41 protein-coding genes and 1 pseudogene (2 of these 42 running past the window's edge) are annotated in these 57,671 nt (G+C 65.5%); 22 read left to right on the forward strand and 20 right to left on the reverse strand.

Annotated features, from left to right (window positions below; translation table 11 throughout):
- The 3 genes in view from BN3789_RS07725 to BN3789_RS07735 are tightly spaced (at most 3 nt apart) and all read left to right on the forward strand, a layout consistent with a single transcriptional unit that may run on beyond the window.
- On the forward strand, positions 1-402 hold the 3' portion of the coding sequence (locus BN3789_RS07725) for an ABC transporter substrate-binding protein (RefSeq protein WP_066832408.1). It extends 774 nt beyond the left edge of the window; 402 of the gene's 1,176 nt are visible here — the last part of the coding sequence; its start codon lies beyond the left edge, outside the window; the stop codon is at positions 400-402.
- A 3-nt stretch (positions 403-405) separates the two neighbouring features.
- Positions 406-1,458 carry a FecCD family ABC transporter permease gene (locus BN3789_RS07730; protein WP_079989182.1) on the forward strand — a complete coding sequence of 351 codons (1,053 nt, stop codon included), beginning with the start codon at positions 406-408 and terminating at the stop codon, positions 1,456-1,458.
- On the forward strand, positions 1,455-2,618 hold the full coding sequence (locus BN3789_RS07735; RefSeq protein WP_066832415.1) for an ABC transporter ATP-binding protein: 1,164 nt from the start codon (positions 1,455-1,457) through the stop codon (positions 2,616-2,618). The genes BN3789_RS07730 and BN3789_RS07735 overlap by 4 nt, the downstream gene beginning before the upstream one ends.
- 138 nt (positions 2,619-2,756) lie before the next feature.
- On the opposite strand, the gene BN3789_RS07740 is transcribed toward BN3789_RS07735, so the two are convergent.
- The 9 genes from BN3789_RS07740 to BN3789_RS07780 all read right to left on the reverse strand — a co-directional run bounded on the left by BN3789_RS07740 (position 2,757) and on the right by BN3789_RS07780 (position 13,235).
- Positions 2,757-3,551, reverse strand: a complete 795-nt coding sequence (locus tag BN3789_RS07740; protein WP_066832421.1) for a gamma-glutamyl-gamma-aminobutyrate hydrolase family protein — start codon at positions 3,549-3,551, stop codon at positions 2,757-2,759.
- A gap of 71 nt (positions 3,552-3,622) precedes the next feature.
- Entirely contained in the window at positions 3,623-4,381 is a 759-nt protein-coding gene (locus BN3789_RS07745; protein ID WP_066832424.1) for an amino acid ABC transporter ATP-binding protein, read from the reverse strand.
- Positions 4,382-4,418: 37 nt separating this feature from the next.
- The gene (locus BN3789_RS07750; RefSeq protein WP_066832426.1) at positions 4,419-5,249 is read right to left on the reverse strand and encodes an amino acid ABC transporter permease; all 831 of its coding nucleotides are present in this window, start codon (positions 5,247-5,249) and stop codon (positions 4,419-4,421) included.
- Entirely contained in the window at positions 5,246-5,905 is a 660-nt protein-coding gene (locus tag BN3789_RS07755) for an ABC transporter permease subunit (RefSeq protein WP_066832429.1), read from the reverse strand. Before BN3789_RS07755 ends, BN3789_RS07750 begins: the two co-directional genes overlap by 4 nt.
- A 183-nt stretch (positions 5,906-6,088) precedes the next feature.
- A complete protein-coding gene (locus BN3789_RS07760; RefSeq protein ID WP_066832432.1) occupies positions 6,089-7,096 on the reverse strand; it encodes a glutamate ABC transporter substrate-binding protein in 1,008 nt (335 codons plus the stop codon).
- Positions 7,097-7,345: 249 nt separating this feature from the next.
- Positions 7,346-9,163 carry an ABC transporter ATP-binding protein gene (locus tag BN3789_RS07765; RefSeq protein ID WP_066832435.1) on the reverse strand — a complete coding sequence of 606 codons (1,818 nt, stop codon included), beginning with the start codon at positions 9,161-9,163 and terminating at the stop codon, positions 7,346-7,348.
- Positions 9,163-11,532 (reverse strand): ABC transporter ATP-binding protein, encoded by a 2,370-nt coding sequence (locus tag BN3789_RS07770; protein ID WP_411431530.1) that lies wholly within the window; start codon positions 11,530-11,532, stop codon positions 9,163-9,165. Before BN3789_RS07770 ends, BN3789_RS07765 begins: the two co-directional genes overlap by 1 nt.
- A 339-nt stretch (positions 11,533-11,871) precedes the next feature.
- Positions 11,872-12,060: a 50S ribosomal protein L28 gene (rpmB, locus tag BN3789_RS07775; protein ID WP_066832438.1), complete on the reverse strand. Its 189-nt coding sequence runs from the start codon at positions 12,058-12,060 to the stop codon at positions 11,872-11,874.
- Positions 12,061-12,449: 389 nt separating this feature from the next.
- Positions 12,450-13,235 (reverse strand): transposase, encoded by a 786-nt coding sequence (locus BN3789_RS07780; RefSeq protein WP_066832441.1) that lies wholly within the window; start codon positions 13,233-13,235, stop codon positions 12,450-12,452.
- A 503-nt stretch (positions 13,236-13,738) separates the two neighbouring features.
- Here BN3789_RS07780 and adhE point away from each other — a divergent pair.
- Complete coding sequence (gene adhE / locus BN3789_RS07790; protein WP_066832451.1) at positions 13,739-16,384, forward strand: bifunctional acetaldehyde-CoA/alcohol dehydrogenase; 2,646 nt, start codon at positions 13,739-13,741, stop codon at positions 16,382-16,384.
- A 114-nt stretch (positions 16,385-16,498) separates the two neighbouring features.
- Positions 16,499-17,263, forward strand: coding sequence for an aminoglycoside phosphotransferase family protein (locus tag BN3789_RS07795; RefSeq protein ID WP_066832454.1), 765 nt, complete (start codon positions 16,499-16,501; stop codon positions 17,261-17,263).
- 163 nt (positions 17,264-17,426) lie between these two features.
- Here the strand turns inward: BN3789_RS07795 and BN3789_RS07800 are convergent, their stop codons facing one another.
- Both BN3789_RS07800 and BN3789_RS07805 read right to left on the reverse strand, forming a co-directional pair.
- Complete coding sequence (locus BN3789_RS07800) at positions 17,427-18,101, reverse strand: thiamine diphosphokinase (RefSeq protein WP_066832457.1); 675 nt, start codon at positions 18,099-18,101, stop codon at positions 17,427-17,429.
- On the reverse strand, positions 18,098-18,811 hold the full coding sequence (locus tag BN3789_RS07805; protein ID WP_066832460.1) for an HAD family hydrolase: 714 nt from the start codon (positions 18,809-18,811) through the stop codon (positions 18,098-18,100). The genes BN3789_RS07800 and BN3789_RS07805 overlap by 4 nt, the downstream gene beginning before the upstream one ends.
- A gap of 593 nt (positions 18,812-19,404) precedes the next feature.
- Between BN3789_RS07805 and glgB the strand changes: the two genes are divergently transcribed.
- From glgB to BN3789_RS07840, 7 genes are all read left to right on the forward strand, one after another.
- On the forward strand, positions 19,405-21,699 hold the full coding sequence (gene glgB / locus BN3789_RS07810; protein WP_229254274.1) for a 1,4-alpha-glucan branching protein GlgB: 2,295 nt from the start codon (positions 19,405-19,407) through the stop codon (positions 21,697-21,699).
- Positions 21,700-21,714: 15 nt separating this feature from the next.
- Positions 21,715-24,144: a glycogen/starch/alpha-glucan phosphorylase gene (locus tag BN3789_RS07815; RefSeq protein ID WP_066832463.1), complete on the forward strand. Its 2,430-nt coding sequence runs from the start codon at positions 21,715-21,717 to the stop codon at positions 24,142-24,144.
- Between the two features lie 115 nt (positions 24,145-24,259).
- Positions 24,260-25,405, forward strand: a complete 1,146-nt coding sequence (locus BN3789_RS07820; protein ID WP_066832466.1) for a glucose-1-phosphate adenylyltransferase — start codon at positions 24,260-24,262, stop codon at positions 25,403-25,405.
- Between the two features lie 4 nt (positions 25,406-25,409).
- Positions 25,410-26,516, forward strand: a complete 1,107-nt coding sequence (gene glgD, locus BN3789_RS07825) for a glucose-1-phosphate adenylyltransferase subunit GlgD (RefSeq protein ID WP_066832469.1) — start codon at positions 25,410-25,412, stop codon at positions 26,514-26,516.
- A 136-nt stretch (positions 26,517-26,652) separates the two neighbouring features.
- Complete coding sequence (gene glgA / locus BN3789_RS07830; protein WP_066832472.1) at positions 26,653-28,905, forward strand: glycogen synthase GlgA; 2,253 nt, start codon at positions 26,653-26,655, stop codon at positions 28,903-28,905.
- Positions 28,906-29,201: 296 nt separating this feature from the next.
- Positions 29,202-32,519 (forward strand): 4-alpha-glucanotransferase, encoded by a 3,318-nt coding sequence (locus BN3789_RS07835; RefSeq protein WP_066832475.1) that lies wholly within the window; start codon positions 29,202-29,204, stop codon positions 32,517-32,519.
- A gap of 115 nt (positions 32,520-32,634) precedes the next feature.
- Complete coding sequence (locus tag BN3789_RS07840) at positions 32,635-32,898, forward strand: FmdB family zinc ribbon protein (protein WP_066832478.1); 264 nt, start codon at positions 32,635-32,637, stop codon at positions 32,896-32,898.
- 91 nt (positions 32,899-32,989) lie between these two features.
- Here the strand turns inward: BN3789_RS07840 and BN3789_RS07845 are convergent, their stop codons facing one another.
- The 8 genes from BN3789_RS07845 to BN3789_RS07880 form a co-directional block, all read right to left on the reverse strand.
- On the reverse strand, positions 32,990-34,396 hold the full coding sequence (locus BN3789_RS07845; RefSeq protein ID WP_066832481.1) for an RsmB/NOP family class I SAM-dependent RNA methyltransferase: 1,407 nt from the start codon (positions 34,394-34,396) through the stop codon (positions 32,990-32,992).
- Positions 34,378-35,304, reverse strand: coding sequence for a methionyl-tRNA formyltransferase (gene fmt / locus BN3789_RS07850; RefSeq protein ID WP_066832635.1), 927 nt, complete (start codon positions 35,302-35,304; stop codon positions 34,378-34,380). Before fmt ends, BN3789_RS07845 begins: the two co-directional genes overlap by 19 nt.
- 49 nt (positions 35,305-35,353) lie before the next feature.
- Positions 35,354-35,890: a peptide deformylase gene (gene def, locus BN3789_RS07855; RefSeq protein WP_066832484.1), complete on the reverse strand. Its 537-nt coding sequence runs from the start codon at positions 35,888-35,890 to the stop codon at positions 35,354-35,356.
- 169 nt (positions 35,891-36,059) lie between these two features.
- Complete coding sequence (gene priA, locus BN3789_RS07860; RefSeq protein WP_066832487.1) at positions 36,060-38,444, reverse strand: replication restart helicase PriA; 2,385 nt, start codon at positions 38,442-38,444, stop codon at positions 36,060-36,062.
- 126 nt (positions 38,445-38,570) lie between these two features.
- The gene (gene metK, locus BN3789_RS07865; RefSeq protein ID WP_066832490.1) at positions 38,571-39,845 is read right to left on the reverse strand and encodes a methionine adenosyltransferase; all 1,275 of its coding nucleotides are present in this window, start codon (positions 39,843-39,845) and stop codon (positions 38,571-38,573) included.
- Positions 39,846-40,506: 661 nt separating this feature from the next.
- Positions 40,507-42,057, reverse strand: a complete 1,551-nt coding sequence (locus tag BN3789_RS07870) for an alpha-amylase family glycosyl hydrolase (RefSeq protein WP_066832493.1) — start codon at positions 42,055-42,057, stop codon at positions 40,507-40,509.
- A 337-nt stretch (positions 42,058-42,394) separates the two neighbouring features.
- Positions 42,395-44,977: a YhgE/Pip family protein gene (locus BN3789_RS07875; RefSeq protein WP_066832496.1), complete on the reverse strand. Its 2,583-nt coding sequence runs from the start codon at positions 44,975-44,977 to the stop codon at positions 42,395-42,397.
- Positions 44,974-45,810, reverse strand: a complete 837-nt coding sequence (locus BN3789_RS07880; protein ID WP_147569608.1) for a P-loop NTPase family protein — start codon at positions 45,808-45,810, stop codon at positions 44,974-44,976. The genes BN3789_RS07875 and BN3789_RS07880 overlap by 4 nt, the downstream gene beginning before the upstream one ends.
- 160 nt (positions 45,811-45,970) lie before the next feature.
- Between BN3789_RS07880 and gltX the strand changes: the two genes are divergently transcribed.
- A complete protein-coding gene (gltX, locus tag BN3789_RS07885) occupies positions 45,971-47,452 on the forward strand; it encodes a glutamate--tRNA ligase (RefSeq protein WP_066832502.1) in 1,482 nt (493 codons plus the stop codon).
- Positions 47,453-47,570: 118 nt separating this feature from the next.
- Here the strand turns inward: gltX and pcp are convergent, their stop codons facing one another.
- A complete protein-coding gene (gene pcp / locus BN3789_RS07890) occupies positions 47,571-48,221 on the reverse strand; it encodes a pyroglutamyl-peptidase I (RefSeq protein ID WP_066832505.1) in 651 nt (216 codons plus the stop codon).
- A gap of 196 nt (positions 48,222-48,417) precedes the next feature.
- On the opposite strand from pcp, the gene sdaAB reads away from it, so the two are divergent.
- From sdaAB to BN3789_RS07925, 9 genes and pseudogenes are all read left to right on the forward strand, one after another.
- A complete protein-coding gene (sdaAB, locus tag BN3789_RS07895; RefSeq protein ID WP_066832508.1) occupies positions 48,418-50,025 on the forward strand; it encodes an L-serine ammonia-lyase, iron-sulfur-dependent subunit beta in 1,608 nt (535 codons plus the stop codon).
- A gap of 607 nt (positions 50,026-50,632) precedes the next feature.
- Positions 50,633-50,980 (forward strand): annotated as a pseudogene (locus tag BN3789_RS13245) (helicase C-terminal domain-containing protein); the annotation flags it as partial.
- Positions 50,981-51,157: 177 nt separating this feature from the next.
- The gene (locus tag BN3789_RS13250; RefSeq protein WP_229254276.1) at positions 51,158-51,583 is read left to right on the forward strand and encodes a L,D-transpeptidase; all 426 of its coding nucleotides are present in this window, start codon (positions 51,158-51,160) and stop codon (positions 51,581-51,583) included.
- Between the two features lie 171 nt (positions 51,584-51,754).
- The gene (locus tag BN3789_RS07905) at positions 51,755-52,447 is read left to right on the forward strand and encodes a response regulator transcription factor (protein ID WP_066832514.1); all 693 of its coding nucleotides are present in this window, start codon (positions 51,755-51,757) and stop codon (positions 52,445-52,447) included.
- A 9-nt stretch (positions 52,448-52,456) separates the two neighbouring features.
- Positions 52,457-53,527, forward strand: coding sequence for a sensor histidine kinase (locus BN3789_RS07910; RefSeq protein WP_147569611.1), 1,071 nt, complete (start codon positions 52,457-52,459; stop codon positions 53,525-53,527).
- Between the two features lie 183 nt (positions 53,528-53,710).
- Entirely contained in the window at positions 53,711-54,391 is a 681-nt protein-coding gene (locus BN3789_RS07915; RefSeq protein WP_066832517.1) for an ABC transporter ATP-binding protein, read from the forward strand.
- Positions 54,392-54,415: 24 nt separating this feature from the next.
- Positions 54,416-54,745 carry a hypothetical protein gene (locus BN3789_RS13255; protein ID WP_229254263.1) on the forward strand — a complete coding sequence of 110 codons (330 nt, stop codon included), beginning with the start codon at positions 54,416-54,418 and terminating at the stop codon, positions 54,743-54,745.
- Positions 54,685-57,312 (forward strand): ABC transporter permease, encoded by a 2,628-nt coding sequence (locus tag BN3789_RS07920; protein ID WP_229254264.1) that lies wholly within the window; start codon positions 54,685-54,687, stop codon positions 57,310-57,312. The genes BN3789_RS13255 and BN3789_RS07920 overlap by 61 nt, the downstream gene beginning before the upstream one ends.
- Positions 57,313-57,529: 217 nt before the next feature.
- On the forward strand, positions 57,530-57,671 hold the 5' end (the start) of the coding sequence (locus BN3789_RS07925; protein ID WP_066832521.1) for an efflux RND transporter periplasmic adaptor subunit. It continues 1,319 nt past the right edge of the window; only the first 142 of its 1,461 coding nucleotides appear in the window; it begins with the start codon at positions 57,530-57,532; its stop codon lies beyond the right edge, outside the window.

The raw sequence follows: 57,671 nt of genomic DNA on the forward strand, positions 1-57,671 counted from the left end.
AACGACGACGGGGCCGCGGTGACCCGCCGCTCGACGGATTACGTCTCGCAGATGATCGAGCTCGCGGGCGGCGCGTTCCTGTCGTTCGACCCCGCAGACGATGCGGAAGGATCGAGCTCGGTCCAGGCCGTCATAGACCTCGAGACCTTCTACGCGCGCGCCAAAGACGCCGACGTCGTGATCTACAACACGACCGTGGACTCCTCGGTGACCTCCATCGACGATCTGATCGGCAAAAACCCGCTGCTGGCGGACTTCAAGGCGGTCCAAGAAGGCAACGTGTTCGCCTGCGACGAGGATATGTACCAGGCGATGACGAGCATGGACGACATCATCGGCGATATGCGCTCCGCGCTCACCGGCGCCGACGGGAACGCCGACTACATTTGGAAACTGGGGTGACGCATGGGCGCGGCGAGAAGCGTAAGACTGGCAGGAAGCACGGCGAGTAGGCGCCGCGCACGCGTCGCCAGCGTCAACGTGGCGCTTGCAGTCGCACTGCTCTCCCTCATCGTCGTCAACCTGTGCGTCGGCAGCGTGCAGACCTCTCCGCTCGACGTGCTGCGTATCCTGTCGGAGGGGTCGACCGGTCAGACGGCGAGCCAGGTCATCTGGGAGATCCGTCTTCCCCGCGTGGCCCAGGCCGTCCTGCTTGGAGGGGCGCTCTCGCTATCTGGCTTCCTGCTTCAGACGTTTTTCAACAACCCTATCGCCGACCCGTTCGTGCTGGGAATATCTTCGGGCGCTCGCCTTGTCGTGGCGCTCACCATGATCGTCGTTCTCGGGGCCAACCAGGTGATGGACTCCTGGATGTCGGTCGGTGCCGCCCTGATCGGCTCTCTTGCCACCATGGGATTCGTGCTGCTGATAGCGCGGCGTGTGCGCAGCCAGAGCATGCTGATCGTCGCCGGCGTGATGGTCGGCTACATCTGCTCGGCGGCGACGAACTTTCTTATCGCCTTCGCCGACGACCAGAGCATCGTCAACCTCCAGAACTGGTCGCAGGGAAGCTTCTCCGGCGCGCGCTGGGACGACACCGCGCTCATCGCCATCATGGTCGCCGTCACGGTCGCGGCCGTCTTCGCGCTCTCGAAGCCGCTGGGCGCATACCAGCTCGGAGAGCCCTATGCCCGAAGCGTCGGCGTCAACGTGCTCGGCCTGCGCCTGCTCATCGTGTTGATTTCGAGCCTTCTGTCCGCATGCGTCGTGGCGTTCGCCGGCCCGGTGTCGTTCGTGGGCATCGCGGCGCCCCACCTTGCCAAGCTCGCCATCGGATCGTCGCGCCCGCTGTTCGTCATCCCGACCTGCTTTCTGGCCGGAGCCGTGTTCTGCTGCGGATGCGACCTGCTGGCGCGCATGCTCTTCTCCCCCGTCGAGCTGTCCGTGAGCGCCGTCACCGCGGTGTTCGGCGCGCCGGTGGTCATCGCCCTCATGCTGAAGAGGAGGTCGTTCCGATGACGGAGTCCATCCGCCCGGCCGCGGCAAGCCGCCCCGCGCTCGCGCTGCATGACGTGTCGGTCGGCCATACCGAGCGGCCCCTGGTCGAACACATCGACCTCGCCGTCTTTCCCGGTCAGGTCACGGCCCTCATCGGCCCCAACGGGTCGGGAAAGACGACGCTGCTCAAAACCATCGCAGGCCAGCTCAGACCGCTTTCCGGATCCATCGAGCTGTGCGGGGAAGACCTCCAGGCGATGCAGGTCTCAAAGACCGCTCGCATCATGAGCGCGCTGTTCACCGGTCGCCCCCGGACCGAGCTGCTGACGACGAAGGATATCGTCGACGCGGGCAGATACCCCTACACAGGCCGTCTGGGAACCCTGTCCGATGACGACGAGCAGGTGGTCCGAGAGGTCATGGAGGCGACGGGGACCTGGGAGCTGCGCGACCGCGATTTCGCGCACATGAGCGACGGGCAGCGCCAACGCGCCCTCATCGCGCGGGCGCTCTGCCAGCAGCCGCGCGTGCTGCTGCTCGACGAGCCCACCTCGTACCTGGACATCCGCGCTCAGATCGACATGCTCCAGCTCCTGCGCCGCTACGCCCGGGAGCGCGGCATCGCGGTGCTGGCGTCGCTCCATGAGATCGAACTCGCGCAGAAGGCAGCCGACCGCATCGTCTGCATCCGGGACGGCCAGGCGCTGCATCAAGGGGAGCCATCCGAGATCTTCACGGGACCGGTGATAGCGGACCTGTACGACCTCGACCGCTCAAGCTTTATCGACGCGTTCGGCAGCGTCGAGCTCCCCCGCCCCGAAGGCAGGCCGCGCGTCTTCGTTGTCGCCGGAGGGGGAAGCGGCGCTGCGGGATGCTTCAGGGAGCTCCAACAAGCCGGCATCCCGTTTTCTGCCGGCGTGCTTCACGGCAACGATGTCGACGGCCTGCTCGCCGCGAGCCTTGCCGCGACCGTCATATGCGAGCGGGACTTTGAGCCGATATCCGATGGGGCGATCGAGAGGGCGAAGCAGGAGATAAGGGATTGCGGCGCGCTGATCTGCTGCCTCGAGCGCTTCGGGCACATGAACGCGCGAAACGGCGAGCTCGTGGCCTATGCCCATGAGCTCGGCCAGCCCGTTTTCCCCTCCGCGAAGGCGTATCTCGATTCGCTCAATCAATAGGAAGAGCGCCGAGGCGTTCGTTCCGAGCCAAACGGGGGCATGCAAATCGGGGACGTACCTCCCGCATGCATGAATGCATGCGGGAGGTACGTCCCCGATTTGCATGCCCCACGAAAACCATGGAAGAGGACTCTTCAGCTAACGGCTTTCCCGGTATGCCGCGGCTGCGGAGACGAAGCTCTTCCACAGGCTGAAGTCGGTCTCCATCTTGCGCCATGTGTACTCGGGATGCCATTGAACGCCCAGACAGAAACGCTCGCCGGGCACCTCGATGGCCTCGGGGATGCCGTCGGTCGCACATGCCACGAGCTCAACCCCCTCCCCGAGCCGATCGACGCAGCAATGATGGCTCGAATTCGCCTGCACGAGGCTGAAACCGCCCACCGCGCGTTCCAGGAGCGACCCCGCCTTGATCTCCACGGGGTGCGCCGGATCGTTCAGGATCGCCGTGTGCCGCCAAAGCGCCATGCCGCTCTCGGGCTTCCTGCTCGGCACGTCCATGCACAGGCTTCCGCCCAGGGCGACGTTCAGGACCTGCATGCCGCGGCACGCGCAGAACAGCGGCGTGTGGGAGCCGATCGCCGCCTTGATGAGCTTCACCTCGAACGCGTCGCGCTCGGGGCACAGGAGCTGCTTGTCGTACGGGCTGTTGTCGCCCCAAAGCGCGGGCGAGACATCATGGCCGCCGGGAACCGCGATACCGTCGGCCATCGAGACCATCTCGGCGATGACGTCATCGTCGTCGGTGAGCGACATGACCAGCGGCAGGCCGCCGGCGGCAAGGATGGCGTCCAAAAACACGGTGGCCGCCGTCTCCTCGGGAGCCAGGCGCTCGGGCATCTTGAGACAGGGCTGGCACAGCTCGTAGCGAGGGGCAACCAAGATGAGCGGGCGGCCCGCACGGGCGCGGTTGATGTCGTCGGTATCGGCCATACTGCCTCATTTCTCAAGCGGATTCAGAAAAGGAAGGGATGCGCCCGCATCCGGCACATCCCCGAGTGACGTCAGTGACCCTTGATCGAATCGAGGAAGTCACGGGCGCGCTGCGTCGCGGGATGGTCGAAGAACTCGTCGGGGGCGCCCTCCTCCACGATCTGGCCGTCCGCCATGAAGACGACGCGGTCTGCCACGCGACGCGCGAAATTCATCTCGTGCGTCACGACGACCATGGTCATGCCGCCGCGCGCGAGCTCGACCATGACGTCCAGCACCTCGTTGATCATCTCGGGGTCGAGCGCGCTGGTGGGCTCGTCGAACATCATGGCCTTGGGGTTCATCGCCAGCGAGCGGGCGATGGCCACGCGCTGCTGCTGGCCGCCGGACAGCTGCGCGGGAACCTTTGCCGCCTGCTCGGCGACACCCACGCGAGCCAGCAGCTCCATCGCGCGCTTCTCGGCATCCTCGCGCTTCATGCCCAGCACGTCGATGGGCCCGAGCGTCACGTTCTCGAGAATGGTCTTGTGGGCGAACAGGTTGAAGCTCTGGAACACCATGCCGAGCTCCGCACGCATCGCGGCGAGCTCGCGGCCCTCGGCGGGAAGCGGCTTGCCCTCGATGAGGATCTCGCCCGAATCGATCGTCTCGAGGCGGTTGATGGTGCGGCACATGGTCGACTTGCCCGATCCGGACGGACCGATCACCACCAGCACCTCGCCGCGCGAGACCTTGAGGTTGATGTCGCGCAGCACGTGAAGGTCCCCGAAATGCTTCTCGACGTGCCTCAGCTCGATAACGGGCACATCGTCTCTTGTATCCATCGTCATTGGCTAATCCGATCTCTCGAAGCAGGTAGGCAAAGGTCTAGCGGATGATCTTGACGCCGAGGCGCTCGGCGATGACCGCAGACAGCTTGTTGATGGCAAAGTTCAGCAGGATGTAGACCACCGCCACGGTGAAGTACATCGATACGAGCGCGTCGTAGTTGGTTATCAGGACGCGCGCGTTCTGCATGAGGTCAGGATAGCTCACCACGTACGCCACGGTCGTGTCCTTGACGACCACGACCAGCTGGGAGATGAGCGAGGGGATGACGAAGCGGATCGCCTGGGGCAGCACGATCTTGAACATGATGCGCGCCGGCCTCATGCCGAGCGACATCGCCGCCTCCACCTGACCGCGCGGGACGGCGTTGACGCCGGCGCGCAGCACTTCGGCAAGCACGCCGGATGCGGCGAGCATAACCGGGAGCGTGATCATCCAAAACGACGAGAGCTTGATGCCGTACTGGGGAACGACCAGGAAGAAGAAGTAGATCAGAAGCAGGCTCGGAACGCCGCGGAAAAAGTCCGTCACGACGCGGCACGCAACGGACAGCGGCTTGATGCCGCTCGTTCGTCCCAGCATGAGCACGAGCCCTAAGATCAACGACAGGACGCCAGCGGTCAGCGCGACCGCCAGCGTTCCGCGAAATCCCTGGAACAGGTAGCGCCAGGTGGTCGCCTGACCCAAGAACGTCCAGTAGCGCGGAGCAAGCTGCCCGGTGACGTAGAACTGGCGGACGATCAGAGCGATGCCGACCGCCACCGCTGCCAGCGAGAGGACGGTACCGATGATCATGCGGCGACGCGTGCGCGGACCGGGCGCCTCGTAGAGCGCGTCGCGGATGCTCATAGGCTTGCCATGGGTGCTCATCGCAGGATCCTCACCTTCTTATCCAGGCGGTTTCCCGCAAGACCGATCACGGCGGCCGTACCGACATAGCCGAGCGCCGCGATCAGGAAGGCAAGGATGCCGCCGGTCGAGCGCGTGTTGATGTACGAGACGACTCCGGTGAGCTCCTGGGGGCTCATGGGTACCTGCGAACCCAGGGCCGTGGTGAGCATGACCGCGATAAGCAGGTTCGTCATGGGCAGGACCGCCGACCGAAGCGCCTGCGGGATCACGATCTGCTGGATGATCTGCCTGAACGTGAGGCCGAGCGAGCGCGCGGCCTCGATCTGGCCGACACCGATCGTGTTGATGCCGCTCATGAAGTTCTCAGAGCCGAACGCCGAGCCCATCAGGATCGTCGTGACGATCACGCAGGTGCGGTAATCGAGCACGAGCCGCAGGTTCGGCAGCGCGTACACGATGATGACGAGCAGCGCCACGCCGGGGATGTTGCGAAAGATCTGGACATACAGGTCGCCGACCAACCGTAACGGCTTGAGCGGCGAGATGCGCATGACCGTGATGGCGACCGAGAGCACCATCACGAACGCGAACGACACCGCCGTCATCCACCAGGTGGTGACAAGACCCGTCAGATAAAGCTGACCGTAGGTCGAGAGCAGCTCAGATAGGCCCATGCACCCTCCTTACCACAGCAGGGCCGACGCGAACACACGCCGGCCCTGCGCCATCGCTGATGTACCGAGAAGGCACCGATCGGCTCGGCTTACGCCGGGCCGCCACGGGGCCTGCCGCCATGCAGGCGACCGGTCGGCGCTTCCCTTGCGAAACGCGCGCCGTACCCGACGCGCACAGGACCCTTACGCCCCGATCGCGGGAGGCTCGGGGGCCTCGGCGATATCGGCGCGGTCGCCGATGCACACCTGCCACAGCTCGGACCAGGTGCCGTCCTGCTCGATGGTGGTCAAGAAGTCGTTGACGAACGCCACGCCATCGGAGTCGTGCGGAAGGCCGATTCCGTAGGCGTCGACGGGGCCGAACTCCTCGCCCGCAAGACGGTACTTGCCCGGGTTGCGGGTCATGGCGCCGAGCTGCATCGTGGCGTCGATGACGTAGGCGTCGACACGGCCCTGCTCAAGCGCGGTGCGGGCCTCCTCGTCGGTCGCGAACTCCTGGATGTTCGCATCCGGGGCGTACTCCTCGAGCACCGACGGACCCGTGGAGCCGGACTGCGCGGCGACGTTCTTGCCGGCGAGGTCGTCGACGCCGTTGATGTCGGAGTTGTCGGCCATGACGAGGATGCCCTGCTGCGTCGTGTAGTACGGGCCCGCGAAGGAGATGATCTCCTTGCGCTCGTCGGTGATGGAGTAGGTGGCGAACACCGCATCGACCTGGTCGTTGGTCAGGACGGACTCGCGCGTGTTGGACGTCACCTGCGTCAACTCGTAGGCGTCCGGATCGCCCAGGATGTAGTTGGCGAGCATCTGGAACAGGCCGGCATCGAAGCCGCGGACCTTGTTGTCCTTCTCGTTCATGAGGCAGAAGAGCATCGAGGTCTGGACGCCGCCGACGCGCATCGTGCCGGCGTCCTTGATCTTGGTGGCCCAGGTGCTCGCCGCGATGGTGGCGTCGTCGGCAACGGGACCGGAGGCCACGAGCTCGTCGTAGGCCGCCGCGTCGATCTGGGTGCCCTCGGACTCCTCGGACGAGCCATCCGAGGCGGAGGAGGAAGAACCGGCGGGAGCAGGGGCCTCCTCATCCGAGCAGCCGGCAAGACCAAAGGCGGCAACGCCCGCCAGCGCGCCCATGCCGAGCAGCGCATGGCGGCGATCGATCAGGTACTGATCGCGAGAAGTCATACGAGACATAACAGAATTCCTTCCTGTCGCGTGCGAAGCGCACGAACGATACCGCAGGAGCCTGCAGTATTGACCATTGTATGCGGAAATCATACCCATTTACTCAGAATTGCCTACGTTTCGGTCTCATTAACGGGATGCGCACAACCTCGCGCCCCCTGCGTATGCAAAACCCTCCAGACGACGACCTCGGCCGTATAAAAGGTCGAGCCGTCATCTGGAGGGTGCGCTCAAGGGATCGTCACGATGCCGTCGGGGTTACTCCTCTTCCCCGCCGTCCGTGAACTGCGAGTTGTAGAGCTCGGCGTAGAAGCCGTCCTTTGCGAGCAGCTCCTCGTGCGTGCCGGACTCGACGATATCGCCGTCGCGCAGCACCAAGATGACGTCCGCGTTGCGAATCGTCGACAGGCGATGCGCGATCACGAAGCTCGTCCTGCCCTGCATGAGCGCGTCCATGGCGCGCTGGATGCGCTCCTCGGTGCGCGTGTCCACGTTCGAGGTCGCCTCGTCGAGGATCAGGATGGGACGGTCCGCGATGAACGCGCGCGCGATCGTCAGCAGCTGCTTTTGGCCCTGGCTCACATTGGAGGCGTCCTCGTTCAGCTCGAACGCATAGCCGCCGGGAAGTGTGCGGATGAAGTGGTCCGCCAGGGCGGCGCGGGCCGCCGCATGGACCTCGTCGTCGCTCGCATCGGCGCGGCCGTAGCGGATGTTCTCGAGCACGGGGCCCTTGAACAGCCAGGTGTCCTGTAGCACCATGGCGAAGTTCTCGCGCAGGTCATCGCGCGCGTACTCGCGCACATCGACGCCGTCCACGCGAATCGCGCCCGCGTTGACGTCGTAGAAGCGCATGAGCAGCTTCATGAGCGTCGTCTTGCCCGCGCCCGTGGGCCCCACGATCGCGACCGTTTGGCCGGGCTGGATGTCGCACGAGAAGTCATGGATGATCGTCTTGTTGGGCACGTAGCCGAACTTCACGTGGTCGAACTGGACGGCGCCCTTGCTGCGCTGCGGCAGCTCCGGCGTGGCGGCGTCGGCGGACTCCTCGGGCTCGTTCAAGAACTCGAACACGCGCTCCGCTGCCGCGGAAAGCATCTGGATCATGTTCGACACCTGCGTGAGCTGGGTGATCGGCTGCGTGAAGTTGCGCACGTACTGCATGAACGCCTGGATGTCGCCGACGCTGATGGCGCCCGCGACCGCCAGGAAGGCGCCGAACGACACCACGGCGACGTAGGCGAGGTTCGCGACGAAGTTCATGATCGGCTGCATCAGGCCCGAAAGGAACTGCGAGCGCCAGCCCGCCTCGTAGAGCAGGTTGTTGTCGGCATCGAAGTCGGCGACGGCGCGCTGCTCGCGGTTGAACACCTTGATGACGTTTTGGCCGGAGAAGCTCTCCTCGATGACGCCGTCGACCTTGCCGAGCAGCGTTTGCTGCTGGCGGAAGTAGCGCTGAGACGAACGGACGACGAGGACGACGAGGACAAGCGACACCGGGATGGTCAGAAACGTCAGGCCGGCCAGCGCGACCGACACCGAGATCATCATGACGGTGACGCCGATGATCTGCGTGATCGAGGTGATGAGCTGGGTGACGCACTGGTTGAGCGACTGGCCGACCGTGTCGACGTCGTTGGTGATGCGCGACAGCACATCGCCGACCGCGTTGCTCTCGAAGTAGGACAGCGGCATGCGGTCGATCTTCTCGACGATCTCGCGGCGCATACGGTAGCACACGCGCTGCGTCACGCCCGTCATAAGCCACCCCTGCAGGAAGTTGAATCCGGCGGAGGTGATATACAGGCACAGCAGGCCGGCGAGGATGTACCCGATACCGGCGAAGTCGATGGAGCCCGTGCCCATGATCTTAGCGCTCAGGCCCTCGAAGAGCTTGGTGGTAGCCTGACCCAGGATGCGCGGGCCCACGACGTTGAACACCACGGAAGCGACGGCGCAGAACAGCGCCACGATGAGCGCGATGCGTTCATGTGCGAGATAGACGACAAGGTGCTTGACCGTGCCTTTGAAATCACGGGCGCGCTCGGACGCGGGCCCACGGCGTGCAGGACCTGGCATCAGCGCTCACCTCCCTTCTCGGTCGAATCTTCTGCTGCGGCGGCGGGCTCCACGCCCTCGTCGCCGGACTGCCCCGATGCCGGGCGCGCGGGCTCGTCCAGCCCGAGCTCGGACTCGGACAGCTGGCTCTTGGCGATCTCGAGGTACTCGGGGCAGGAACGCAGAAGCTCGGCATGCGTGCCGCGCCCCACGATGCGCCCGTCGTCGAGAACCAGGATCTCGTCGGCATGCATGATCGTGGCGATGCGCTGGGCGACGATGATGACCGCGGAGTCGGAGCAGCGCCGATCGAGCTCGGCGCGCAGCGTCGCATCGGTCTTGTAGTCGAGCGCCGAGAACGAGTCGTCGAACACGAGGACCTTCGGATGGATGGCGAGGGCGCGTGCGATGGAGAGGCGCTGGTTCTGACCGCCCGACACGTTCGTGCCGCCCTGGGAGATCGGACTTGAGTAGCCGTCCGGCTTGCCCTCGATGAACTCGGTCGCCTGCGCGATCTGCGCCGCCTGGACCATGTCCTCGTCGCTCATGGATTCGTCGCCGTACTTGATGTTGCTCTCGATGGTGCCGCTGAACAGCATGCGCTTCTGCGGCACATAGCCGATGGTGCGACGCAGCTCGGCCAAGTCGATGTTGCGGATGTCGACGCCATCGAGCGTGATGGAGCCCTCCGTCACGTCGTACAGGCGCGGTATGAGCTGCACGAGCGTCGATTTGCCGCAACCGGTCGAACCGATGATGGCGACGGTCTTGCCCGGCTCTGCCGTGAAGCTGATGTTCTCGAGCGTCGGAACGTCGGCATCGGGATACGTGAACGTGACGTCGTTGTACGAGACGACGCCCTTCCAGCCCTCGGACCGCTCGCGCGTGACGCGCGCCTCGGGCTCGGGGTTCTTGATGGACGTCTGCGTGTCGAGCACCTCCTGCACGCGGTCGGCGGCGACGCCGGCGCGCGGCAGCATGACCGAGATCATCGTGAGGATCATGAAGCTCATGATGACCTGCATCACGTAGTTGATATAGGCCATCAGCGTGCCGACCTGAAGGTTGCCGGCGTCCACGCCCTGCGCTCCGAACCACACGATGCCGACGGTCGTGGCGTTCATGACGATCATCATCACCGGCATGAGGAACGTCATGCAGCGGTTCGTGAAGATATAGGTGCTCGTGAGCTCGCGGTTCGCCTCGTCGTAGCGCTCCTCCTCGTGCTTTTGGCGGCCGAAGGCGCGAATGGGCATGATGCCGGTGAGGATCTCGCGCGCGATGAGGTTGTTGCGGTCGACGAGCGACTGCATGATCCGGAACTTGGGCATGGTGACGCCCATGAGCACGCCGATCGCGATGGCGATGGCGACGATGGCGACCACGAGGATCCATTCCATCCCGGTGGGGGTGGTCAGCACGCGCACCACGGCGCCAAGGCCCATGCAGGGGGCGAACAGCACGATGCGCAGGCACATCACGGTGATCATCTGGATCTGCTGGATATCGTTGGTCGCGCGCGTGATGAGCGAGGCCGCGGAGAACTTGCCCATCTCCGCCGGCGAGTAATCGAGCACGCGCTCGTAGAGCTGATGGCGAAGGTCGCGACCGATGGCGGCAGACGTGCGGCTCGCGTTGAGCGCCGCGAGTATGGCGCATGCCGCCGAGGCGAGCGCATACCCGAGCATGGTCAGACCCTGGCTGAACAGGTAGTTGCTCTGCACCGCCGTCAAGTCGACACCGGCATCGCGGTACGCGCTCTCGACGAACTCGATGGCGCGCGACTGGATGATCGAATCGCCGTTGTCGCCAAGCTGGCGGGTCAGGGTCTCTCGGGACTCGACGAGCTGGTCTTTGGTCACCACGCCCGCATCGACGAGCCTCTCGATGTCCGCGATGTCGATGGTGTCGCCGAACATCTGCCGCATGAGCTCGACCGGGTCGGCCGATGCCGCCGACGCCTCTTGGGCAGCGCCTGCGTCCGCAGCGGAAGATTCCGTGGCCGCGGCGAACTCGTCGATTGAGACGCCCTCCATGAACTGATAGGCGAGCATCTCCGCCTCGCCCATGAAGCCCTCCAGCGACTCGCGATCCGAGCGGGACCCCGTAAACGTCCGGACGCCGTCGGCGTCGGGCTCGCTGAAATGGGGCTCGACCTGATCGACCTCGGAATCGCTCAGGAACAGCTCGACGCTCGCCAGGTCCTCCGACGTGATCTCATCAGGAACCGTGCTTGAGATACCGCCCTGGCTGATGCCGACATCCACGATGTCGCTCATGACTCCGGGCAGCGTGAGCTCGAAGTTCGCCTGCGCGAAAAGCAGCACCAAGGCGATCAGAAAACTGAGCTTGTGGTTCTTCAGAAAGCTGAAAATCCTCACGCGTCCCATCCCCTCCTCATATTGTCGTACCTATACACAACGGCTCATTCTTTCCGAATGACATTCGGAAATTCGCGCGACCCTCGGATTCATAAGAACCCAACAACTTAGGCACCTAATTTTTTTGCAAATTGGGGACGTACCTTGCGCGTGCATCTTTGCAAATTGGGGACGTACTTTAAGCGTGCATGTTTGCAAGCAAGGGATACCCCTTTGATGTTGGCGATGGCTATGCCTCCGGAAAATTCAAGCATGCCCTGTCGCGCCATGAAAAAAGGCACCCAATGGGTGCCCAGTAGTTCAAAATATACCGTCGGTAACGGTTAACGCGATGTTTGCCGCGAAGTCTTAAGAACGAGCGACCTTGCCGGACTTGAGGCAGTTGGTGCAGACGTTCATCTTGCGACGATGGCCATCGACCACAACATACACGCGCTGGATGTTGGGACGGAACTTACGGATGGCGACGCGGTGCGAGTGGCTAATGGAGCGACCAGCAACGGGGTGCTTACCGCAGATCTCACAAACCTTAGACATTTTCGTTAACCTCCTTGGACGGCATAAAACAGCCGTTGAACAAACAGCATTGGACTATAGCACAGTTTGGCGCATCTGCTGAATCTACACATTGAGCACGCGAATATCGGTTTCGCACCGGCGATATAGAGAAAAACCGATCTGGAGCAGTGAACCGCGCTCGCTGCGCACATGCCAGCAAATGCAGAGTAACTATACCAGAATCCCTGAGCAATGCCCCTGAAAAGGACATCAGCCGCAAAAAGCATCACGTACCAACAAGCACACCACGCCACATGCCCAATCGACGCCGTGGAACCGATTGATCGGGGCCTCTGATAGAAGCGTCTCATAGAGCAGACGGGCTCCGCGGATGCCGCGCAACCGTAGCGAGCCTTGCCGCCGTACGACTACGGCATCACCCGGGATGTCGCCCTCGAGATGGTCGATATTCCGATCCCCGTGAAACGCCCGATCTGCTTAACCAGAAGGCCCGCCTCGCGCATGCTGACCAATATGCCGTTGCGCCGCTTCACGCCCAGCGCCTTCACCTCGTGAAGCGCGACGTCCTCGGGCAGAACGCTCAGGGCGCGATCGAGCGCCTCGCCATCATTGAGCCTGCCCGTCTTACGTGATGCGCGGTAGTCGTCGCAAGGTCCGTTCATAAAGTACTCGATCAGTCCCTCTCGGCTACCGGCCAATCCGATGAGGACGTCGGTTTTGCACAGCCAGCCGATGTCATCTCTGCACACCCCCGCGTACTCTTGGAAACTGCTCCAGGGATACTCGTCGACCTCGAATCCCGCATCCAGCGCGTTTCTCTGTATATACGTAGCCGCTTGAAGTTCATAACGGTCGGAATTGATAGCCGAGCAGCCGAATCTATTTTGGAATACATGCCCGACTCTATCCGTGGTGTGATTGAAGTACATGGCGTAACGGCAAAGAAGCGAATGCATCGCCTTGCTGAATCCATCCGGCCGCTCATCGTCCTCGTTTTCCAGAAGAAGATGAACATGATTTGCCATGAGGCACCAGGCGATGATCGCTATGCGATGGGTCGCACATGATTGCACCAACATGTCGAGGAACTTCACGTAATGATCGTCGGAGTAGAAAATGAGCTGGCTGCCGACTCCGCGAGCCGTGATGTGATAGAGACCCGACTCAGATAGTTCTCGTGCTACGCGCGGCATGGCGATCCCCCTTTGCATGCGCTTGATGTATATGGGTTCATATTGCCCATTATGTATTGGTGATTTCATTAGTTTCATTATTCTTTGTTTTTGTATGGACACCTTACATGATGCGGATTGCTTCTCTAAAGATTCCAGGCACAGACCGACAAGGGGTTTCCCCGCATCAAAAAGTGCATGCGTAAGGTGCGTCCCCAATTTGCAAAAGTGCACGCAGGAGGTGCGTCCCCGATTTGCATATGGTGAAGCGTTTCAATTTGTTGGGTGGGAGGGATGGGGCATATTTTGATAGTTTGATAGGGTTTTTGCAGCATGGGATGGGTATCGAGACGTGGAGAGTCTTCACAATTCGGTGTCCGTTTAGGCTGATTTCAGACGATTATTTGCAGTTGAAGCGTTTCATTTATACCGTTTACGGCAAATCTCTGTAATGCTTCGGAAAACACGCCATTCCTTATATAGAATATGAGCCATAGGCAGGCACCGATGAAAAGGAGCTCAGCATGGCAAAAAAGCCAACGGTTCATGCCAATCCCGCCGTCGTCGACACCGTCGACGCCTTCAAGGAGCGTCTCGAGTACGTCCGTGACGCCCAGAAGGCCTACGCAAGCTTCACCCAGGAGCAGGTCGACAAGATCTTCTACGAGGCGGCCATGGCCGCCAATAAGATGCGCATCCCCCTGGCCAAGATGGCCGTGGAGGAGACGGGCCGCGGCGTCCTCGAGGACAAGGTCATCAAGAACCACTATGCAGCCGAGTACATCTACAACGCGTACAAGAACACCAAGACCTGCGGTGTGATCGAGCGCGACGAGGCCTATGGCATCACGAAGGTCGCCGAGCCGATCGGCGTCGTGGGCGCGGTCATCCCGACCACCAACCCCACCTCCACTGCCATCTTCAAGTGCCTCATCTGCCTGAAGACCCGCAACGCCATCATCATCTCCCCGCACCCCGCGGCGGCCAAGTGCACCATCGCCGCCGCCAAGGTCGTGCTCGACGCCGCCGTCAAGGCCGGCGCCCCCGAGGGCATCATCAGCTGGATCGACCAGCCGACCCTTGAGCTCACCAGCTCCCTCATGAGCAACGTCGACATCATCCTGGCCACCGGCGGCCCCGGCATGGTCAAGTCCGCGTACTCCTCCGGCAAGCCCGCCCTCGGCGTCGGCGCCGGCAACACCCCCGTCGTCATCGACGAGACCGCGAACATCCTGAACGCCGTCAACTCGATCATCCACTCCAAGACGTTCGACAACGGCATGATCTGCGCGTCCGAGCAGTCCGTCACCGCCCTCGACTCCATCTACGACCAGGTCAAGGCCGAGTTCGAGCGCCGTGGCTGCTACTTCGTCAAGAAGGGCAAGGAGCTCGAGGCCCTGCGCGAGACCATGTTCAAGAACGGCGCCCTTGATCACCGCATCCCGGGCATGCCCGCCGCCAAGATCGCCGAGCTCGCCGGCATCGACGTCCCGGCCAAGACCAAGATTCTGATCGCCGAGGTCTCCTCCACCGACCCGGTCAAGGAGGAGTTCTCCCACGAGAAGCTCTCCCCCGTCCTCGCCATGTACCATGCCAAGGACTTCCAGGAGGCCGTGGACAAGGCCGAGCACCTCGTGCTCGCAGGCGGCCCGGGCCACACCGCGTCCCTGTACGTGCATCCCGCCGAGAAGGACAAGATCGCGCTGTTCGAGGACACCATGAAGGCGTGCCGCATCGTGATCAACACTCCGTCCTCCCAGGGCGGCATCGGCGACCTGTACAACTTCGGCATGAAGCCGTCCCTGACGCTGGGCTGCGGCTCCTGGGGTGGCAACTCCGTCTCCGAGAACGTTGGGGTGAAGCACTTGCTCAACATCAAGACCGTGGCCGAGCGCCGCGAGAACATGCTCTGGTTCAGGGCTCCCGAGAAGATCTACTTCAAGAAGGGCTGCACGCCGGTCGCCCTCGACGAGATCGGCCGCGTCATGGGCAAGAAGCGCGCCTTCATCGTCACCGACTCCTTCCTGTACAAGAACGGAAACTGCCGCGCCATCGAGGCTAAGCTCGACGAGATGGGCGTCGCCCACGACGCGTTCTACGACATCTGCCCCGACCCGCGCCTGCAGGACGCCGAGCGCGGTGCCGAGCGCATGCGCCTGTTCGAGCCCGACGTCATCATCGCCGTCGGCGGCGGCTCCGCCATGGACGCCGGCAAGATCATGTGGCTCATGTACGAGCATCCCGAGGTCAGCTTCGAGGATGCCGCCATGGACTTCATGGACATCCGCAAGCGCGTCTTCAACTTCCCCAAGCTGGGTGAGAAGGCCTACTTCGTCGCCGTCCCGACCTCTTCGGGCACGGGCTCCGAGGTGACGCCGTTCGCCATCATCACCGACGCCGAGACCGGCATCAAGTGGCCGATCACCGACTACGCGCTGCTGCCGAACATGGCCATCGTCGACGTCGACAACGCCATGACCGCGCCCAAGGGCCTCACCTGCGCCTCCGGTATCGACGTCATGACGCACGCCATCGAGTCCTATGTCTCGATCATGTCCTCCGACTACACCAAGGGCCTCTCCATGCGCGCCGCCAAGCTCGTGTTCGAGAACCTGCCCGCGGCCTACGAGAAGGGCGCCAACGACCCGCACGCCCGCGAGGAGATGCACAACGCCTCCTGCCTCGCCGGCATGGCGTTCGCGAACGCCTTCCTGGGCGTCAACCACTCCATGGCCCACAAGCTCGGCGCGTTCCATCACCTGCCCCACGGCCTGGCCAACGCCGTCATCCTCACCCGCGTCATGCGCTACAACGCTGCCGAGAAGCCCGTCAAGATGGGCACCTTCTCCCAGTACCAGTATCCGCACGCGCTCAAGGACTACGCCGACCTCGGCCGCTACTGCGGCTGCACCGGCGCTGACGACCGCGAGGTGTTCGAGAACTTCATCGCCAAGCTCGAGGAGCTCATGGACACCATCGGCATCAAGAAGACCATCGCCGAGTACGGCGTCGACGAGAAGTACTTCCTGGAGACGCTCGACGAGATGAGCGAGCAGGCCTTCAACGACCAGTGCACCGGCGCCAACCCGCGCTACCCGCTGATCAGCGAGATCAAGGAGCTCTACCTCGACGCCTACTACGGCCGCGAGCCCCAGAGCTACGAGGCCTAACGATCCGGCTCACGCCCGATCACCCGCAACCGGGGCGCGCTCGGAGCGCCGCGCTTCACGCGCGCCCCGATCTGGCATACGATGGTGCAAACCACAAGAAAGGACGGTAGCGCCATGATCCTTCCCGATTCCAAGGTCGAGATCGTTCGTCATTCCAACAAGGTCGTCTACGATCTGGGCGACAAGATCGCCAAGGTCTTCTCCGAGGACAAGCCGGTCTCCGACGTGTTCAACGAGGCCCTGAACCTCGCGCGCATCAACGAGTGCGGCATCCGCTCCCCGAAGGCCATCGAGGTCGCCAAGGTCGAGGACGCCGGCTGGGCGCTCGTCACCACCAAGGTCCCCGGCGTCACCCTCGCCGAGAAGATGGCCGCCGAGCCCGGCCGCTTCTACGAGTACCTCGAGCAGTTCGTGAACCTGCAGATCGAGGTCCACTCCTATCGCTGCCCGCTGCTCCCGCGCCAGACCGACAAGTACTCCCGCATGATCAACTCGCTGGACCAGATCAACGCCTCCACGCGCTACGACCTGCTGCAGCGTCTTGACGGCATGAAGATGCGCCGTCGCGTCTGCCACGGCGACTTCAACCCCTCCAACGTGATCGTGGGCGATGACGAGCAGCTCTACGTATGCGACTGGGCGCACGCCACCCAGGGCGCTCCCGCAGCTGACGCCGCCATGACCTACCTGCTGTTCGCCCTGCAGGACAAGCAGCAGGCCGACGCCTACCTCGAGCTGTACTGCGAGCACGCCGACGAGGCCGTCCAGGTCGTCCGCGGCTATCTGCCGATCGTCGCCGCCTCCGAGCTCGCCCGCAAGCGCGGCGGCAAGAACGACGAGTTCCTGATGAGCTGGATCGACGTGTTCGACTATCAGTAAGGACTGATTCCCATCGGGTGCGGCCCGAGATTCCACGCGAACGTCCTCGGCCTGCGGAATGTTCGCTTAGGAATTCTCGGGCCGCACCCTGCATCATCCCTACTGCAGGTAGTCTTGCTTGGGTTTTTGGATGTGTGCGCCGCCTATTGGGCGGCGCTTTTTGTTAGTGGAAGGTCCAGCAGACGATGGTGCCGGCGTGGCAGGTGATGGTCGCCTCGGGGCCCTCGATGACGTTCGAGATACCCAGATCGGAAAGCAGGTCGACCGGATGGTGGTCGAGATCCCACCGCATGCCGGACTCGGACACCTCGCACGCGGCGGACAGCGGGATGAAGGAGAACCGACGCGACTCAGCGCCCTCGATGGTCCAGCTTTGCCCCGCATGCAGGATACGGCCCTCGAACGCATCCTCGACAAGCTCGACCGGCCCCTCCCAGGAGGCGAGACGGCCGAGCACGCCGAGCAGGTGGTCGGGATGGCCGCCTGACAGGCACGTGCACACGAGCCTCGGCGCTCCCCAGTGCTGACGAATCGCGCGAAGGGCGAGCGAGAGGTCGGTGTCGTCCTTATGCGGGTTGTAGCGCTCGATCTCGAAGGGCGCGCTGTCTCCGGCAGCCTCGACGGCTCGAACGAGCGCCGCGCCCTCGGCGCTGACGGAGTCCGCATCGCCGCAGAACACGTCGACGCCGATATCGGCTTCGCGAACCGCGTCGAGGCCCCGGTCGATGGCCACCACGGCATCGGCGCGCGCAGCGGCCCGCCGGACCGTCGAAGCCGACGAGGGCTCGGGAGACCCGCCGACGACGGCGACGGACGCAGGCTCCCCTGCGCGCATCATGCCCGCTCCCCGAACGCGTAGATCCGCTCGAGCGAGAGCTCGTCGAACTCATCGATGAAGATCTCGCTGTTGGCCTGCACGTCGTCCCGAAGCGCACGGCCCTCGGGATCGTAGATGCCGACACGGCGATAGCCCGCGGAGCCCGAGCTCAGCAAGCCGAACGTCGCGTCCTCGAACACCCAGACGTCGCGATGCGCCGGCACCTCGTCGAATCCGCAGGCATCGCTCAGGCGCTGGAGGGCCAGGTTGTACACGTCCGGGTGATCCTTGGAGGCGCCCGCCTCCCCGGTCGTCACGATATCGCAGAAGAAGGGACGCAGCCCGTTGGCCTCAAGGCCAGCCTCGACGGCGACGACGGGCGTCGAGGTCGCGATGATCATCGGGATCCCCGCCTTGCGCGCACTTTCCAAAAAGTCCCGGACGCCGCGTCGGGGCGGCACGTCGCGGCGGTAGTGCTCCATCAGCATGTCCATCAGGCGATCGTAGACGTCCTGGCCGGATTCGCCCACGCCCCACGTCTCGTGATAGGCCTCGCATTCGCCCATCACCGGCAGGGACTCGAACTGGGCGAAGTCGTCGGGCGTCGTCTCGATGCCGTAGGTCGCCAACAGCTCGACCTGCACCTTGAGCCACATGCCCATGGACGAAAGCAGGGTGCCGTCGCAATCGAAGATGAACGCGCGCGGACGCGCGGGACGCTGCTCGGACATAGCGTGTCCTCCAACTCGCGAGAATGACCACCAAACGATACGGGACTCCGCACCGCCCTGACATCCTAGCAAATCGGTCGCGCCCATGCAGCGTGCCAACATTTCCGCATGAACCCCGAACGAGCAGCTCACGGCGCCTTTACACGCCCTTGCCAAAAGCGCGATAAGCTGTCAAGGGGAAATCGGTGAACAAGGGCCCTGGCTTCGCGCCCGCAACGCAAACGATTGGCACCCTGCCCAAGGCGGCCCCGCACTTCTACGATGGACCGAACGATTGGACATCTTGGACACCCCGAAAAGCAGCCAAAAGCTCAGCACAGCGGGGTTTTATCCATTTCGCCCAACGGACAAAATCGACCGTCCTTCGGCTTCACCTCGATGTTATGACGCGTAAGTGTTAAATTATGTACGTCGCGGTGTTCCAACCCACCGGCGGTTGCTCGCAGGCGCATGGATATCGCCGTGACCGTATACCAGTTTTGGGCGACGTTATCGTCTCCCCTGTCGATTGGACGGATAAGTTGGACCGCACACATGCTGAACTCGATACTTCGCAGGCGGCATCCACGGATGGCGCGCAGGCCCCCTGCCTGATCATCACCGATGACGACATCCATCTGTTCGCTCAGGGTTCGTGGAACCGCAGCTGGGAAAAGATGGGCGCGCATCCCGACACGCAAAACGGCGTGGACGGGTGGCGCTTCTGCGTCTGGGCGCCCGAGGTCGCAGGCGTCTCCGTCGTCGGCGACTTCAACGACTGGGACGTCGAGGCGAACAAGCTCGACGAGCTTCCCACGGGCGGTCTGTGGCAGGGGTTCGTGCCCGGGCTCTCCCAGGGCGACCTCTATAAGTACGTCATCGAGACGGACGACGGCAAGCTCCTCTACAAGGCAGACCCGTACGGGTTCTGGAGCGAGAAGATCCCAGGCACCGCATCGCGCCTGATGGACATCGAGGGCTACGAGTGGGGCGACAAGGCCTGGATGGACGCCCGCCACGCCTCCGACCACATGAAGAAACCCCTGAACATCTACGAGGTCCATCTGGGCAGCTGGCGCCGCCACGGCGACGAGCCGCAGGGTGAGCCGGACGAGAACGGCAACTACCCCGGCCCCATGGATCCGTTCCCCGCGCAGCGCGGCGAGTACTACACCTATGACGACCTGTCGGTCGAGCTCGTCGACTACGTGCGCGAGATGGGCTACACCCACATCGAGGTGCTGCCCGTCATGGAGCACCCCTTCGACGGCTCGTGGGGATACCAGGGAACGGGCTACTACGCGGTGACCGCCCGCTACGGCGAGCCCAAGCAGTTCATGCACTTCATCGACGCGTGCCACCAGGCGGGCATCGGCGTGATCCTCGACTGGGTCCCCGGCGGCTTCTGCGCCGACGCCCAGGGGCTCGCGACCTTCAACGGCCACATGCTCTACGAGCGCGAGATCCATCCCAACTGGGGCACGCACAAGTTCGACTTCGGCCGCGGAGAGGTCCGCAGCTTCCTGATCTCCAACGTGCTGTTCTGGATCGAGCAGTTCCACGCCGACGGCATCCGCATGGACGGCGTCTCGAGCATGCTGTACCTGAACTTCGGCGTGGACGACCCCGCCCAGAAGAAGTTCAACAAGTACGGCGATGAGGGCGACCTCGATGCCATCGACTTCATCCGCAAAGTCAACAACACCGTGGGCCAGACCTTCCCCGACGTCATGATGATGGCCGAGGAGTCGACCGCATGGCCGCTGGTGACCTATCCCGCCGAGGACGGCGGCCTGGCGTTCCACTACAAGTGGGACATGGGCTGGATGAACGACACGCTGCACTACATGCAGACCGACTTCCCGTGGCGCCCGGGCAACCACACCCTGCTCACGTTCTCGATCATGTACGCGTTCTCCGAGAACTTCATCTTGCCGCTGTCGCACGACGAGGTCGTTCACGGCAAGTGCTCGCTGATCGGACGCATGCCTGGTGACTGGTGGCGCCAGTTCGCGGGCCTGCGCACGCTCGCCTTCTACCAGATGACCCATCCGGGCGCCAAGCTCAACTTCATGGGCAACGAGATCGCCCAGTTCATCGAGTGGCGCTATTACGAGTCGATCCAGTGGTTCCTCACCGAGGAGTACGAGACCCACGCCAAGCACCAGCAGTTCATCAAGGCGCTGAACCATCTCTACACCGCCGAGCCGGCGCTCTACGAGCTCGCCTACTCCCAGGACGGCTTCGAGTGGATCGACCCCAACGACAACGAGCAGTCCATCATCTCGTTCGTCCGCCACGGCGAGAACCCCGATGACGACCTGGTCGTCCTCATCAACTTCGACCCCGCGTTCTACGAGACGTTCCAGATGGGCGTCCCGCGCGAGGGCGACTACCTCGAGATCTTCAACTCCGACGACGTCCGTTTCGGCGGATCCGGCAAGCACAACGAGAAGAAGCTCTCCAGCCACCCCGAGCCCAAGCACGGCTTCGAGAACTCCATCGAGCTCCTCGTCCCGCCGCTTGCGGGCATCGTCCTGAAGCGCCAGGGGCCCAGCTCCTACAAGCCGCCAAAGATCAAGAAGGCCACCGCGCGCAAGACGACCGCCAAGAAGGCGACCGCGACGACGGCCAAGAAGACCGCGACCAAGCGCACCTCCGCCAAAAAGACCGAGGACGGCGCGGCGTCTAGCGCATCGAAGACCACCAAGACGGCTTCCGCCAAGAAGGCGACCGCGACGAGCAAGTCCACGGGAACCAAGAAGACGAAGGCCGCATCGACCACATCCACCTCCACGGCCAAAACCGTGAAGACGCCGAAGAAGGCATCCGGTGTCGCATCCACTGCGGCACGCACGAGAAAGGCTTCGCCGAAGAGCTCCCCTGCCTCGGCGAAGGAAAACGACTAAGAGGGAGTTATCCGCATGCCAAAGATTTTTGCAACTGCCGATGAGTTCAAGCGCGATTACCGCACGATGCTTATGGCAGAGGTCGGCAAGGACATCGACGACGCCAAGAACGCGGAGCGCTATCGCGCGCTCGCCAAGCTGATCGCCTCGCGCGCGAACCGTCAGTTCGCAGAATCCGATTCCGAGAACGGCAGGAGCGACAAGAAGAAGGTCTACTACTTCTCCCTTGAGTTCCTCATGGGCCCGCTGCTCGACAACTACCTGCTCAACTACGGTGTTCGCGACATCGTCGAGCAGGGCCTGGCCGAGATGGGCATCAAGCTCGACGATCTGCTCGCCGAGGAGGGCGACCCCGGTCTGGGCAACGGCGGCCTGGGCCGCCTCGCCGCGTGCTTCCTCGACTCCATGGCCGCAGAGGGCATCCTCGGCTTCGGCAACGGCATGCGCTACCGCTACGGCCTGTTCAAGCAGGAGATCCGCGACGGACGCCAGGTCGAGGTGACCGACAACTGGCTCGCCAAGGGCTATCCCTGGGAGACGCGCCACCCCGAGAGCCGCGTGCACGTCCGCTTCGGCGGCGACGTCGTGCGCCACGGCAACGAAGACGGCACCTTCAGCTTCAGCGTCGAGGGCGGCGACCTCATCGAGGCCATCCCCTACGACGTGCCCATCATCGGCTACGACGGCAAGACCGTGAACCGCCTGCGCCTGTGGAGCGCCGAGCCCGCGAGCGCCGACTTCGACCTGGACGCGTTCAACGCCGGCGACTACGCCAAGGCCAACAAGTTCCGCACGGACGCCGAGGCCATCTCCGAGATCCTGTACCCCAACGACGCTGGCGAGCACGGCCGTATCCTGCGCCTCAAGCAGGAGTACCTGTTCGTCGCCGCGGGCATCGCCTCCATCCTGCGCACCTTCAAGAACGACTACGGCACCTCCTCCTGGGACCGCTTCCCCGACCTGGTCGCCATCCACACCAACGACACGCATCCCGCCATGTGCGGCGCCGAGCTCATGCGCCTGCTCATGGACGAGGAGGGCCTCGACTGGGATACCGCGTGGGACATCGTGACGAGGTCCGTCTCCTACACCAACCACACGGTCCTGCCCGAGGCGCTCGAGAAGTGGCCCATCGACACGTTCCGCCGCCTGCTGCCGCGCGTCTACATGATCATCGACGAGATCAACCGCCGCTTCATGGAGAGCTTCCCGCGCGATGTCGACAACTGGCAGGACAAGCTGCGCAACACCGCCATCCTGTGGGACGGCCAGGTGCGCATGGCGAACCTCTCGGTCATCTGCTCCCACTCCGTCAACGGCGTGGCCCAGCTGCACACCGAGATCCTGAAGCGCGACACGCTCCACGACTTCTACGAGCTCACCCCCGAGAAGTTCAACAACAAGACCAACGGCATCTCGCCCCGTCGCTTCCTGGGCAACGCCAACCCCTCGCTGTCCCGCCTCATCACGAGCAAGATCGGTGACGGCTGGCTGAAGGACGCCTCCGAGCTCAAGCGCCTCGAGTCCTACATCGACGACAACGAGTTTTTGGATGCCCTCACCGCGAGCAAGCGCGAGAACAAGGTCCGCCTGGCCGAGTACGTCAAGAAGACCTGCGGCGTCGAGCTCGACGTCGACTCGATCTTCGACGTCCAGGTCAAGCGCTTCCACGCCTACAAGCGCCAGCTGCTGAACATCTTCAAGGTCATGCACATCTACAACCGCATGCTGGCCGACCCCTCCTACAAGCCGCACAAGACCTCGTTCATCTTCTCCGGCAAGGCGGCGAGCGCCTACACGTTCGCCAAGGAGGTCATCCGCCTCATCAACTCGGTCGCCGACGTCATCAACAACGACGAGCGCGTGAACGAGTACATCAAGGTCGCGTTCATCCCCAACTTCGCGGTCTCCAACGCCCAGCTCATCTACCCCGCCACCGAGATCTCCGAGCAGATCTCCACGGCCGGCAAGGAGGCGTCGGGCACCTCGAACATGAAGCTCATGATGAACGGCGCGATCACCCTCGGCACCCTCGACGGCGCCAACATCGAGATCGCCGAGCTGGCCGGCCTTGAGAACGAGAAGATCTTCGGCCTGAAGGAAAGCGAGGTCGAGGCGCTGCGCCACGGCAACTACTTCGCGTGGGACGTCTACAACGCGGACCGCGACGGCGTGGGCCGCTGCGTCGACGAGCTGGTCGACGGCACGTTCGCCCGCCTGTCGGGCAACTTCGAGTCCATCCAGGCCGAGCTCATGAACAACAACGACTACGACTTCGTGCTCGCCGACTTCGCCTCCTATGTCCAGGCGTGGGAGGAGCTCACCGAGGTCTATGACGACCAGCGCACGTGGCAGCGCATGGCGCTCATGAATATCGCCAACTCCGGCCACTTCTCGTCCGACCGCACCATCCGCGAGTACCGCGACGAGATCTGGAAGGCGTAAGGCGCACGGTTTTTTGGCCTTTACGGCGCGCTGCCCGTATGCCCGATGGACGGCGCGCCGCATTGTTACACCCAAGGCAAAGGTATTGCACGGCACAGCAATGAAGGAGAATTCGATGAGTAGAAAAGAATGCATCGCTATGCTCCTCGCAGGAGGACAGGGCAGCAGATTGGGGGCGCTCACATCTAAGATCGCCAAACCGGCAGTCTCATTCGGAGGCAAGTACAGGATCATCGACTTTACGCTGTCGAACTGCGCCAACTCCGGCATCGACACGGTGGGCGTTCTGACGCAGTACCGCCCGTATCGCCTTCACGCCTATCTGGGCTCCGGCTCCGCTTGGGACCTGGACGAGCGCGGCGGCGGCGTGTCCATCCTCCCGCCGTACGCCACGCAGGACGGCGGCGCCTGGTACAACGGCACGGCTGACGCGGTCACCCAGAACCTCGATTACATCAAGGCCCATGACCCCGAGTACGTGCTGATCCTGTCCGGCGACGCGCTGTACCGCATGGACTACCGCGAGATGCTCGACAACCACATCAAGCACAACGCCGACCTCACCATCGCCGTCATGCCCGTGCCCTGGGAGGATGCGAGCCGCTTCGGCATCCTCACCACCGACGATGACGACCGCATCACCAAGTTCACCGAGAAGCCCGAGAAGCCCGACTCGAACCTCGCGTCCATGGGCATCTACATCTTCACGGCCGACTTCCTGATCAAGGCGCTCGAGGACGACGCGCTCGACCAGCGCTCCAGCCACGACTTCGGCGGCGACATCATCCCGAAGGCCCTCGCCGACGGCAAGAACCTGTACGTCCACAAGTTCCATGGGTACTGGAAGGACGTCGGCACCATCGCCAGCTACCACGAGACGAGCATGGGCCTGCTCGGGCCGAACCCCGAGTTCGACATCTACGAGAAGTCCGCGCCCATCATGAGCAACGACACCACCCGTCCCCCGCACTACATCGGCCCGAACGGCCGCGTTGACGACTGTCTGGTCTCCAACGGCTGCGAGGTCTTCGGCACCGCCAAGCACTCCATCCTCTCCACCGACTGCGTGGTCGAGGAGCGCGCCATCGTCGAGGACTCCGTCCTGCTGCCCGGCGCCATCGTCAAGAGCGGCGCCCACGTGGTCCGCGCCATCCTGGGCGAGAACGCCGTCGTCGAGGAGGGCGTGAAGCTCGGAAGCGTCGACACCCAGAAGGACACCGCTGTCGTCGGAAACGACGTCGTTATCGGGAAGGGGGAATGAGCCGATGATCAACAACAAGGCCATCGGTTACATCACTGCCAACTACACCGCGCTCAAGCAGGAGACGCTCCTGCAGAGCCGTCCCATCGCCTCGGTCCCGGTCATGGGCCGCTACCGCCTGATCGACTTCCCGCTGTCCAACATGGCGAACGCGGGCATCAAGACCGTCGGCCTGGTCATGCCGGGCAACTACCGCTCCATCATCGACCATGTCGGCCACGGCAAGGACTGGGGTCTCGATCGCAAGCGCGGCGGCCTCTTCCCGCTGCCCGGCAACCCCTACGGCACCACCAAGGCCGGCATGCGCTTCCTGCTGCGCGACATCATCTCCAACAAGACGCTGTTCCAGCGCGCCAAGGAGCCCTATGTCGTGCTGATGGGCTCGAACATCATCTTCAACATGGACCTCAACGCCATCATCGATGCCCATGAGGCGAGCGGCGTGGGCATCACCATGGTCTACGTCAAGGCCGAGCGCGACCACGAGGACGCCTGCTCCCTCGTTATCGGCGACGCCGGCCGCGTCATCGAGGTCCGCGAGGGCTGCAAGTACGGTGACAACAAGTTCGTCGACTGCTTCATCATCAACCGCGACCTCCTGCTGCAGATCATCGATCGCTACGCCAGCGCCGACTACCTCGACATCTTCGAGGCCATCGCCGCCGACTTCGCGCGCATCGACGTGTGCAGCTACGAGTTCAAGGGCCTTGCAGTGGGCATGTTCGACGAGGTCACCTACTACCAGCGCAGCATGGAGATGCTCGACCCCGTCATCAACAAGCAGCTGTTCCGCAAGGATCGCCCGATCCTCACCAAGGCCCATGACGCCGCCCCGGCCAAGTACGCCGCCGGCTCCATCGCATGCAACTCCCGCATCTCCGCGGGCTGCGAGATCATGGGTACGGTCCGCAACTCCATCCTGTCGCGCGGCGTCGTCGTCGAGTCCGGCGCGAACGTCGTCAACAGCATCATCATGCAGGGCGTCATCATCAAGAGCGGCGCACGCGTGGAGAACGCCATCATCGACAAGAACAATGTCGTGCCGGCGAACACCGAGCTGCGCGGCACCCCTGATGCGATTCTGTCCGTCGGCAAGGCCCCCGTCGTGTAACGAACCCGTTGCCACGGCCACAAATTGACCCCTACGCCCCAACGTGACGGGGCAAAGCGGTATCATTGAATTCGCCGTCTGGCCGCTTGGTCGGGCGGCGATTTGCCAACGGACTATATGCTTACAGGAGATTCCCATGGCTAACCAAAAGCTTCATATCGTGTTCGCGTCTGCCGAGGCTGCGCCGTTCGTGAAGACCGGCGGACTCGGTGATGTCGCGGGCTCGCTGCCCGCAGCCCTCGCCGCTGCCGGCGCCGAGGTCATCGTCATGGTGCCCAAATACGCCACCATCGCTGACGAGTACAAAAACCAAATGGAGCACGTGACGCAGTTCTACGTGCCCCTCGGCTGGCGCAACGAGTACTGCGGCCTCGAGCGCCTGGTGTACGACGGTGTCACCTACATGTTCCTCGACAACGAGCACTACTTCAGCCGCAGCTACCCCTACGGGTTCTTCGACGACGGCGAGCGCTTCGCGTTTTTCTCCAAGGCCGTCTGCGAGAGCCTGCAGTACCTCCCCGACTTCCAGACCGACGTGCTGCACTGCAACGACTGGCACACCGCCCTGGCGCCCGTGTTCCTGCGCGAGTTCTATATGGCGAGCCCGCTGTACCGTAACGTCAAGACGGTCTTCTCCATCCACAACATCGCGTTCCAGGGCCAGTTCACCGACATGCTGCTCGGCGATATCCTCGGCCTGTCGCACATCGAGCCCGCCGTCCGCCAGCTGCGCTGCGACGCGCGCTCGATCAACTACATGCAGGGCGCGCTGAACTACTCCGACGCCATCACGACCGTCTCCCCCACCTATTCGTGGGAGATTCGCACCCCTGAGTTCGGCGAGGCCCTCGACGGCATCCTGCGCCGTCGCGAGAACGTCCTGTCCGGCATCCTGAACGGCCTGGACGTCAACCGCAACGACCCTGCGACCGACAACCGCATCCACGCCAACTACACCCGCGAGGACCGTTCCGGCAAGGCGGCCTGCAAGGCCGCGCTGCAGGAGGAGCTCGGCCTCGAGGTTCGCGACGACCGCCCGCTCATGGTCATGGTCACGCGCCTGACCCGCCAGAAGGGCATGGACCTCGTCACCTACTCGCTCGACCGCATCCTGTCCGGCGGCGTGCAGGTCGCCGTGCTCGGCACCGGAGATGCCGAGTACGAGGAGGCGCTGCGCTACTTCGAGCGCACGTATCCGGGCACGATGGCCGCGCGCATCGAGTTCGATCCGTTCCTGTCCCAGCGCATGTACTCCGGCGCCGACATGTTCCTCATGCCGTCGCTGTTCGAGCCCTGCGGCCTGTCCCAGATGATCGCCATGCGCTACGGCACCCTGCCGATCGTGCGCGAGACCGGCGGCCTCAAGGACACGGTCATCCCCTACAACATGTTCACCGGCGAGGGCACGGGCTTCACGTTCACGCACTTCAACGGCGACGAGATGGGCGATGCCGTCTTCCGCGCGGCCCGCACGTTCTGGGACGACAAGGACGCCTGGAACCACCTGGTCGACAACGCCATGTCCGCCGACTTCAGCTGGAAGCGCTCCGCCGAGCAGTACATGGACCTCTACTACGGCCTGCACCCCGAGATCGAGCGCTACGTCCCTTTTGTGGCTGAGCCCGAGCCGCAGGAGAGCGCCCCTGCGACCGAGCCCGTCGAGGACAAGCCCGAGGAGGCCCCTGCTGCCCCCGAGCCCGCAACGGAGACCGCCCCTGCCGCTCCGGTCGCTGAGACCGAGACGGCTGCAGAGGCTCCCGCAGCCGCCCCCGCAGCCGAGCCCGAGCCGAAGGCCGCCGAGCCCGCTGAGCCCGCAGAAGACGCCGCGCCCAAGGCCGCAGAAGAGGTGAAGCCCGCCGCCAAGAAGCCGGCGGCCAAGAAGACGACGACCGCCAGGAAGACCACGACCAAGACGACGACCGCGAAGACGACGGTTTCCAAGACCGCGGCTTCCAAGACGACCAAGGCTGCCGCCGCCAAGACGGCCGACGAGGCGCCTGCTGCCGAGACCAAGACCACGACGGCGAAGAAGACCGCTGCCGCCAAGACCACGGCTAGCAAGACGACGGCGACCAAGACGACGGCCGCCAAGAAGACCACGTCTGCCAAGACTGCCGTCTCCACGAAGACCGACGAGGCGCCTGCGACCGAGGCGAAGACCACGACGACGGCGAAGAAGACGACCGCTGCCAAGACGACGAAGACCGCCTCGACCGCCGCGAAGACCACGGCGACGAAGGCCGCGGCCAAGACGACGGCCGCCAAGACCGCCAAGGCCGATGCTGCCAAGGCCGATCAGCCCGCCTCCGCCGAGCCGGCGGCCGAGAAGCCCGCACCAAAGGCCAAGACGGTCTCTGCCGCCCGCAAGACCTCGCGCACGAAGCGCTAGGCTTTGCCCCATCGACCGCTTTCTTCGGGGAGATCCGCACCGGGTCTCCCCTCTTTTTTGGATGCAAATCGGGGGACGTACCTGTTTCTTGCATATATGCAAGAAACAGGTACGTCCCCCGATTTGCATTCGTCGCGGGTTGGTATTGGCCCCCTCGACCAAATTCGTAAAGAGAGCCGTTTCCTGACATGAGCTTGTCATCCATACGATAAACTTATTGCTTGGCGTTTTCGCCTGACGCTTATTCATCACCCCCGTGGGCATCTCCGCGCGGGTTGTTTCCAAGGATGTACCATATGAGACTTCGGCATAACAGTAGACTTCCGCAATTCCGCTCCCCCTTCGGAGCGGTGACCGCCGGCACCGAGGTTACGCTGGCGCTCGAAGTCTACAAGGAAGACGCCGCCGGCATCGAGTGCACCCTTCGCACGTGGATCGACGGCGTGGGCGAGCAGCTCTACCCCATGACATCCGATGAGGGCGGCATGTACTCCGTGTCCGTGACCTGGGATGAGCCGAACATCGTCTGGTACAGCTTCATCGTCCGCACCCACGATGGCTTCGAGCAGCGCGTTGGCGCACCGGAGGGGCACGTCGGAGGCGAAGGCGTCACCTATTTCGACCGCTTCGACGTCCCGTCGTTCCAGATCACCGTCTACAAGCACCGCGCGACGCGTCCTTCCTGGTACGAGCGCGGCATCGTCTACCAGATCTTCCCGGACCGCTACGCGCGCGACGAGCACTGGAGGCGGCGCGCCCTGGAGCGCCTCGCCCATCCGCGGCGCGGTAGCGGACAGCACATCGTCGAGGACTGGGACACGCCGCCCGCCTACGACCGCGACGACGCCGGCTTCATCACGAGCTGGGATTTCTACGGAGGCTCCCTGCGCGGCATCGAGGAGCACCTTCCGCACCTGGCGGAGATGGGCGTCACCTCAATCTACCTCAACCCCATCTTCGAGGCGGCGAGTAACCACCGCTACGACACCGCCGACTACATGAAGATCGACCCGCTTCTGGGCACCGAAGAGGATTTCCGCCGCCTGTGCGTCACCGCGCGCCAGCTCGGCATCAGCATCATCCTCGACGGCGTGTTCAACCACACGGGCAGCGACTCGGTCTATTTCAACGCCTTCGGCAACTACCCCGAGCCTGGCGCCTGGTCGCGCGACCCCGAGTCCGAGTGGGCCGACGCCTTCCGCATCAACGACGACGGCTCGTATGACTGCTGGTGGGGCGTGGGCAACATGCCCGCGGTGAACCAGCAGTCCGAAGCGATCCGTCGCCTCATCCTGGGGCCCAACGGCGTCATCCGCTACTGGCTGCGCGCCGGCGCCCACGGCTGGCGCCTGGACGTCGCCGACGAGCTTTCCGACGAGTTCTTGGCCGACATCAAGGCTGCCGCCCTGCGCGAGAAGCCCGACGCGCTCGTGCTCGGCGAGGTCTGGGAGGACGCCTCGAACAAGATCGCCTACAGCAAGCTCCGCCGCTACCTTCTGGGCGACGAGCTCGACTCCGCCATGAACTACCCCTTCCGCGACCTGGTGCTCGGCCTGCTGACCGGCGAAGACGGCGGCTACACCGCGCGCGATGCCGCGGAGGCCATCGAGGCGCTGCGGGAGAACTACCCGCCCGAGGCGCTCGCCTGCTGCCTCAACCTGCTGGGAAGCCATGACCGGCCCCGTCTCATCTCGGTGCTCGGCGGCCTGCCGAACATCGACGAGGTGCCCGAGCGCGAGCGCGGCAGCTGGAGGCTGTCCGACGACAAGCTTGGCCTGGCCAAGGGGCGCTATTGGCTGGCGACGCTCATCCAGATGACGTTTCTGGGCGTCCCCTCCCTGTACTACGGCGACGAGGCGGGCGTGCAGGGCCTCACCGATCCGGGCAACCGCGCCACCTATCCGTGGGGCCACGAGGACCGCGATTTCTTCACCATGGTCCAGAACGCCTCCGCGCTGCGCCGCACCCTGCCGCTCTTCGTCACCGGGTCCATCGAGGCCAAGGCGCTCAACGACGACGTGCTCTCCTACACGCGCCGTTCCGAGAGCGGCGAGTGCGCCACCGTCATCGTGAACCGCAGCCTCGGCTCCATGCACACGGTTACCATCCCCTATGAGGGCGAGCGCGCCATCGACGTCATCAGCGGTGCCGACCTGACGAAAAACGAGCAGGGCGAAGCCGAGCTCAGCCTGTGGCCGCTCGGCAGCGCCGTCGTGTACTTCCACGACGAGCAGAGGCTCCAAAAACCGCTCGACCGCGGCTGGGGCGTGGTCTGCCACATCACCTCGGTCCCCGGCATGAAGCCGGGCGGGCGCGGCACCCTCGGCGCCCCCGCAAAGCGCTTCGTCGACCACCTGGTGGCCATGGGCGCCCGCTACTGGCAAGTGCTTCCCGTGAACCCCACCGATGCCTACGGCTCCCCGTATGCGGGCCCGTCGGCCTTCGCCGGCAACATGGACCTGCTTGAGGAGACGCCCGAGCAGCTCGAGGACGCCTTCGAGGAGTTCCAGGCCGCAGGCGGCGACCAGACACCGGAATACAAGCAGTTCCTCTCCCGCAACGAGGTATGGCTCGATCCGTACTGCGCCTTCATGGCCATCAAGGACGCCTCGCGCGGTGCCAGCCGCCATCGCTGGCCGCGCGCCTACCGCAGCTACGACGTCCGCATCCTCGACGACGCGCGCTTCATCGATCGCGGCGCCTTCCATGCGTTCGTCCAGTTCCGCTTCGAGACCGAGTGGAACGAGCTGCGCGCCTACGCCAACGCGCACGGCATCGAGATCATCGGCGACATCCCCATGTACGTCTCGGACGACTCCGCCGACGCATGGAGCGAGCCGGACATGTTCACGCTCGGATACAACGGCAAGCCGACGGAGATCGCGGGCACCCCGCCCGATCGGTTCTCTGAGACCGGCCAGGTGTGGGGCAATCCCACCTACCGCTGGAAGACCATGCGCGAAGACGGCTATACCTGGTGGATCGAGCGCCTTCGCCGCTCGTTTGCGCTCTACGACCGCGTCCGCCTCGACCACTTCCTGGGCTTCCAGGCCTACTTCAGCATCCCCGCAGGCAAAGACGGCAGCGCCGGCCGCTGGCTTGCCGGCCCCGGCATCGATCTGTTCCGCCGCGCCGAGCAGGAGTTCGGACCGCTGCCCCTGATCGCCGAGGACCTGGGCTACCTCACCCCCGCCGTCCGTGCGCTCACCGCCTCCTGCGGGTTCCCGGGCATGGACGTCCTTGAGTTCGAGGACTACGATGTCCGCGAGGGCGTGAAGCCCGCGCGCGAGAAGATCGTCTACACCTCGACCCACGACACCTCGACGCTCGTCGGCTGGACCAGCGCCCGCTGGGCCGCCGAGGCGGACGAGGAGGAGCAGCAGGAGCTCGCATGCAGCATCATGCGCAGCGCGTTCGAGAGCGAATCCGATCTCGTGATGATGCCGCTGCAGGACGTCTTACTGCTTGGCGACGATGCGCGCATGAACGTTCCCGGAACGACCGAGAACAACTGGAGCTGGCAGGCCGATGAAGACGGCATCGTCGAGGCCATCGAGCGCATTCGCGCGCTCGCCGACGAGACGGGCCGTTCTAATTCGGTGGAAGGTGCCTGATTCGCGAGCGCGAAACGTTGCAATCCGCCCGCATTTGGGTAGAGTAAACAAGGTTCACAGCACTCCCCGCCGTCCTTTGGGTGGCGGGGCTTTCATGAAACGACGAGGGGAAGTTATGGCACGTTACGATTACCGCTGCACGGGCTGCGGCTCCGTATTCGAAGTCGAGCACGGCATGACCGAGCATCCCGCTATCACCTGCCCGGACTGCGGCAAGCCGGCCGAGAAGGTCTTCAGCGCAAGCGGCATCGAGTTCAAGGGCTCGGGTTTCTACAACACCGATCAGCGCGGAGGCTCATCGAGCACGCCGGCGACGTCCGGCAGCAGCGCGTCCACCGAGAGCTGCGGCTGCGACAACTGCCCGCACAAGGAGAAATAAGAGCCAAAAGCATCCGCGTAACACCGGTATTTTAGGGACAGTCCCCTGAATTTCACTGCAGTGAAATTCAGGGGACTGTCCCTAAAAAACGCTAGGTGCGGACGAGGCGCGCGCAGAAGTGCCCATCGTAGGCCTGGGGCGCCGGCACGCTCTGGAAGAAACCGCGCTCGGATTCCCATCGCCTGATGAGGGCCGCCGCGCCCTGAAAACCTTCTTCATGGAAGATCGCCGCATCGGATACGGGCCTCACGCAAAACCGGCTTCCCTCGGGGCCCGCGAGAAACGCATCGATTACCGCGTCGTTTTCCGCCTCAAGCACCGAACAGGTGGCGTAGATGAGCTCACCGTCGGGCTGTACGCGGCAGGAAGCCTGGCGAAGGAGTTCGAGCTGCAGCTCGGGAAGATCCTGCAGGGCCTCCCGTGCGCTCAGCCTCCAGGGAATCTCGGGATGGCGGCGCATGGTCCCCGTGCCCGAGCAGGGCGCATCCACGAATACCGTGTCGAACAGGACGCGCTCGGATGCCCTGCCGTCGATTGCCGCAAGGGTCCCATCGAGGTCGCGGGCGTCTCCCGCGACCGTCTCTATCCGCTCCATGGCGGCGAGTTCAAGCCGCTCGCGATTCAGCGTGCACTTGCGCTCGTGCAAGTCGAGCGCGACGTGGTCGCGCGCATATCCGGCGCGCGCGGCCTGTGCGGCCATCATGAAGGTCTTGGTCCCTCGCCCGGCGCCGATCTCAAGACAGGTTCCGGGCCTCGTGGCCGCCGTCGCCACCAGCTGCGCGTTCAGGTCCGACACGACCGCATCGGCGGCATCCAGGATGCCGGATGCCACAAGGCGGGGGCCGTCGACACCGGCAAGCGCGCCGGGAAGACCGCACGGGTCGCCGCCGATCGCGGGCGTCATGCGCACGCGCGGATTCATCTGCACGGCAAGGGGCGCGGCCATAAGCTGCGCATGCGCGAGCTGCGAGGCGTCCTCGGTGCCGAGCGACCGGACAAGGGCCTCGCCCAGCCACAACGGCAGCCCCGCGCGGCGAGCCATCGAAACCAGCGGACGGCGATCCGCATCCACCCCGTCAGCCGCCAGATATCCGGCCGCAGCGTCGGCCACGCGCCGAAGTACCGCGTTCGCCAAGCCCGCGGCACTTTTCGCCTGCGAGCGCACGAGCTCGACACCCTGGCTTACCGCGACCTCGGCAGCGGTTCCGAGATAGACGAGCTCGAACGCCGCTATGCGCAGCGCCGTGCGGACGCGCGCGGAAACCTTCTGGGGCCGTGCGAGGTATGCGTCCAGAAGCTCATCGAGCGCCCCGGTCGTCGCGGTGACGCCGAGCGCGAGCCGCATGGCGAATCCGCGATCGCGTGCATCGAGCTTGCGCGCACGGGGCATGCCGTCGAGCACCTCGCGCACATAGGCGCCGGCGCGCTCGGATTCGACAAGCGCGGCGAGCGCGACCGATCGGGCGGGAGCGAGCCTGCTCACGAGAGCGTCTCCCACGCGCCCTGCTTGCCCTGCAGTCCCGCGGCCCACGCCTGGGCGTCCATCGCGCGCTTGCCGTCGGGCTTGACCGACAGGATCTCCAGGGCTCCGTCGGAGCAGCCGACAAAGACGCGCTTCGACGCGACGGCGAAGGACCCCGCCTCGACGCGGGGCGCATCGGGACGCCCGTCGGCGGCCATCAGCACGCGGACGGGCTTGCCGGCGACGACGCACCGCGCGGGCGCCGCATCGGATGAGGCGAGCACGCGCCGCAGATTATCCGTCACCGAGTCGGCGGCATCCAGGCGCATCTCGCTCTTCTCGATCTTCGCGGCATGCGTGACCAGGGATTCGTCCTGCTCGGTCCACACGGCGGTGCCGTCGGCCAGGGCGGGCAGCGTGTCCACCAGAAGATCTCCCCCGAGCTCGGCAAGCTCGGCGGTCAGCTCGTCGGCCGTCTTGCCGGCCACCGTGCACGACGCCTGCGCGCAGAAGGCACCCGTGTCGACGCCGTGGCCGATGCGCATGATGGAGACGCCGGTCTCATCGTCGCCCGCGAGGATGCAGCGCTGGATGGGCGCGGCTCCGCGCCAGCGGGGCAGCAGCGACGCGTGCACGTTCACGCAGCCCAGCGGCGCCATCGTCAGGACCTCGTCGGGCAGGATGCAGCCGTAGGCGGCGACGCAGAACACGTCAGCGTTCGCCCCGCGCAGGGCATCGAGCACTTCATCGGTCATGCGCTTCGCCTCGAGAAACGGCAAACCGAGCTGGAGCGCGCAGGACTTGACCGGTGACGGCTCGAGCCGCTTGCCACGGCTGCGCACCGCGTCGGGGCGCGTCAGCACCAGCACCACCTCATGGGCTGCAGCGAGTTTTTTCAAAGCCGGCACCGCAAACGACGGTGTTCCCATAAAGACGACGCGCATGCGCTCTCCCTTCGTCATCACTCAAACCTCGACCGGACGCGGTGCCAGCCTACTCCGTCTGACCGGGCTTGGCCCCGCGGGCAAGCGCCTCCTGATAGTCGTGCATCGCGCTCATGCGCTCGGAGGGGGCAAGGCGCTCGAACATCGTCACGCCGTGCAGGTGGTCGATCTCGTGCTGCAGGCAGACGCACATCAGGTCACCCGACGCCTCGTAGCGCAGCAGGTCGCCGTTCAGGTCGTAGGCCTCGACCACGATGCGGTCGGGACGCTTGATCTCGACGTTGATGCCGGGGATGGACAGGCAGCCCTCCTTGGACGGCACCAGCGTGTCGGACTGCTCGACGATGCGCGGGTTGATCAGAACATACGGGTCGTAATCCCTTTCGGAGGTGTACTCCGTGTCGATGACGACGAGCTGGATGAGCTCGCCCACCTGCGGCGCGGCCAGGCCGCATCCGCCGTTGTCGAACATCTGCCGCTTCATCTGCTCGGCGAGGCGCTCGATGTTCGCATCGATTTCCTCGATCTCAGCGCATTCCTGACGAAGACGCGGATCGGGAGACACGACGATGCCGTTGATATCCATGGTTCAAAAACCCTTCTCGTTGCCATGATGTTCTCTTAAACCGTGCTCTATCTTACCCGTTGACGGCGCCCATTCTCATGAAAGCGCACATCTTATCCGCCTGAACGGAGGCGCGCATGGGCCGCTCGGCACATGCGCGCGCCGCCGGGCGCGAACGCATGGCGGGCGGCTACATCATGTCGTACGCGTCGACATCGACGCTGACGTTGATGCCCGGCTTGGCGCCCACCTCGGATAGCGCGGAGGAGATCGCCGACGAGGCGTCGAGGCCCACCGGCGACTTGATGATGAAATGGAAGCGGAAGTTGTCCTTCGCGCGCTCGATCACGCAGCTCGTGGGGCCCATGAGAAGCGGTGACATCCCAGATGACGGCATCTGGGGCAGCATCTCGAGATTGCGCGCCGTGATGCGCGCAAGCTCGGACGCATAGGAGCGTGCTGCCGCCTCGTTGCGACCCCAGACCAGCACGTTCGTCAGCCTGACGTAGGGCGGGTAGAGCGCCTCGCGCCGCTGCCGGGAGTCGTGCTCCACGAACAGCGCGCGGTCGTGCTTCGCCACCGCCTGGATGACGGGGTCGTTCGGCAGATAGGTCTGGATGATCACGCGCCCGGGGTTGTCGCCGCGCCCGGCGCGCCCCGCGACCTGCTCGAGCAGATCGTAGGCGCGTTCCTGGGCCCGGAAGTCCGGCATCTTGAGCGCGTAGTCGGCGATCACCACCCCCACGAGCGTGACCTCCGGAAAGTCCAGACCCTTGGCGATCATCTGCGTACCGAGCAGCACCGCGCACTCCGCAGCGTCGAACTCCTCGAGCAGCTGCTTGTGCGCGTCTTTGCCCCGCGTGGAGTCCGCATCCATGCGGATGACCTTGACGTCGTCGGGCAACAGCGCCACCAGGGCGTCCTCGACCTGCTGGGTCCCCATGCCCATCTTGGCGAGATAGCGGCTGCCGCACTTGGGGCACGCGCTCCCGGCGGCGGGATACGGACGCACATGGTAGACCGAGCCGCAGGTATGGCATTCCAGCGTATGGGTCCGCTCATGGTAGGTGAGCGCGGTCGAGCAGTGCTTGCACGTGGGCACGCACCCGCAGTCGCGGCACATCAGAAACGGGGCGAAGCCGCGCCGGTTGTGCAGCAGCACGGCCTTCTCGCGGCGTTCGGCGACGTCGAGCAGGGCCTCGCGCAGAGGGCGCGAGAACACGGAGCGCCCGCCGCCCGAAAACTCGCGGCGCAGGTCGGCGACGATGATATCGGGCAGCTTGGCGCTGCCGGGCCTTTCGGGCATCTCGACGCGCGTCCAGCGCTGACCGAGATGGGAGCCCTGCCGGCAGCGGGCGAGAGCCTCGGCGGAAGGCGTCGCCGAGCCGAGCACAAGCGGAAACCCCCCGAGGCGCGCCATCTGGGCGGCGACCTCGCGCGCATGGTACCGCGGGCTCGAGCCCTGCTTGTAGGACTGCTCGTGCTCCTCGTCGATCACGATGAGGCCGAGATCGCGAAGCGGGCAGAACAGCGCGGAGCGGGCGCCGACGACCACGCGCGCGACCCCGGATCGCACCATATCCCACTGGTCGAGGCGCTCGCCTGCGGACAGGCGGGAATGGAAGACGGCGACCGCCTGTCCGAAACGCGAGCGGAAGCGGCCGACGGTCTGCGCGGTCAGCGAAATCTCGGGCACGAGCACGCACGCGGTGCGGCCCCGGGAAAGCACGCGCTCGATCGCAGACAGGTAGACCTCGGTCTTGCCCGAACCCGTGACGCCGTCGATCAGCACCACGTCGCCGCAGCCGTCCTGCGCGGCCGCGTCGATTGCGGAAAGCGCGGCCTGCTGGCCCTTCGTGAGCTGCCGGGGCGCCGTGCCCTTGGCGGAGGAAAGGGTCGTCGCGTCGTCGATGCCGCGCCACGCCCGCCGCTCGTCGACACGGACCACGCCCTTCTTGGCAAGCGACCGGATGGCGGCGGACAGGTCGGTGTAGAGCAGGTTGAGCTCGCGCGTGGTGACCGGTCCGCACGCGAGGGCCTCTATGAGCTGGCGCTGGCGCGTGGCGGTCTTCGGCGGAACGTAATCTTGCCCTTCGGGCGTCAACGACACGACGCGCTCGTGCGCCTCGGGCACCGCGGGGCGCTCGAGGGCATACGATCCGTCATCCCGCCTGCGCAGGCGCGGCGTTCCCCCGGGCGGGAGGAACAGCCTAAGGCATTCGGACAGCGGCGCCACGTATTCGCGGCTCATCCAAAACGAGATCTCCGCAAACAGGTCGGAGCAGGTGGGGCCCGCGAGCACGGCGGAGATCGGCTTGATCTTGCGCGGATCGAGCCCGCGCCGAGCACGGCCTGTGCGCGAAGGGTCCTCGGACGCGCGACGAGAAAGCGCGTCCGGCGTGCCGGCGAGGGCGAGCACGTAGCCGAGAGCCGGTCGATGGTTGAAATCGACGAGCACCGTGCACCCGGGCACCGCGTCGTCGACGAGGTCTGACGGCACCGCATAGGTGAAGGGATCCGACAGGGCGCGCGAGGGGATGTCGAGAGCCACCAGCACATATGCCGCGGCGTTCATGCGGCCAGACCCCGCCGCGTCCCCGCGCGACGCAGCGCCCGGCCCCGCGTCGAGAGACGGTTCGGGGCCGGGCGTATTCGGTTCAGACAACAGCGAGAGCTGCTCCGCCATGGCGAAGGCCCGAGGCTACAGTCCGCAGGCGGCGCGCAGCTCGTCCACGCGGTCGCAGCGCTCCCAGGTGAAATCGGGGTCTTCGCGACCGAAATGGCCGTAGGCGGCGGTCTTCTCGAAGATGGGACGGCGCAGGTCGAGATCGCGGATGATCGCTCCGGGACGCAGGTCGAAGGTCGTGCGAACGGCCCGCTCGATGCTCTCGACCGCGACATGCTCGGTGCCGAAGGTGTCGATCATGAGGGACAGCGGGTGGGCGACGCCGATCGCGTAGGCGAGCTCGACCTCGCAGCGGTCGGCGAGGCCCGCGGCGACCACGTTCTTAGCGACCCAGCGCGCGGCATAGGCGGCCGAGCGGTCGACCTTGGTGCAGTCCTTGCCCGAGAAGGCGCCGCCGCCGTGGCGACCCATGCCGCCGTAGGTGTCGACGATGATCTTGCGACCGGTGAGGCCGGTATCGCCCATAGGGCCGCCCACCACGAAGCGGCCGGTGGGATTCACGTAGATGGTCGCATCGTTCCAGGCGATGCCCTCCCCGTCCATGACCGGGGCGATGACGTGCTCGATGAGGTCGGCCTTGATGGACTCCATCGACTCGACCTCAGGCGCGTGCTGCGTCGAGATGACGATGGTCTCGACGGCGACCGGCTTGCCGTCCTCATAGCGGACGGTCACCTGGGTCTTGCCGTCGGGGCGCAGATACGGCAGCGTGCCGTCGTGGCGGACGGCAGCAAGGCGCTCGGCCAGGCGGCTCGCGAGATAGTGCGGCATGGGCATGAGCGTCGAGGTCTCCCTCGATGCGTAGCCGAACATCATGCCCTGGTCTCCCGCGCCGATCAGGTCGAGCGGGTCCGCAGCGCCGTGCTGGGCGTTGAACGACTGGTCGACGCCCTGGGCGATATCGGGGCTCTGCTCGTGGATCATGTTGATGACGCCGCAGGTCTCGGAGTCGAATCCGAACTTGGCGCGCGTGTAGCCGATGCGCTCGATGACGCGGCGGGCGATCTTCTGGACATCGACGTACGCCTGGCAGCGGATCTCGCCGCTCACGACGACCGTTCCGGTCGTCACCAGGGTCTCGCATGCGCAGCGCACGTGCTCGAGCTTGGCCGGAACCCCCTTGTGGTCCACGTATCCCTGGCTTTCGAGCTTGGCCTCCTTGGCGAGGATGGCGTCGAGGACCGCGTCGGAGATCTGGTCGGCGATCTTATCGGGATGTCCCTCCGTGACGGACTCGGAGGTAAACACGAAGCTGCGCGGTTCCTGGTTGGAACGAATCTGATCTGGCATGGCGCCCCTTTCATCGGCCCATCCGGCGACCGTTACCATTCCGCCGGATTCAAACGTCACGCCATTGTATACCCCGCCGCCAGACTCGACCCGCCACCATAAAATGCATACGCGGTTGGAACGTTTTGGACCGGGGCCGATTTCCCCGTTCCGGCTGGCTACGCCGGCACGGGGAAATCGACCCCGTCCCATGCTGTATCAGGAAAGCAATTGGACAGCGTTTCCTGAGGGGAAATGTTGGCCAACGACGCCGTCCTCCCTTCCGTTGCACCAGAGGACCCCGGATGCCGTACTCCCAAACGAAAGTGGCTAGAAATTTCTGTTTTGCTGTAAGCTGTCCGCGGCGGAGATGTCCGGATGAGCCGTCTTGACGGTATTGGCCGGTCATGAAGTCGGTTTCCGAACCCTCAAGCCCTCGAAACGGACGCCTTCAGGGAGAAATCGGTGCCGGCGGCGGGCTTCCAACCCATCCGCTCCGATCCGGTAACAGCAAAACAGAAATTTCTAGCCACTTTCCCCGAGAGGGCAACATCGGCGGGAGCCGATAACACAAAACGGCCCGTTATGTGTCATCTCGGAGCCTCTGCGCTTCTCGAACGACGCGGCGGCGCGCCCGCGCGAACGCGGCGGCGCGTGCAGCGATGGATGAATCAGCTGTTTCCTAGGCGATCTCGATGAAGGCGACGCTTTCCGGCGCCATGGTCAGCGTGGCGTCCTCAAGGCGAGCAGGGTCGCCGTGGGCGTAGAGAAGACGCTGGAACTCGTATGGGCACGGGCAGCTCACGGGACGCATCGCGGGGTTCAAGGCGACGAGCACGCGCTGCTCCCCCTCCCCTCGCACGTACACGAGCGGATATGCGTCCGGCTCGCAATAGACGAACTCGATGGGCGAGCAGGCGCCCAAAGCCGGCGTCGCCAGGCGAAGCTCGATCAGGCGATGGACTTCGCTCCAAAGCGACGTGTCGTCGGCCATCTGGGCCGCCGCCGTGGGCGCATCGGCCTCCCGATCCTGGCGGACGTACAGCCTGTCCGCCGGAGCCGACGAGAACCCGAAGTTCGCGCCGGTGTCCCACTGCATGGGCGAACGGGCGCCGGTGCGCTCGTAGCCGCCCTCGACCGAGGTCACGTCGAGCTGGCGCATCCCGATCTCGTCGCCGTAGTACACAAACGGCGCGCCCGGCATCGACAGCATGAAGGCGAAGTAGATCTTCATCTCCTCGGGGTCGAGATAGCGGCGGAGCCGCTGCATGTCATGGTTGCCCGACGGAATGCACATGAGGCCCCGCCCGGAGGTGCGCTCCATGTTGTCGCGATAGGTAGCCACGAACCGGAAGGCGTCGCCTTTCCCCTCGCGCGAGAAGAACGGATGCTCGCAGCGCATGAGATCCATGTAGTGCGACGTGCCGAACTGGAGCAGGAAGTCCATGTGGAAGCCCGCGCGCAGCGTCTTGTCGGGCTCGCCCCATTCGGAGACCAGGACCGCGTCGGGATAGCGCGCGTCCAGAAAGGCCCGCATATCCTGCCACAGCTTGATGGTCTCCTCCTGGCCCGGATCGTTTTTGACCAGCGATCCGGCCATGTCGACGCGGAACCCGTCGCAGCCGCGATCGAGCCAAAACGCCATGACGTCCTTCATGGCCTGGCGGGTCGCCAGCGCCTCGGGAGAGTCGACGGCGCTCTGCCAGGCCTCAGTGACCTGGGCGAACCCGTAGTTCAGCGCCGGCTGGAACGCGAAGAAGTTCACGGCGACCGCGCCGTTGCGCTCGGCGATGCCGCGCAGGACGCCGTTCACGCCCGGCACGTTCGACACGGGCGTCCACACGTCGTCGGTCCACACGTATCGACCGGTGAACTCGTTGTGATCGGCGCGCTGGGACGCCTTGAACCACGGGTGCTCGATGGACGTGTGCCCCGGCACGAGATCCAGCAGGACGTGCATGCCGCGCGCATGGGCCTCGTCGAACAGGCGCACGAGGTCCTCGTTCGTGCCGTAGCGCGGAGCCACCGTAAAGTAGTCGGCCACGTCGTAGCCGGCGTCCCCGAACGGGGAGTCAAAGCACGGGTTCAGCCACAAGGCGTTGCACCCGAGCCGCTTGATGTAGTCGAGCTTTGTGATGATACCCGGGATGTCGCCGATGCCGTCGGCGTTCGTATCGTTGAAGCTCTGCGGATAGATCTCGTAGAACACGCTGGTGTCGAGCCAGTTTGCCATAAGCCTGCCCCCTTATCCGACCGCGAGCCGCGCGCTCGCAGGTATCTCAAGTATAGCGCATGCGGCATCTTGTCCGGACATGTTGAGGTAAGCGTTTCGATAGGAGCGACGGGAAGGCGCTGACGTGACGGCCGATGCCGAGCTGCCCCCGGGAGCGCTTTTCGCGCGCGCTCCGAGGCGCCGTCCGAATCGACGGTACGCATAGGGCACGCCACCTCGCCGAGAGTACGGCATAGGCACGTTTTTCACCCGGAAGCGTGACCATACCGTACCGTCGACGAGCCGGCGTGACCAGAGCGTACCGTCGATCGCCCGCCAGCGCCGATCCGCGCGGATGCTACGAGGCGAAGACGCGCTCGGGACGCACCTGCCGGCGAAGCGCCAGGGATGCGCAGCTGACAAGTACGGCGAGGGCCAGCAGCACGACCAAGTAGAGGGCCGCCTGCCCGACGCCCCGCACCGACCCGGCAAGAACGCTGCGCAGCGCCTGCGACAGCAGCGGCAGCGGCAAGATGTCTCCCAGAACGGAAAAGACGCCCTCAGACAGCGATGCCGGAAGGATCCCTCCCGCACAGACCGCCTGCACGACGAGCAACGCGGCGGATGCCGGAACGAACCAGCGGCCGCACACCAGCCGCAGCGCCTGCGCGAGCCCGGCGAAGGCCAAGGCGCCCAGCGCCAGCAGGCCGACGAGCCCGGCAGGATTCGACGCCTCGACGCCGGTGACGGCCAGGGCGCCGAAGACGAGCAGCGCCTGGAGAAGGGAGGCCCCCGCGTAGCCCGCACCGCACGCAAGCGCGCCGAGGACCGACCTGCCCGAGGCGGCCGCGCGCACGTCGCACGCCGGCAGCAGGCAGCCGATGATGATCGAACCGATCCACAGTGCCGCTGCGGCGAGCGCGGGGGCAACCGCCGCCTCGGACGTAACGGGGGCGACGCGGCTCGACGTGAACGAAACGGGGCTCGACGCCACCTCGGCGCGATCCGCCCGCTCCGCGGCGATGCTCCCAAGCGACTCCCCCGCCGCCGCCATGCTGTCCGTGATCTGCCCTGATGCATCCTTCAGCTGGACGGCGCCGTCTCCGAGCTGGCTCGTCGCCGTCGCCATGGCGGATATACCCTGGCCGAGACCGTCGGTCCCCGCGGCGACTCCCTCGAGCGCGCTCGCGAACGCCGTGTTGCCGGCGGCGAGCTGCCCCGTCGCCTCGGCAAGCGGCGCCATGGCCTCCCCGAGCGCCTGCGCCCCGGTCGCGATGCCGGTCACGCCAGCTCCCAAGGCACCGTCGGATGACAGCTGGCCCGCTATCGCCGAGATTCCCTGGCCGAGCGACGTCGTCGTCTCCGCAAGGCCGGGGACATGCTCGCCCGAACCGGGAACGTCGGTGCCGGCGAGCGCCGCCTGCGCGGCGCCCATGCTCATGGCGATATCCGATGCCGCGGAGGCTGCCTGGCCCGTCGCCTCGCCCAAGCCCTGGACAGGCTCCGCAACCGCGCCCGCCGTCTGCTCGAGGGCCTGCGACGCCTCATCGAGCGCGGGCTGCGCCTGTGCGACGGCGTCCAGCCCCTCAGATGCGCGGTCGCCCGATTGTGCGAGCTCACCGGCGGAGCTCGCAGCGGCATCCAGCCGCTCCCTCAGCTCCGCGCGGGCGGACGAGAGCTGCTGGAGCTCGTCGTCGAGGACGGCGAGCTGGGCGGCCCGCTCCTCGGCGGAAAGCTCGCCGTCGGCCGCAAGGGCGTAAAGCTGCTGGGTGACCTCATCGGAGCGCGCGTCGAGCGCGGAGAGCTGCTGAGCGATGCCGGGCGCGGTGGCGTCCTCGGAGGACAGCGTGCCGGACAGCGCATGCGCGCCCTGCGCAAGCGAACCGACCTCCTCGACGGCGGACGTCGCGGCGGAGGCGGCACTCGCGACCGCGTCTGCCGCGCCATCGAGCGACGTCGTCGCACCGGAGAGCGCCTTGGTCAGCGCCAGGCCCTCGGTGGCGATCTGCTTTCCGGCCAGGCCGAGCTCGGATACCGAGTCCATGCCCGAGCCCAGCGTATCGGAGAGGGAGGAGAGCGCGGAACCGACCTGCTCCACGCCCGCGCCCATGGTCTGGGTCGTCTCGGAGATCGTGTCGAGACCCGACACGAGCACCTCGGCGCCCTGAGCCAGCGGGGCTGCCGCCTGGTCGCTGATCGCGGCAAGGCCCTGGCCCAAGGCCGCGGCGCCCGACCCCGCGGCTGCGACGCCGTCGGCGATCTGCCCCAGACCGCTGCCGAGCTGGTCTGCACCGGATGCCGTCTGCTCAAGCCCCGACGCGATGGCGTCGGCCCCCTGCTCAAGCGCGTCGTAGCCCGCGTCGAGCATGACGGATCCGTCCGAGGTGAGCGTCAGGCGGGATGCCTGGCTCTGGACGTCGTTGAGGACCGAGAGCAGGTAGTCCTCCCCCAGATCGGAGCGCAGGCGGGCCTGGACCTGCTGGAGCGCCGCAGAGCCCGCGCGCGTCGCCAAGACGTTCTCGCTTCCCGTCGACACGATCTCGACGGTCGCCTTGGTCGGGCTCGAGCCCGAAAGGCTCGCCACGCACTCGGAGTAATCTTCGGGGATCTTGAGCGCGAGCGCATAGGTTCCGTCGGCAAGGCCGTCATCGGCGGCCTGCTCGTCGACGACGCTCCAGGCGAGCGTCGAGGTGTCCTCGAGCTGGTCGACCAGATCCTCGCCGGCGCGCACCATGGCCCCGTCCTCGTTTCGGGCCCCTTCGTCGAGATTCACGACCGCCACCGGCACGCGCTCGGAGTCGCCGAGTGAAGGCGCCAGGGCACAGACGAGCACCGCGGCCGCAAGCGCCGGCGCGATAAGCGCCACGACCAGCGCAGCGGCACGATGCGAGCGCAGCTGCGCCCGGGCGGCGGAGACAAACGAATCTATCAGATGGCTCACCTGGCATCTCCCTCTTTCTCGGCCTGAGCCCCTTCAAGCAACGAGGCGGCGCGCTCCAGCCCCTCTTTCGAGGCGATGTCGAGCGCGCAGCGGGAATCGGCGGACAGCGCGGCGCAGAGCTCCTGCGTGGCGACCACGACGCACACGCCGCGATCGCCCGCAACCGACCGAGCGCCGTCGACGACCGCGCAGGCGTCGTCGGCCGAGAGCCCCTCCACGAACGCGTCGCCCAGGTCCATCACGGCCACCTTCACGCCGCCGGCGCACGCAAGGGCGGCAGACAGGCGCGCCCGATACAGCGGGGACAGCTGGGACACCCGCTGGTCGGCGTGCGTGGCGAGATGGTGCATGGCGAGATACTCCAAAGAGGGGTCCGCGATGCCGCGCGCCCGCTCGGCGCGCAGCCTCAGCTCGCGCACCACGGCCTCCTCGACCGTCAGCTCCCGATCGATGTCGAACAGGCCGCTGAACACGCCGACGCCCGCATACCCGCGCGGCAGGCGCGGCCCGCGGGAGATGCGATGCCGCGCGCCCGAAGGACGGGCGAGCTCGATGCCGCCGACCGACAGGGACCCGGCCGTGGGCCTCACGAAGCCGGCGCAGGCCAGGGCGAGATCGCGCGCCGGTGCCCTGTCGCTTGACAGGAGGGCGACGACCTCCCCTTCCCTGCCGACAAACGAGGCGAATTCGAACGAGCGGTAGCCGCGCGCGCCGTAGGTCGCGTCGCGCGCGACGATCATGGGACCGCCGGGCTCGGCAGCGGGCTCAGCGGGCGCGCCCGTCGCGACGAGCCCGGAATCCTGAGAAGTGCTCAATGGCGAAGCTGGAAGCACGCGTCCTCCCATGAATCTGTTCTGCAAGCGTCCGCCGGGACGCAACGATGTTTATTTTCACTTCTATACCCGCAAACGAACGCGGCAACCGTAAACCTTGCTCCCGCTTGCCATATAATGCAGCACGTTACCGAGAATCCCTACCACAAGGAGCACATCCATGAGCTCAAACGTCCGCGTGCGCTTTGCGCCCTCGCCCACCGGCAAGCTGCATATCGGCGGCGCCCGCACGGCAATCTACAACTGGGCGTTCGCGCGCGCCAACGGGGGCACGTTCATCCTCCGCATCGACGACACCGATCCCACCCGCTCCACCGCGGAGAACACGCAGGTCATCCTGCGCGCCATGCGCTGGCTCGGCCTCGATTGGGACGAGGGTCCCGAGGTCGGCGGCGACTTCGGGCCGTACGCCCAGACCGAGCGCCTCGACCTGTACCGCGAGGCCGCCGAGCGCCTGCTCGCCGAGGGCAAGGCGTACCCCTGCTTCTGCACGTCCGAACAGCTCGAAGCCGATCGCAAGGCCGCCCAGGAGCGCAAAGACCCCTTCCAGGGCTACCAGCGCCGCTGCCGCAACATCCCCGCCGACGAGGCCCGCGCGCGCATGGAGGCGGGCGAGCCCTACACGCTGCGCATCAAGGTGCCCGAGGACCGCGGAGACGTCGTCATCGACGACGCCGTCCACGGAAAGGTCATCTTCGACGCCAAGGAGCTGGATGACTTCGTGATCTTCCGCTCCGACGGAACGCCGACCTACAACTTCGCCACCGTCGTCGACGACGCGCTCATGGGCATCACCCATGTCATCCGCGGCGACGACCACCTCTCCAACACCCCGCGCCAGGTGATGGTCTACGAGGCGCTCGGCGCCCCCGTACCCACGTTCGCCCACATCTCCATGATTCTCGGCGCCGACGGCAAGAAGCTCTCCAAGCGCCACGGCGCGACGTCGGTCGAGGAGTACCGCGACGCCGGTTACCTGTCCGACGCGTTCGTCAACTATCTCGCCCTGCTCGGCTGGTCGCTCGATGGCGAGACCACCGTCATCCCGCGCGACGTGCTCGCCCGCGAGTTCTCGCTCGAGCGCATCTCCAAGAACCCCGCGACGTTCGACCCCAAGAAGCTCGACTGGATGAACGCCGAGTACATCAACGCCATGGACGACGCCTCGTTCATCGACCAGATCCTGCTGCCCCAGCTTGAGGCCGCCGGCAAGCCCGCCTTGCGCGCCGCGCACCCCGATGCCTGGTGGAACCTGCTGGCCGGCATCGTTCGCCCGCGCACCAAGATGCCCGCGGACTCCGTCGAGGTGTCCGCGCCGGTCTTCGCGACCGCCAAGACCCTCGTCTACGACGAGAAGTCGGTCAACAAGGGCCTCGCCAAGGAGGGCATGGGCCGCATCCTCGACGCGGCGCGCGTCGCCCTCGGCACGCTTGCCGCCGACGACTGGACCGCGGAGAACATCGATGCCGCGCTCGAGCCGCTGCCCGAGGCGCTCGACCTCAAGAAGCGCATCGTGTTCCAGGCCGTCCGCGTCGCCGAGTGCGGCAACATGGTGAGCCCGCCGCTCGGCGAGACCATGCAGCTCATCGGCCGCGACGACTGCATGGCGCGCATCGACCGCGCAAAGGGCATGGCGCTATAAGTTGCGCCGCCGCCGAGCCGCCGGCCCGGAGTTTTAGGGACAGTCCCTTTTGGTTCATGAGGGTGCGCTTGCGCCCTCATGAACCAAAAGGGACTGTCCCTAAAACTCCGGGCCGGCGCTACGACTCGGTACCCGACGAGGTCGACACGACGTCGCCTTGCCGTATCGCGACGCACGTCTCGATGGCGATCGTCAGCGCCTCCACCATCATGTCGACGGGCATGCTCGGATAATCGCCTCCGCTCCGCTCCACCTGCTCGGGGGCAAAAGGGACGTGGATGAACCCGGCGCGCATCCGCGGATACGCCGTGGCCGCGGCGTGAAGCGCCGTGTAGAGCACCTCGTTGCAGCAAAAGGTCCCCGCGGAGTACGACACGGACGCGGGCACGCCCCTCTCGCGCATGCGTGCGACCATGGCGTGCACCGGCAGGGTCGTGAAATATGCAGCCGGCCCGCCCTCGACGACCGGGATCCCCGCGGGGCGCGAGCCCTCGTTGTCCGGGATCCTCGCCAGCATGTAGTTGATGCCCACGAACTCGGGCGTCACCTGTGCGCGACCGCCCGCCTGGCCCACACACAGGCACACGTCGGGATCGTGCCGCTCGATCTCTTGGACCAGGACCTCCCCGTCCCGACCGAACGCGACGGGCAGCGTCACGCGTGAGATGTCGGCGCCCTCCACGCGCGACGGAAGGCGACCGACCGCCTCCTGTGCGGGATTCATCGTCTGGCCGCCGAACGGCTCGAACGCCGTCACCAAGATCTTCATCTTCCATCACCTCTCCTTCTGACAGTATGGGAACGGGACGCCCGTTTTCAAAGCGTTCGATAAGGGAATTATTAGGGCTTTGAAAAAACTTCGCGCATTATCTCCGCTCCATGAAAACTTCTATTCACTTACGGCAGCCGAGGCGGGACAATAGGGCGGTGATTACGAACGATAACCGTTAACCGTGGGAGCGATCATGGCATCCAAACCTCAGACCCTGGCAACCACATCGGCGTTCGAGATTCTCGGCCCCATCATGGTGGGGCCGTCCTCCTCGCATACCGCAGGTGCGCTGCGCTGCGGAAACGTCGCCTCGTCTCTTCTTGAGGGCACGATCCGGCGCGTCCGGTTCACGCTGTGGAACAGCTTTGCCCACACCTACCGCGGCCACGGAACCGATCGCGCCCTCGTGGCCGGCATCCTCGGCCTCTCCTGCGACGACGAGCGCATCCGCAACGCGTTTCAGCTCGCCGACGAGCGCAACCTCGCCTACGAGTTCGTGGTCGGCGGGGACGATTCGAGCCTGCATCCCAACACCGTCGACATCGATATGTGGGACGACCGCGGCACCCATGTCACCGTGCGCGGCGAGAGCCTCGGTGGCGGCCGCATGCGCATCACCCGCATCAACGGCGTGGGCGTCGACATCTCGGGCGCGTACAGCACGCTGTTCGTCGCCCATCGCGACGTCCCCGGAGCCCTTGCAGCCCTGACGAGCCTGCTTGCCGACGCGCAGGTCAACATCGCGTTCTGCCGCACCTACCGCACCGAGGCGGGCGGGAAGGCCTACTCGGTCTTCGAGACCGATGGCGCGCCGGGAGAAGGTGTCCTGCCGCGCGTGCGCGAACTCGACGCCGTCAACTACGCGACCTTCATCGAGCTTCCCGGATCCGCCTCCGCGCTCGCCCCCGGCGTCTCCACACCCGAGCTGTTCGACGACGGCGAGCAGTTGCTCGCGGCGTGCAAGGAGATGAGCATGAACATCGGCGCGGTCATGGCCGTGCGCGAGGCGAACCTGATCGGCGAGGACCGCGCGGTCGCCTCGATGCGCCGCGTGCTCGCCATCATGCGCGAGGAGACGACCGCGCCGATCCGCCGGCCCCAGCGCTCCTTGGGCGGCTTCATCGGCGGCGAGGCGCACAACGTAGCCCTGAACGGCGTCGGCCGCCTGTCTTCCGCGCTCATGGGCGAGGTGCAGACCATGGCGGTGGCCCGCGCGATGGCCGTGCTCGAGCGCAGCGCGTCCATGGGCGTCATCGTCGCCGCCCCGACCGCGGGCTCGGCGGGCGTCGTCCCCGGTTGCGTGCTGGCCGCCGCGGAGCACCTCGGCCTCGACGACAACCAGATCATGGATGCGCTGTTCTGCGCCGCCGCCATCGGGCTCAATCTTTCGACCGCCGCGTGCGTGGCCGGTGCGGAGGGCGGATGCCAGGCGGAGGTCGGAAGCGCTGCGGCCATGGCGGCCGCGGCCCTCGTCCAGATGCTCGGCGGCTCCCCCACCTGCGCGCTTGATGCGGCATCCATCGCCTTGTCCAACCTGCTCGGCCTGGTGTGCGACCCGGTCGGAGGCCTCGTCGAGGTCCCCTGCCAGAACCGCAACGCCATCGGCGTCGCCGCCGCGTTCTCGGCTGCCCAGCTCGCGCTGTCCGGCATCAGGAGCTTCGTACCCTTCGACGAGATGACGAAGGTCATGCTCGCCGTGGGCCACGCGCTTCCCGCAAGCCTGCGCGAGACCGCCAAGGGCGGCATCGCCGTCGCCCCGAGCGCGCTCGAGGCCTGCCGCAGGTGCGGCATCTGCGGATAGGATCCCTGAAGACCGGCCGCTCGCGCTCAGCCGTCTCGCCCTAAACCCCCTCGAACATGACGGAGACAGGGGGTCAATGACACAAAATGGGCGAAATGGCACGCTATAAGGGGTTTATAAGGGCACTTAGCGTGCCAAACTGCCCATTTTGTGTCGCCGTCAGCGCCCAGGCCTGTTTCCACAGCGTTGCGGGGCTCCGCCGCCGAGCAAGACCCCGCATAATCACCCTTGAGGCGTGCTCGTGTATATCAAAAGTGCGGTATGAATGCGTGCTCTTGATGAGAATGGTTTCAATTCGAGATGAAACACCCACGGGGCGCAACCATATGTCCCCGCGGGCAGGTATAATCCAGCCGAACGTTACGCGCGGCACAAGCCGCAGCTTATCATAGGTAAAGGATTTGAACGAAGCATGGCTTTCAATGAAGATGGCATGGATCGTCTGACCCCCGTGGACCCCTCGCAGATGCCCGGACGCGCGTCCCGGCAGACATCTCATCGGCATGCGGCGGGGCGCTCCGCGGTGCCCTCCAACCCCCAGGATCCCGACAGCACCGTCTACTTTGATGCTGCTCAGGCCGCGGCCGCGAGCGCGGGCGCGCGCACNGCGGACCTGACGACCCCTTCACGCGAGTGCGCCCGCAGGCTCTGCCCGTTTTTCCCTGACAAGTGCCTTGTACACGGCGCTCGCCGGCGTGCGGCGCGCGTGGATGTCGTCGTGACCAATCACTCGCTGCTGTTCCGCAACGTTGCGGCGGACGGCAAGATATTGCCCCCGATCAGGCATTGGGTTGTCGATGAGGCGCATTCCATCGAGCGTGAGGCGCGTCGGCAGTGGGCAGTGTCCGTGTCGGCGGATGAGTCTCGTTCCATATTTGCACGTCTGGGCGGCGAGCGCTCGGGCGCCTTGGGGCAGTTGATCCGCAACCTCGCCTCGACGCAGCTCGACACCGTCGGCACCGAACGCACCTACACGCGCCCGGACGGCAAGCAGGTCGCGATCTCGGGCGGAACCTACGGCTGGGTGAGCGACGAGGCGACCCTCGCGCAGCTCATCCAGGATGCCGTGGCCAACAAGCAGACCGGGGAGATCCAGATCCCGACGAAGCAGACGGCGGCGCAGTACAACGGCATGGGCGGTCGCGACTGGGGCGCCTACGTCGATATCGACATCTCGGAGCAGCGCGTGCGCTACTACGATGCCAACGACCAGCTGGTATGGGAGTCGGGCTGCATCACCGGCAATCCGAACACCGGCCATGACACCCCGACCGGCATCTACTTCATCAACAACAAGGAGCAAAACGTCCAACTCACCGGCGCGAAAGACCCCGAGACGGGCGAGCCGGAGTACATCAGCTACGTCGATTACTGGATGAGCTTCATCGGCGGCGCCGTGGGACTGCACGATGCCGACTGGCAGGCGTCGTCGAGCTTCAACGACCCCACCGCCTACACGTGGACCGGAAGCCACGGATGCGTGAACCTGCCTCCGGACAAGGCTGCCGAGCTCTTCAACATCGTGCAGCTCAACGACTGCGTGATCGTCCACATGTAGCGGGTCCCAGAACCGATCTTCTTCAAGGCCGCTCCCCCAGGGCGGCCTTCTTCATGGCCCGGCGAAGACCCTTGCCGGATGGTCCGATTGGCCCGCATCCGGCATTCAGGTACTATGACCGAAGGCGACCGATCATCGCCCCCTCGTTTCACGCATCGAGAAAGGCACGCCATGCCAGCTCATATCCTGCTTGTGGAAGATGACCCGCTCATCGTGGAATCGCTGTCGGAGTTGCTCGCGCGCGAAGGGTACGCCGTGGACGCCGTCGATTCGCAGAACCGGGCGATTCGCGCTGCCATCGAACCCGCGAGCCCGCAGGCTGCCGTGCAGCTCGTGCTGCTCGACATCACGCTGGCGCAGGGCAACGGGTTGGCCGTCTGCGGCGCCATCAAGCAGGCAAGGCCCGAGCTTCCCGTCATCTTCCTGACCGCTTCGGACGACGAGTTCACCACGGTGACGGGGCTGACCATGGGCGCCGACGACTACATCGCCAAACCGTTTCGCCCGCGCGAGCTCCTCGCGCGCATCGCCGCGGCGCTGCGCCGGACGCAACCCGCGCGCCACATCGTTCACCTGGGACCGATCGCCATCGACACCGACCGGGCGCGCGTGGAGCGCGACGGCACGGAAGTGGTCCTCTCCGCGATGGAGTACCGGCTGCTCCTGCTCTTCGCGACGAATCCGGACAAGCTCATCACACGCGAGGCGATACGCGATGCGCTCTGGAACGACGCAGGGACCTATATCGAGGAGAACACGCTCACGGTGTATATCAACCGCCTGCGCAACAAGATCGAGTCCGACCCGACGTCGCCGAGGCTCATCCAGACCGTTCGCGGGCTCGGCTACAAGGCGCAAGGATAGCGAGGTCCCATGCTGTCACGAAACCGCGAGCTCGCCCTCCTTCTCGCCGCCTTCGTTCTCGCCTCGTGCATCTGCATCGCGGCGGCGGGCCTTGCGGCGGGCTCTCAGGCGGCGATCTGCGTGCTCGCATGCGCCGTGGTCCTCGGAGTCGTGGTCGGCGTGTCCACGCGGGCGCGCTACCGCGCGATCGGCAGGCTCTCCCATGAGCTCGACCAGTGCCTCAACGGCACCCGTCGCCTCAATCTGGCGCAGGCGCGCGAGGGGGAGCTCGCGATACTCTCGAACGAGATCGACAAGGTGTTCCAAAGGCTCGCGATCACGACCGAGCAGCTCGAAGCGGAGCGCACGCTGCTGTCCGATTCGCTTGCGGACATCTCCCATCAGCTCAAGACGCCGCTGACGTCGCTCTCCATCATGACGGACCTCGTGCACGCCCGGATCGTGGAGGACGGCACGCATCTCACCGAGAAGGACGTGGCCGAACTCGCCGAGAAGCTGCGCGCGATCGAGGGGCTCCAGGAGCGCGTGTCGTGGCTCGTGTCCGCCCTGCTCAAACTTGCCCGGATGGATGCGGGGACCATCGCGCTGGCGCATGCGACCGTTCGCGCGGGCGATGTGGTGAAGGGGGCCATAGCCCCGCTCGCCATCCCCTTCGACCTGGCCGACGTCGCCCTCATCACCCGCATCGACGATAAGGCGAGCTTTACGGGCGACCTCTCGTGGAGCATCGAGGCGCTCCAGAACGTGCTCAAGAACAGCCTGGAGCACACGCCCGCTGGCGGCACGGTGACCATCGACGTCGTCGAGGATCCCCTCGCCTGCCGCCTCATCGTCACCGACACGGGCCCGGGAATCGACGAGGAGGACCTGCCCCACATCTTTGAGCGCTTCTATCGCGGGAGCGCGAAGCACGCGGAGAGCGCCGAGGTCAATCCCGCCGGCGTCGGCATCGGCCTCGCCCTCGCGCGAAGCCTCGTCGTCGCGCAAGACGGCAGGATCCGGGCGCGCAACGTGCGCGACGCCGACGGCATCGTCACCGGAGCGCAGTTCGAGATCGCGTTCTTCAAGGCCACCGTCTGACGAATGCCCGCGGGGGCGCCCCCTCCCTGTGCAAATCGGGGGACGTACCTTCCGCGTGCAATTATGCACGCGGAAGGTACGTCCCCCGATTTGCATGTGACAGATGTGTCACCTCGCGGTCATGTGGGGGAAAGGTCGCGCATCCAGAATCAAGGTGAACGTAACGGCGACGAAAGGAACATCATGAACATCCTTTCAATCGAACATCTCACCAAGGTGTACGGAAGCGGCGACACGGCGGTCCGCGCGCTCGACGACGTCAGCTTCACCGTCGATGCGGGCGAGTTCATCGCCATCATCGGCAGCTCGGGATCGGGCAAATCGACCCTCCTCCATCTGATCGGCGGCGTCGACCGGCCGACGTCGGGCACCGTGAAGCTCCAGGGGCAGGACATCTTCGCGCGAACCGACGAGCAGCTCGCGATCTTCCGTCGCCGCGAGGTTGGCCTCGTCTACCAGTTCTACAACCTCATCCCCGTGCTCGACGTCGTGGAGAACATGACGCTGCCCGTCCTCATGGACGGCCGCACGGTGAACGAGCAGCGCCTGCAGATGCTCCTGCGCGCCCTCAAGCTCACCGGGCGCGAGCACTACCTGCCCAACCAGCTCTCCGGCGGCCAGCAGCAGCGCGTGGCCATCGGGCGCGCCCTCATGAACTCGCCGGCGGTCCTGCTCGCCGACGAGCCCACCGGCAACCTGGATTCCAAGAACTCCGCGGAGATCATGAAGCTCCTGCGCGACTCGAACCGCCAGCTCAAGCAGACGCTCATCGTCATCACGCACGACGAGGACATCGCCCTCATGGCAGATCGCGTGATCGCCATCGAGGACGGCCGGCTCGTGCGCGACGAGCGCCGCGGTTAGCCCGCGCGTCGCAGGAGGACCACCATGAACATCTTCACCCACTTCTCCCTGCGGTCGCTTTTTGGCAACCGCACCCGCACCATCGTCTCGATCATCGGCATCGCGCTGTCCTGCGCGCTCGTCTGCGCCGTGCTCACGAGCGTCGTGAGCATGTCGAACATGCTCTACGAGCGCACGGCGGCCGACGAGGGCTCCTGGCAGGTCGAGGCCGCGAACGTCCCCGCCGACGCCCGCTCGAGGGCGACGGGCGCGTCGCCGCGCGGCTGGACGTCGCCGAGCTCGGCGCGATCCAGATGGGCGACGACAACGCAGCCGACTACGGCAGCTACCTGTTCGCCAAGACCTGGCCCGTGAACCCCGAAGGCGAACGCCTGGTCACCGGCCCCGAGATCACCGCCGGCCGCGCGCCCGAGGCCCCCGGGGAGATCGCCCTGCCCCACTACCTGGAGGGCGTGGAGCTCGCGCCCTGCGGGCTTTCCGTGCAGGGCGCCGACGGCGCGTCCGCCATCGAGCTTGGTAGCACCGTCACGGCCCAGCTCGGCGAACGCACGCTGCGCTATCTGGAGGACGACAGCGGCCTGACGGCAGCCGGCACCTCGCTTCGGGGCACCTACTTCCAGGATGACACGGTCGAAGAGACCTTCGACGCGGATCTCGGCCAGGTCAGCGGCACCGTGGTGGGCTTCTACCGCAGCTACGGCTTCTCGTCCACCCGCGCCCTGCAGGGCAACAGCGTCTACGCCTACCCCTCGGGAGACGAGGTCGAGGACGCTCTCGCCGACGCATCAGACGCCACTTGCGTCTACTCGATCTTGACCACGAACGACCCGCAGGATGCCTTGACGATCGCCGACGAGCTCTCCGCCGACATCGACCCCCAGGCTGGCGGGGTCGCCACCCACACGAGCCTGCTGCGCTGGCAGGGCGTCACCGGGAGCTCAGAGGTGTGGAACACGCTCTACATGATCGCCGGCGTGCTCGCCGTCGTCATCGCCGTGGCCGGGGTCTCGCTCGTGTACAACTCCTTCGCCATCTCGGTTGCCGAGCGCACGCGCCAGTTCGGGCTGCTGGCCTCCCTGGGAGCCAGCAAGCGCCAGCTCCGCCGCACCGTGCTCACCGAGGCGCTGCTGCTCTCCGCGGTCGGCATCCCCATCGGGCTCGTGCTCGGCCTTATCGGCTGCCTCGCCGTGTTCCAGCTCACTGGAAGCGGCCTTGCCGCCATGTTCGACGTGGACGCCTACGGCATCCAGGTGAGCGTGACCGTGAGCCCCGCCGTGCTTGGCATCTCCGCCGGCGTGGCGCTCGCGACCGTGCTCGTGAGCGCATGGATCCCTGCCCTGCGCGCCTCCCGCGTCTCGGCGGTGGACGCCATCCGCCAGACCCGCGACATCCACCTCACCCGCCGCGCGCGGCGCGCGCTCGCCCGTGCGGGAAAGAGCACGGCAGACGGCGGCACCGTCCGCCTCCGCGGCCTTTCCGCGCGCCTCTTCGGCATCCCCGGGTTCATCGCCCACCGCAACCTGACGCGCGCCACGAGCAAGGGCAGGGTCACGGTCGCCGCACTCGCCGTATCAGTCGCCCTGCTCATCATCTCGGGCGTCATCGGCAGCGTCATGGACTACGCGAGCGGCACCGCGATCGACGCGGCGGACGGCACGGACCTGCAGGTGCGCATCGACGCCACGACGGCCGAGGGCAGCACGGGCACCATCGTGCGCGAGGACGGGAAGGTGGACAACGAGGCGCTGGCAGACGCGCTCGCACGCCTCTACGACGCCGCTGACGGCCTCGAGGGCACCGTGCGCGCGGGCTACCATGCGAGCTACGTCGCCGACACCATCGTCCCCGCCTCCATGGTGTCCGACGGCTCCGATCACTTCTTCGGCACCCTGCTTGCCGACGGCTCGTGGTCCGGACCCATCTACGTCGACTTCATCGACACCGCGAGCTGGGAATCCTACGTCGACGGTCTCGGGCTGTCCTGTGAGGAGTTCTGCGACCCCGCGCGCCCGCAGGCGATCGCCCTGAACGAGTACACCTTGAACGAGGGCGGCACGTACGGGTACTACAGCCCGCTGTCGGGCACCGGCACCGTGGAGACCGTGTCGTTCGCGCCCCTTGAGGGCATGTACGTCGGGGGCGTGGTATCCGATACGAACGGCCAGCCGAGCGTCTGGTACAACGCGCCCGACGGGTCCGAGCGCTTCGTCCCGCTCGACGAGGGCATCACCGCGCGCAAGGAGATCATCGTCGGAGCGCTCGCCGACACCGCGCCCACGGGCATCTCCACGCGTTCGGGCACCCTGCACATCCTGTTGCCCGTCAGCGCCATGGCCGCGAACGAGACGCTGGGCTTCGCCGACGCCCAGATGAACTTCGATGCGGGCGGGTCGGCCGAGACCGCGGCGAACGCGCAGGACGCCCTCGAGCTCGTCGCCACCGACTTCCCCGAGCTCGATTGCACCTACACGAACTATGCCGACACCAAGATGCAGAACCGCATGATGTCCGATACGGTCCAGACGTTCATCTACTGCTTCACCGTCATCTGCGGCCTGATCGCCGTGGCGAACGTCTTCAACACGCTCACGAACTCGCTCATCCTGCGCCGTCGCGAGTTCGCGGTGCTCAAGAGCATCGGGATGGGCGAGTCGGCCTTCCGGCGCATGATCGCCTACGAGTGCGCGAGCTACGCGCTGCGCGGCTTTGCGATCGGCCTTGCGCTCGCAGCCATCGCGGCGGCCTTTTTGACCCAGGCGATGACGTACTCGTTCACCACCTTCACCCTGGAGCCCCCGATCGCCGAGGCCGCTGCCGCCGCCGGCATCGTGCTCGCGGTCATCGTGGTGAGCGCGGCCTACGCGCTGCGGCGCAGCCATGCCGCCAACGTGGTGGAAGCCCTGCGCGACGACGCGATCTAGAAGATATGGCCGATGAGCCATCGATCGTTCGAGGCGGCCGCGCGCCCCTCCTCGCCGCGACGGGGAGGGGCGCGCCCGCCAGGCACACCCATTCCCCACCGCTGGCCCGCTCGACCGCTTGCCAAAGTTTACAAAACCGCTGCCGGGCACACGACGCGCATAGAGTATCGTGTAGCCAGCGTTGAAGACACTGTTGGGATGACGAAACGAGGAAACCATGACCGACGATATCCGGAACGTCGCGGACCCGACGCCCCCTATCGAGCAGCCGGACACCGATCGGATGCCGGCTGAGGACACGGGCGAGCAGACGACCCAGTCCCCGATCCCCGTCCTTCCCGGCACCGAGGCACAGGATG

Source organism: Collinsella ihumii (genome assembly GCF_900046475.1).
GTDB lineage: Bacteria > Actinomycetota > Coriobacteriia > Coriobacteriales > Coriobacteriaceae > Collinsella > Collinsella ihumii.

Coding starts and splice junctions, on each gene's coding strand:
- BN3789_RS07780 (WP_066832441.1), bottom strand. CDS start 13,235: ATGCCGCGCGTAGCACGAGAACTATCTGAGTCGGGTCTCTATCACATC.
- rpmB (WP_066832438.1), bottom strand. CDS start 12,060: ATGTCTAAGGTTTGTGAGATCTGCGGTAAGCACCCCGTTGCTGGTCGC.
- BN3789_RS07820 (WP_066832466.1), top strand. CDS start 24,260: ATGAGTAGAAAAGAATGCATCGCTATGCTCCTCGCAGGAGGACAGGGC.
- BN3789_RS07805 (WP_066832460.1), bottom strand. CDS start 18,811: ATGTCCGAGCAGCGTCCCGCGCGTCCGCGCGCGTTCATCTTCGATTGC.
- BN3789_RS07740 (WP_066832421.1), bottom strand. CDS start 3,551: ATGGCCGATACCGACGACATCAACCGCGCCCGTGCGGGCCGCCCGCTC.
- def (WP_066832484.1), bottom strand. CDS start 35,890: ATGGATATCAACGGCATCGTCGTGTCTCCCGATCCGCGTCTTCGTCAG.
- gltX (WP_066832502.1), top strand. CDS start 45,971: ATGAGCTCAAACGTCCGCGTGCGCTTTGCGCCCTCGCCCACCGGCAAG.
- priA (WP_066832487.1), bottom strand. CDS start 38,444: ATGAACGCCGCGGCATATGTGCTGGTGGCTCTCGACATCCCCTCGCGC.
- BN3789_RS07745 (WP_066832424.1), bottom strand. CDS start 4,381: ATGACGATGGATACAAGAGACGATGTGCCCGTTATCGAGCTGAGGCAC.
- glgD (WP_066832469.1), top strand. CDS start 25,410: ATGATCAACAACAAGGCCATCGGTTACATCACTGCCAACTACACCGCG.
- BN3789_RS07750 (WP_066832426.1), bottom strand. CDS start 5,249: ATGAGCACCCATGGCAAGCCTATGAGCATCCGCGACGCGCTCTACGAG.
- BN3789_RS07760 (WP_066832432.1), bottom strand. CDS start 7,096: ATGTCTCGTATGACTTCTCGCGATCAGTACCTGATCGATCGCCGCCAT.
- BN3789_RS07835 (WP_066832475.1), top strand. CDS start 29,202: ATGAGACTTCGGCATAACAGTAGACTTCCGCAATTCCGCTCCCCCTTC.
- glgA (WP_066832472.1), top strand. CDS start 26,653: ATGGCTAACCAAAAGCTTCATATCGTGTTCGCGTCTGCCGAGGCTGCG.
- BN3789_RS07730 (WP_079989182.1), top strand. CDS start 406: ATGGGCGCGGCGAGAAGCGTAAGACTGGCAGGAAGCACGGCGAGTAGG.
- BN3789_RS07800 (WP_066832457.1), bottom strand. CDS start 18,101: ATGATGCGCGCAGGGGAGCCTGCGTCCGTCGCCGTCGTCGGCGGGTCT.
- BN3789_RS13255 (WP_229254263.1), top strand. CDS start 54,416: ATGAACATCTTCACCCACTTCTCCCTGCGGTCGCTTTTTGGCAACCGC.
- BN3789_RS07870 (WP_066832493.1), bottom strand. CDS start 42,057: ATGGCAAACTGGCTCGACACCAGCGTGTTCTACGAGATCTATCCGCAG.
- BN3789_RS07905 (WP_066832514.1), top strand. CDS start 51,755: ATGCCAGCTCATATCCTGCTTGTGGAAGATGACCCGCTCATCGTGGAA.
- BN3789_RS07765 (WP_066832435.1), bottom strand. CDS start 9,163: ATGCCAGGTCCTGCACGCCGTGGGCCCGCGTCCGAGCGCGCCCGTGAT.
- BN3789_RS07840 (WP_066832478.1), top strand. CDS start 32,635: ATGGCACGTTACGATTACCGCTGCACGGGCTGCGGCTCCGTATTCGAA.
- BN3789_RS07815 (WP_066832463.1), top strand. CDS start 21,715: ATGCCAAAGATTTTTGCAACTGCCGATGAGTTCAAGCGCGATTACCGC.
- BN3789_RS07735 (WP_066832415.1), top strand. CDS start 1,455: ATGACGGAGTCCATCCGCCCGGCCGCGGCAAGCCGCCCCGCGCTCGCG.
- pcp (WP_066832505.1), bottom strand. CDS start 48,221: ATGAAGATCTTGGTGACGGCGTTCGAGCCGTTCGGCGGCCAGACGATG.
- BN3789_RS07770 (WP_411431530.1), bottom strand. CDS start 11,532: ATGGGACGCGTGAGGATTTTCAGCTTTCTGAAGAACCACAAGCTCAGT.
- metK (WP_066832490.1), bottom strand. CDS start 39,845: ATGCCAGATCAGATTCGTTCCAACCAGGAACCGCGCAGCTTCGTGTTT.
- BN3789_RS07910 (WP_147569611.1), top strand. CDS start 52,457: ATGCTGTCACGAAACCGCGAGCTCGCCCTCCTTCTCGCCGCCTTCGTT.
- fmt (WP_066832635.1), bottom strand. CDS start 35,304: ATGCGCGTCGTCTTTATGGGAACACCGTCGTTTGCGGTGCCGGCTTTG.
- BN3789_RS07920 (WP_229254264.1), top strand. CDS start 54,685: ATGGGCGACGACAACGCAGCCGACTACGGCAGCTACCTGTTCGCCAAG.
- BN3789_RS13250 (WP_229254276.1), top strand. CDS start 51,158: ATGGGCGGTCGCGACTGGGGCGCCTACGTCGATATCGACATCTCGGAG.
- BN3789_RS07755 (WP_066832429.1), bottom strand. CDS start 5,905: ATGGGCCTATCTGAGCTGCTCTCGACCTACGGTCAGCTTTATCTGACG.
- BN3789_RS07795 (WP_066832454.1), top strand. CDS start 16,499: ATGATCCTTCCCGATTCCAAGGTCGAGATCGTTCGTCATTCCAACAAG.
- sdaAB (WP_066832508.1), top strand. CDS start 48,418: ATGGCATCCAAACCTCAGACCCTGGCAACCACATCGGCGTTCGAGATT.
- BN3789_RS07915 (WP_066832517.1), top strand. CDS start 53,711: ATGAACATCCTTTCAATCGAACATCTCACCAAGGTGTACGGAAGCGGC.
- adhE (WP_066832451.1), top strand. CDS start 13,739: ATGGCAAAAAAGCCAACGGTTCATGCCAATCCCGCCGTCGTCGACACC.